Source organism: Enterobacter sp. 296B2, from assembly GCF_034106185.1.
Lineage (GTDB): Bacteria > Pseudomonadota > Gammaproteobacteria > Enterobacterales > Enterobacteriaceae > Enterobacter > Enterobacter cloacae_N.
In genome coordinates, this window is sequence record NZ_JAWNCA010000026.1 from 1 (window position 1) to 57,671 (window position 57,671).

A 57,671-nucleotide genomic window follows, 5' to 3' on the forward strand; every position below is an offset into this window, starting at 1 on the left:
GTGTAAATAAAGTCTATCTGCATTATGTTTCTGGGTCTAAATATATTCCTATAGTGGTTGTATGGGGCTATAAAAACGTGATGTGCATTCCTATAATGCGCTGCGTTCTCAGGAACGGTCTTGGGAATTAAAATAATTTAAAGGGAAAGAGAATGAACACCATGGTTTGGAATCTGAAAGGAAAATTGAATCGCAAGGCTGCGAAATTACAGGAGATGCGTAAACAGCGCGGTGTAACCCTGCTGGAAATCATCATTGTACTGGGTATTATCGGTGTTATTGCGGCAGGCGTTGTTATTCTGGCGCAGCGTGCATTCACCGCGCAGGACCTGTCTGATATTCAGAACAACGCGAACAGCATTCGTACCTCTATGGCTGAAGCGTTTAAGGATGAAGGCAGCTATCCTGAAGATAAAGGCGGTATTGTTGGTCTGACCAAATCTAATATCTCTAAGTCTACACTGGATACGCCAATTGTTACCCTGGTTAAACTGGGTAAGATTTCTCCTGACGAATCTTTCAACGGCGTTTCCAACGACGCATTCCAGATTACCAATGCACAACTGGATGGTACCAGTTCTCAGAACAAAGCATTCGTTCTGGTTGTAAACGGTCTGGAGACTGAAGAGTGTCGTAACCTGATTTCTCAGATGGGTAACCAGTGGGATTACGTTGAAGCGCTGAACTCCGGTGCTAATGCGGGTACTACTATTGCGAGTGTTTCAGGTCGTAACCTGAGCAACACTAAGTCTGGCGCAATTCTGAAGACACTGACCTCTGGCGAAATTGCCGCTACAGACATCACCGCTGCTGGCGTTTGTGATGGCGATGGTGCAATTAACGGTGTGATCTTCGGTAGCAAATAATTAAGTACTTAATACTTGTTATTTAGTGAGCCCCCCTGTTGATGGGGGGCTTTGTTAATTACCTAAACAGGACTTGAACGATGCGCATCAGAAAGGATTCAGGCTTCAGTTTGCTGGAAATCATTATTGTGCTGGCTATTGCTGGCGGCGTTATGGTGATGTACACGCATTATGCGCGGAAAAAAGCCGAGAATATCGCTCAGCAGAACGTCGCCGACGCCCTTGCTGAGGAAATGAAGGGGGTACTGGAATTTATTGATGATGACACCATTGCGCTGGTTGGCAAGAAAAACGAAACTGACAGTCCACTCTATAGCGATGAAAATAGTGAGTATGAGGTTTATCATACGCGCATTACGAATGAAATTGATGCCACCGACACGGGCAGCAAGGATAATTATTATCTGTGGGGTGATGACAATAATAAAACCAAACAGCAGCGCTATCTGTTCTTAAGCAGCAACTGTAAATCATCGCTGAAATCAACTTTTGCGTTTGAAAAAGAGTATCTGCCCTGTTTTATGCGCAATGTGGCAACCAACTCTACTGCGGTCATTGATCGCGTGGGTTTTGCGGGGGGGGATAAAGACTCTGATCGTCAATTCGATATCAATCGCATTGATACGATCGTTCGGTTCAAAAAAGAAGAAGTAAACACCGATTATCATTTTGCCGATTTCGCGCCCCATTTTACCGAGGCGTTCTCAAAAGCCGGTTTTACAGTATCGCATGCGATGGTTGTGCACCGCACAAATAGTTTATCGAACTGGCAGCTGGTTCTGAATAAAAAAGATAATAAAACACCGATTGAGCTGAGCAGCATGGCCAGCAACCTTGATGCACTGGACCAGTACAAGAAAGACGAGTTTGGCGTGCGTTTTACTATTGATACTAACGATAATTCGGGCAATAGCAGCAATGCCGGCGGCAAGGTCTGTTGGGCCCGTGGCGATAGCGGCGTGAAGCTGTGCTACGACGATAATGCGGGAACCGGCGCTCATGGCGAGGATACCGTTTTGGATCTGACCATGACAGACCCTGACAATACCAGGAATAACGATATGACAGGCACCCTGAAAGCAAATCTTGTCATGGAAAATACAGCAACAAAAGTTGCGATATTCAAAAGAGCTGGCAATGGTTGGTTAGTCTTTGATGAAAATAATAATCCGGTCCCTTTAACAATCAACGAAATGTATGGTGGAAACCACGTAGCAGAATATGCTCTGGACGATCAAAGAGTTGATACATATAACCCTTACGTAGACAGCCAAGTACCTCTTCGTAGTGGCACTTACTTTTCTGAGCATTATGATGCCTATGAATTAGTTACGCCACCTTCTGTCGGCTACGGTGGCCCTGTTGGTCATGGCACGAACTTAGACCACACGTTTGGTGGCGAAGAATTACCTGATAGCGAAAAGCAACCATCATATGTGGAATACAATGATTTTGCTTATGAAGGTCGGGTCGCAACCAATGAAGGGGGGTTCCGCTACGCTGTCCAAACGTGTCCAAAAGTGGAGCAGGAACTTACCCTTATCGACGGTGATGGGCAACCGGTTCTGGATGATGAAGGTAACATCAGGAAATTTAAATATACGCGACAACTTTATCCTCGGTTAGCGGCATCTATTTCTTCCATTGCTGCTCAACCCCAGCCTGATGACGGCCATCCTACAGGACCTTGGGGCTTTTCCATACAAGACCAAAACCGAGCAATGTTGAAAGATGAATACCCTGTGGGGATGTTTGGAGGAATTGCTGTCCAGGTTGAATTTGCAGAGCAAGATACTACACCTAACGGGCCCCACCAAATGCCGGAAAGAACTGCTGGTGCGCACTACATCTATCAAAATACAAAATATGTCTGGATAGTGAGTGCAACAATGGGCATGTATAGCGCCACTACGGGGGAAGGTATGAATATTCTCAATCCAAATACTGTTTCTTATACCATTACACAATGGTGTAGCACGATTCCACAAAGTGGTACACCAGAAGATTTAATCGACACACAGCATTATGAATAACTTTTGATATAATGGAATATAAATAATATGAATATTATTAACAGCAATAAATGGATTGTAGCAGGCATATTACTGTGCTGCGTGAGTAATACCTCTGCATCAATGAACACCTCTTCAGAGGTGTCACTGGCTGCGAATACTACGACGTCTGCGGGCGCTGCGACACCACGCAACCCTTTTGCTGAAGAAAATGGTGTATCGCCAGCTTATGTCCCGATGGCGCCCGTAGCGACAGCGGTACCCGCAACGTCTGGGGCACGTTCTTTGGTGCTGCCGGAAAACATATTGTTAAGCCAGGCATTAAAACAGTGGTCTGAAGGCAACCATTACAAACTGTTCTGGAACAGTAAAAAAGATTATCTGATTTACAATACTATTACCTTGAGTGGGAAAAGTGATGACGACATTTTACAGTCGTTAGGTGAACTCTTTTTCTCTGAAAATTACGGTTTAGTCGTTAAGAAATACGAAAAAAACCACGTTATCGTTATTGATGAAATGTAAGTGGATGGAACCCATGAAACTGAAAACAGGTATCTTATTGCTGGCTTTCCTTGCGCAAGGATGCGTAAGCGATTTTGAAAAAAAATACGACATCCCAAAAAAAATTACAGAAAATACTTCCGATTCAACCACCATTGATGACGCGAAAACCAAGCCCTATATTAAGTATGACTCTGCCTATTTAGGCAAGAAAGTACAGTACAGCGTTGAACAGCAGAAGGTAATGGGCAAACATGTGAAAATTACCTCCTATGAACCTACCACGCTGTCGGCTCTGATGGAGGTGGTTTCCGCACAAACCGGGATTAGCTTCCGTATTAACGCCTCTGCGATGGGGGGGAAAAAAGCAAGCACCGATGACTCGTGGGACACGCCGCGCTCCGTGCAGTTTGACGGCAACTTCGAAGACTTCATGAAGTATATCGGTTCGCTTTATGACGTCAGCACTGCGCTGGACGCCAGCAACATTCTTAAAATTAACGTCTTCGATACCTATGTTATGCGTCTTGACTTCTATGGCGAAAATAACAAAACGGAAACGAACCTGGATCTGTCAGGTAACGAAGCGACGTCTGGTGGCGGCCTGACCGGAAAATCCGAGACGAAGTTTGAGTCCTCTTTCTGGGATGATGTGGAAGATATGGCGAAAAACTACGTCACGTCCGGTAACTACACTCTGTTTAAGGATTCTTCGATTCTGATGGTGAATTCACGTCCATCTGAACATGAGGCATTGAGCAAAGCGCTGGATAAATATAAAGCGGATAACAGCCGTCAGTTTATTGTCACGTATCGCATTTATTTACTTGATAAAACAAAAGAGAAGAATCTGGGCGGCGGTTTAAATCTTAATTTTGCAGATGCACATAACACCATCAATATCAGCAGCAGTATCCTGAATAACCTCGGCGGCGGTATCACCGCGGGCTGGAAGAACAGCCATGTTGATATCAGTACGGGTCTGGATGCGTTATATAAATTAACGGGTAGTGAATCGCTGCAAAGTGGTTCATTCATCACGCGCAACAATATGGCGATTCCGGTCAACATGACGCAGTCTCAATACTATGTATCCGGAAGAACGCGTACAACAGATGATACCGGTGAAGTTAACGTTGAAATTAATACTGATGAAATTGTCACCGGTACCAGCTTTATCATCACCCCGCGCGTGTTGTCTGATGGCCGTATCGAAGTGGTCAGCGGTTTCACCAAGCGTTTCCTCAACTCTATTGACGAGTATGAAGACGTACAGCTGCCAAACGTCAGCACTACCGAGTCGTTTAACTCTTCCATTATCAAGCCGGGAGATTTGCTGGTTGTAGGTAAATTTGAAGCGAAGGCATCGAAAGATGGACTCCAGTATGAAGTGTTGGGGGCCAATGACACTCACTCAGACGGCGTCGCAACGGTCCTGATGGTAATCGGGGTTGACTATTATCGTCAGCCAATTACTTCACGTGGTGAATAAGTGGCTTCGCGATGAATGATATTTTATTCAAGAATAACATATTAACCGGACTCTACTGGGAGCCTCAAAGCCTGGAGCACTTGCAACCGGCGGAGCAGGCCTCATTCCGCGGGATGATGAAAGCCTATCGCCGTCTGGTTTATAAAGATTCTGTTGGAGAGTTGGCTATTGGTTACAGCACAAAGATCTCCACGCTCTACGAGCCGTTTGCACTTTATGTAAAAGAGCTCTATGGAGATGGGATTTATTTCTCTCATGAATCTAATCAGGCGACATATTTTCTGATTATTAATGACGGTCGGATCGTCAGCGGAACGGACTGCTTTATCAACAAAGCGCTTTTTGATGAGTTAATGAAGCACACCGATGAGTACAGTCATCTGGAAGTCACGCCTCTGGAAGAGACTCAGATTACTGCCGTTGTCGAGCGCTGCTGTGCTCGACAGGCGCGTCTGAAGCGACGCCGTCGTATCATCATCGGTTCTATTTTTTCGGGCGGTGTTGCGTTTTTGGCTGTTTTGGCATTGTTGCTTCATTTTTTTGTGACGGGATAACGTATGCTGGAAGGAATGTATTTCTGGAAAGATAAAAACGGCACGGTTTCAAAGCTAAAGCTGATTATAGGGATTTTGATTATTCTTATTCTTATCATCGGCGGTAGCGCGGGAGCCTGGTATTACTTCGTCATGCTTCCAGAAGCGAAGGCGAAAGAAGAGGCGATTGCACGCCAACAGCAGGCTGCCCAAAAACTGCGGGATGATATCGCAAAGGTTAAGAGTTTCTACACAAGTTCTCTGGCCGGCGGTGGTATTGATGAGACTGTATTATTGCTTGATGAAATTAAAAGAAGTGATAAGACACTTGAGATCATCCCGAAGGATAAATATGCGTTTAACTGTGATAACAAATCCTGCAAGTTCAGTTATGCTTTTAGTAAAGGGGCTTTATGGGCGTTGCCGGAAAAACCTTTCTGGGGTAAATGGTATAAACCTACCGTTATTGCAAAAGGGAAAGGGAACTCATCCGCAAAAAATAAGATGGATTTCCAGTACGATAAGATAGAGTCACATCTGAATAAAAATAAGCACCAGGAAGCTTATGACAATAAAAAACCACTTGAATTACACGCATGTAGTGATGTGGTTTCCTATATTATGACATTCAATTCGATGGTTAAAGGTCAGGGCAAAAATGGTAAAAACCTTGGCCAGATTGTGATTAAAAAAATGCCCGGCTCCAGCCTTGGTGACCTTGAATCCACGCTTTCTGGAAAAGTAAAAAGTTATGGGTTGCAGGTAGGTAAATGGGAGTTGGAAATAAAATCAGGTGAGAGTGCATTATCATCAGACGATATGACGAACATGCAGTTGTTACTTTATAAGCAAGCGTATCGCGATGCTTTTATTGTTAATAAATTAGAGACGAAAGACAAAGGAATGAAAGTTTCAGGAGGACTGGTATGCAAAAAGTAAAATCGATGGTAATGGCCAGTGCGTTAACGTTTTTGGTTGGGAGCGCAGAAGCCGCTCCGACAACTGACTTACCGCAGGTTCCGGCAAATAAAACGCAGCCCGTTCTCGTGAAAACTGGCGCAGAGGCAATGAAAAAAGAGCTACACGATGCTAAGGCAAAACTCGTGTCAGCTCCGGCTGAGGCTGCTCAGCAAAAGGCGGCTGAAAAGCCTGCGATGACTGCTTCAAACCTGGTATCAGCCCAGTCGGCTGGTGAGAAAAAGAACAAGATTAAGCCTCAAACAACAGAAAAGCAGTCAGAAGAAGCTAAGCAGGAAGACGCGGCCAATACAGCGTCAGTCCAGGATCAGCTGGCGTCAATTGTTGAAGATGATTACGCCTTTGAACAGCAGCGCAGAAAACTGGCTAACGAGGTGGAGCTTGAAAAACTTCGCAGCCAGATTCGTAAACTCCGTGGCGAAGACAAGATGAAGGCTGCACCGCGGGTTGAAGCCCCGGCAGCGGTATCCAAGCCGCAGGCGCCAGTCGCTGCAGCGATTGTCATGCCGCGTGTGGTGCTGGAAGCCGATATCGGTGGCACAAATCGCGTTGCGGTGCAGAGCGGAGATACGCTTCGTTATGTTCGCCCGGGCGAAACGTTCGATGTGGGGGGCAGAAAGTTTAAGCTCGCTAAAGACAGGAAGTCAGTTGTAATGGCAGAGGAAGCAGTGCAGTGACATTGGATTTTACGCGTATATCAGCCGACGAATTGCTCGCTGGAAAATGGACTTACCAGGAATTCGAAGGGATCGGTTTCACGGCTACGGTCGAGGAGAACGATTACCTCGTGGTGAGTACGCTCAGCATCGGCAGCTTATTTGAATATCAGATACAGGTGTCGAGACTGATTTCTCAGCACAAACGTCAGGTCGTGGGCCTGGCGCTTGTCGCTGAAGAAGACTATTACCGTATCGTTGAGCACGTCTCATTGAAGCTGCTCAGCGATGCGAATAAAAACATCGATATTACCGATACACAGAAGCGGCTGGCAGCGATTCTTCAGCGCGTGGTTAGCATGGGCGCAAGTGATTTACACATTACGCGTAACGATGTGCTGGCACTCTTTGAGGCTCGCGTAAACGGCGTTTTAATGCCGTTCATGCAGCTTAAGTCCCAACTCTGCGATGAGCTGGTGTTCGTGCTTTACAACGTAGAAGCGACGACACGTGATACCACGTGGAACCGTGCTATCCCGCAAAACGCCAACATTCTTTACAACTTGTCCGGTAAGCCATATCGCTTCCGCTATGCTCACTTCCCGATATTTGGTGAAACGGCGGATTGTTACCATGCGGTTCTGCGTATTATTCCCTCAGGTTTGCAGAAGGGGAATATCGGCTCGCTGGACAAAATCGGCATTTCTGAAGAGGAAGTGGCGGATCTAAAAAAAATCCTCAGCAACCCATACGGTGCTTACGTTATTGCGGGTACGACGGGTTCAGGTAAATCTACCACTCTGAAAAACCTGATGGAGTGGCTGCAAATCAACCGCTATGAAGATCGCGGTTGTTTTCTGACGGTGGAGGACCCGGTTGAGTATCAGATTTACGGTGCGAAGCAGAGCTCCGTGGTGGATGTTTCTGGCGGTGGTTTCCATGCCGCTATTAAGTCGGCCCTGCGCCGCGATCCCGATGTCCTCATGGTAGGGGAAATTCGAGACAACATTTCCGCTAACGCGCTGGCAGGGGCAGTAGAGAGTGGTCACTACTGCTTCACCACCGTGCACGCCGGTAATATTGTTTCGCTGCTGCAGCGTATGTCGGCCCTGGGGATCGGCAGTGACAAACTCTCAACTCCGGGGTTCGTCGCGGGGCTGCAGTGTCAGAAGCTGGTGCCGGTGCTGTGTGAAAACTGTAAGACCGTTATGGGTACAAAAACCATTTCCGGTCGTGAGTTTACTCTTTACACCGCTGGTGAAGGCGGCTGTGAGCAATGTCGTCAGAGCGGTATCAAAGGACGACAGCTGGCAATGGAATACTTCCTGCCAACCTATGACGAGCTGGCTGCTATCTCCAGGCAAGAATGGCTCAACGTTTATACGCTGTGGCGTAAAAAACGTGCTACAGCGCCTGGTTTGACAGAAGGTTTCGAAATCCGTGAAAAAGTGATGTCACATGTGCTGAAAGGGCGCATTGATGCCGCATGGTTTGCCATGGAGTTTGGCGAAATGACTGAAGAAGATCTGGAGATGATCGTTGAAAAAATTCGGTAAAAAGCAGCGTTTATACCTTTACCAGTTTTGCGCCGATATGATTAGCGCAGGGTTGCCGCTATTCGATTCATTGCAAAAGCTGCAAACAGAAGGGCGTACGCTTCTGGGGAAAGGATTCAGTGATAAACTGGGCGAGGTTATCCTGCAAATGAAGCAGGAGGTTTCAGTGTCTGCTGTGTTCTCTGATGTCGTACCTAACTCAGAGCTCAGCGTGATTACGGCGGCAGAAAAAAGCGGAAGCCTCGCCGATGGTTTTTTGACGCTGGTAGCGGTCATTAAATATAATGACGAACTGCGAAAAAAAATTGTTGGTGCGCTGATTTTCCCGCTCATAATGATAAGCCTGTCACTGATCGTTATTGCAGGTTATTCGCAAAAGGTCTTCCCGGCTTTCGCCTCGGTAGTCCCTGTGGAAAAATGGCCTGGCGTAACCCAGAATTTATATAATTTTGGTACTGCCCTCTATCAAGGGTTATGGCTGAAGATTCTGTTGGGTTTTGTCATTTTTGTCTTCGTTGCAAAATTTGCCATGGCAAACTTGAGCGGTAACGTGCGCAATAAAATATTTGACAAAATTTTGCCATTTTCCACTTATAGACAACTTGCGTCATCCGTGTTTCTGAATAACCTTGCGTTGATGCTTAGTAACAACATTCCTCTTACTGACTCTTTACATATTGTACGGCTGAACGCCAACCGTTGGTTACGTTGGCATATTGATGTGATGAATGACAAAATGGCGCAAGGGATCCACTACAGTAAGGCGCTATCGACAGGTCTACTCGGTAAAGAGGAATTGCTGAACATCAGTCTGTATGCTGAACTGCCCTCGTTTAATGAGGTATTACGCTCGGTGTCCGATCGTTCCCGCGACCATATACAGGAGTACATCAAAAAACTGGCCGGTTTATTAAAAAACCTGGCAACGGTAATACTGGGTGGATGCGTAGTATGGGTATTTGTATCATTGTTCGCATTGATGGATACGCTCTCTCAAACTGCTGGCGGTTAATCAAAACGCGATGTCAAATGGTATTACAGTGAAAAATATCCATTTAGCATCGTTGATCTCATTGGAGTACATCGTGGAAAATACATCTCTACGATGTATGCCCGGTTCTCGTCGTAAAAGATGCATTGGTTGCTATTAATAAGGATGTTTAAATGCGCCTGGAAGCGTTTTTTGCCCCTTACTACCCATGGCTGGCGTTAGTATTAGGGTTGTTGATTGGTAGTTTTCTTAACGTGGTGATTTACCGTCTGCCAATCATGCTTTTCCGGGAGACGGCTGACGACGAGACGTTGAAAACATTGCCCAATGTCAATCTTTGGTGGCCGCCATCGCACTGCCCTCTTTGTCAGACACCCATTAAGCCGTGGGATAATATTCCGGTTTTAAGCTGGGTGTTTTTGCGTGGTAAATGCCGCTGCTGTAAAAGCACAATTCCGTTTCAATATCCCTTAAGTGAAGCGTTGATAGGGTTCGGGTATTTCTTACTAGTTTTCTGCTATTACCCTCAGCATAGCCTGATCCAAATTGTGTTTGTGGCATTATTTTTAAGCCTGCTTTACACCCTGGCGATGATCGATCTGAAGACCTTTCTCCTGCCAGATAGCCTCGTATATTTTTTGCTCTGGGCTGGGTTGATCGCATCTGTCAGAAACATTATTCCTGTCTCCCCTCGTGATAGCGTTATTGGCGCTGCGTTTATTTGGGCGTTTAGCTGGGTAATGGCAAAAGGATTTACGTGGGTAACCGGCCGGGAAGGATTTGGAAATGGTGACGTTAAACTCTTTGCGGCCTGCGCCGCGTGGATTGGCAGCGATAATGTTGGTCAATTAATGCTGGGGTCGGCGTCACTGGGTGCCGTGTTCTTTTTAGTGCGCTGGATTTCAAACACACGCTCACAAAATAAAAAGAACACGGGGGGATATATTCCCTTCGGCCCTGCAATTGCTATTACCGCTGTCATCATTATGCACATGGAGGTGCTAACATAATGTCTTATTTGCTGTTATCCGGTGTGCTGTTAACCCTGCATCCCGCTTCGACGATTGGACCGGAGTGCTATTACTCGACGTATCAAGGCTTGTCGCAGTTACTTAACGCAAAAACGCATTCGCCCGATTTTCGGATGAATGAATCGTCCGTGCGAACAACGTGTGATGACGATCCTGAGCGTATTCATTATCTCACCGTATCAGATACCGTCGCCTGGCTGGCACCGTATCTGCCGCCAGCACAACATATATTTCATCGTCATCCGAAAGCCGATGGCCCTGAATACTGTTTTTCACAGCGCTATATTCGCTCTTTGCTGGGACGGTGGAATCACGCAACCGAACTAAATTATTTTGGGGAAATCAATTGTAAAAAAAGTATTGCTCCCCCACCCGAGGAGCCAGAAGACGAGCCTATCGTTGTACCATTTGATCCTGCTTCACTGATCGTGAAAACGGATGAACCTGGCTCGCTTGAGGTCGCGCCAGATGATTCCTCTGACGAGGATATTCTTCCTGTGGATGGGGGAGCGGCAGTAAGTAGCGTGTTTTCGGTAATGAATTCCACGATCCCAACCAGTAGCGCACCTGCGCCGGTCTGGAAGCCGTTATTAAGTCAAAAGGCAAGAGGGCAACAGTTCGTCTTCCCCTTACGCTCTGAGCCAGTGGTAACCTCGCCTTTTGGTATGCGTTATCACCCAATCGTGCATACGTTTATGCGTCATGAGGGTGTCGATCTTCGTGCAGCTTTGAATAGTGAAGTCATGTCTATTGCAGACGGCATGATTGTGGAAACAGGATATGGGCCTGTCACCGGTCTGTATATGACGATCCGTCATCCCGACGGCTGGAGCAGCCGATATTTGCACCTTAATAAGCTGCTGATGATAAAAAATCAGTATGTTCAGAAAGGGGATGTGATTGCGTTGTCGGGTAACACGGGGCGCACCGATGGGCCCCACCTGCATCTTGAGATCATTCATGATGATAAATTGCTTGACCCGATGACGCTGCTTTTTGAACCGGCTGGTGAAAGACGTGAACGGACCATCGAGCAGACAAGTGCTGTGCCGGAGCCAGTACCGGCACCCGAACCTGTCGATATGACCCCGAAAATTGCGGTGATCGCGGGGGAAGGGGATTCTGTGCAAATTGGGGTACGAACCGGGCGAAAAATGACCATGTATTCGCCCCAGGAGATCATTGAAACAGATGACGGTGACTGGCGAATCGTGAAAAAATTTGGAAAGTACAAGCTGAAAAAGATAGATCAAGCCAATTCCAAAGCAAAATAATAAGGTTTCCCGGTTTAGAGCGTTGTTTTATGGTCGTTTAAAAATCACTTTGATGGTTTTTTCCTCACTTGATAAAATGGAACGAAAATGCCCTTGCGAAGGCCATTCGCTTTGGTTAGTATTCACACCCGCTTCAGTGGGAAACAAAAATCCTGCTAATTGGTCGAAGCATTGGTATGCGGCAAATCCGCAAGGAACAGGTTGATTATGTACGAAGCTCTTTTAGTTGTTTTCCTTATTGTAGCCATCGCTCTCGTAGCGCTGATTATGCTGCAGCAAGGTAAAGGCGCTGATATGGGAGCCTCCTTCGGAGCAGGCGCTTCCGGTACGCTGTTTGGTTCAAGTGGTTCTGCGAACTTCATGACCCGCACAACGGCGATTCTGGCTACGCTGTTCTTCATCATCAGTCTGGTGCTGGGCAATATCAACAGCAACAAGACCAGTAAAGGAAGTGAGTGGGAAAATCTGAGCGCGCCAGCGAAAACTGAGCAGACTCAGCCAGCTGCACCGGCTAAGCCAACCAGCGATATCCCGCAGTAAGTATTCCGTACCGAGGTGGTGGAATTGGTAGACACGCTACCTTGAGGTGGTAGTGCCCTAACGGGCTTGTGGGTTCGAGTCCCATCCTCGGTACCAATATTCCAGAAAAAAGACGTCGAAAGACGTCTTTTTTTCGTTTGTAGCTTTTGCCGTTCGTAGGCCCCGGGGTCGGCCCCCCCCCCCGGGGAAAATTGGGGGGGGGGGGGGGCGCTACCCCGCCCTACAAAAGCCAAACAAAAAGGCGCCGTGTGGGCGCCTTTTGCATGTTACATCAGCGATTACTTCTTATCGCTGTGTTCCAGGTTCTCAACCTGCGGCAGGCCGTTACCGGAATTCGCGGAGAGCAGACCATTCTCAACGTAGTTGAACAGCTTCTCCCGGGTATCGGTGATGTCCAGGTTACGCATGGTTAACTGACCAATACGGTCGTCCGGAGAAAACACAGACTCACCTTTCTCCATGGTCAGACGCTCTGCTTTATAGGTCAGGTTGTCCGACACGGTGTTCAGGATGGAGTAGTCGTTACCGCGACGCAGTTCCAGCGTCACTTCACCGGTGATCGCGCTTGCCACCCAACGCTGCAGCGCATCACGCAGCATCAGCGCCTGTGGATCGAACCAGCGACCCTGATACAGCAGTTTGCCCAACTGACGACCATGAGAGTGATACTGCTCAATGGTGTCTTCGTTGTGAATGCCGGTCAGCAGACGCTCGTACGCGATGTGCAGCAGCGCCATCCCCGGAGCCTCATAGATGCCGCGGCTTTTCGCTTCGATGATACGGTTTTCTATCTGATCGCTCATGCCCAGACCGTGACGACCGCCGATGCGGTTTGCTTCCAGCATCAGTTCAACGTCGTCAGAGAAGGTCTTGCCGTTCAGCGCAACCGGATGGCCGCGTTCGAAACGTACGGTCACTTCTTCTGCCGGGATCTTCACGTTCTCGTCCCAGAACTTCACGCCCATGATCGGGTTAACGATCTTCACACTGGAATTCAGGAACTCCAGGTCTTTCGCTTCGTGCGTCGCACCCAGCATGTTGGAGTCGGTGGAGTAGGCTTTCTCGACGGACATCTTATAGTCAAAACCGCAGGCAATCATAAACTCGGACATCTCATGACGGCCGCCCAGCTCGTCGATGAAGTCGGTGTCCAGCCACGGCTTGTAGATCTGCAGCTCTGCGTTGGTCAGCAGGCCATAACGATAGAAACGTTCGATATCGTTACCTTTATAGGTGCTGCCGTCACCCCAGATGTTCACGCCATCTTCTTTCATGGCGGCAACCAGCATGGTGCCAGTGACGGCACGGCCCAGCGGGGTGGTGTTAAAATAGGTCAGGCCGCCGGTAGTGTTATGGAACGCACCGCACTGAATAGCCGCGATACCTTCTGCAACCAGTTGCTTACGGCAGTCAATCAGTCGTGCGTTTTCTGCACCATACTCTTTAGCGCGACGAGGAATAGCATCATAGTCGTCCTCATCCGGCTGACCCAGGTTCGCAGTATATGCATACGGAACCGCTCCCTTCTGGCGCATCCACAGCAGTGCAGCGCTGGTATCCAGGCCGCCTGAGAAAGCGATGCCAATACGTTGTCCTACCGGAAGATGCTTGAGAATCGTCGTCATAGAATAAAACCCTGCTTGATTGACTGATTAGAGACCGCTTTCGCTCTCTTGTGCATTTTTATGCAAAATAAGTGAGTATTCATTTAATCATCTTTTATCGAATACCGGAAGAGACTCGTGCGTTTTTTGTAAAAATTTTGGTCTGTTCTGTCTGGCGGAAGTCGCCTTGACAGGTGGGGTCAACTATCAATATACTAAACGCCGATTTTACGTCCCGTCTTCGGTACCAAATCCCAGCATTATTTGCAAATTCTGTCCAAAACGCGTAGAATTTGCCACGTTTCAGGCGCGGGGTGGAGCAGCCTGGTAGCTCGTCGGGCTCATAACCCGAAGGTCGTCGGTTCAAATCCGGCCCCCGCAACCACTTTCCCATAAAGTTCTTTTTCAAATATACTGTGAAGACTTAGAGCCTTCGTAGCTGGATTTGAAAAAATTCTTTCGGAGAGTGCTCCAGGCCACAGTTGTGGCTATAGGGTTCAGTTATCTAAAGCCCCGATTTATCGGGGTTTTTTGTTATCTGACTACAGAATAACTGGGCTTTACGCCCTTTTTTTATGTCTTGGGGGTGGGCTTGTCCACATTAGAGCAAAAATTAACAGAGATGATTACTGCACCGGTCGAAGCACTGGGCTACGAACTGGTCGGCATCGAATTCGTTCGCGGCCGTACATCGACGCTGCGCATCTATATTGATAGTGAAGATGGCATCAATGTTGATGATTGTGCTGATGTCAGCCACCAGGTGAGTGCGGTTCTTGATGTTGAAGACCCAATTACCGTTGCGTACAACCTGGAAGTTTCCTCACCTGGCCTGGATCGCCCGATGTTCACGGCCGAGCACTATGTGCGCTTTACCGGTGAAGAAGTGGCTCTCGTTCTGCGTATGGCCGTACAGAACCGCCGTAAATGGCAGGGAATTATCAAAGCCGTTGATGGTGAAATGATCACGGTGACAGTCGAAGGCAAAGATGAAGTGTTCGCGCTGAGTAATATCCAGAAGGCGAACCTGGTTCCCCACTTTTAACAGTCTGGATTGAGGTGAAAAGCCCGCGATGAACAAAGAAATTTTGGCTGTTGTTGAAGCCGTCTCCAACGAGAAATCACTGCCGCGCGAGAAAATTTTCGAAGCGCTGGAAAGTGCACTGGCTACAGCAACCAAGAAAAAATACGAACAAGAGATCGATGTTCGCGTAGAAATCGATCGTAAAAGCGGTGACTTCGATACATTCCGTCGTTGGGTAATCGTAGAAGAAGTTACCCAGCCGACCAAAGAGATCACCCTGGAAGCCGCACGTTTTGAAGACGAAAGTCTGAACGTGGGTGACTACGTTGAAGATCAGATTGAATCTGTCACCTTCGACCGTATCACCACCCAGACCGCTAAGCAGGTTATCGTGCAGAAAGTGCGCGAAGCCGAGCGCGCGCTGGTTGTCGATCAGTTCCGCGATCAGGAAGGCGAAATCATCACCGGCGTGGTGAAGAAAGTGAACCGCGACAACATCTCTCTGGAAATTAAATCCGAAGGGATGCCAGGTAACGCTGAAGCCGTGATCCTGCGTGAAGATATGCTGCCGCGTGAAAACTTCCGCCCGGGCGACCGTATTCGTGGTGTTCTGTACGCCGTGCGCCCTGAAGCGCGTGGTGCGCAGCTGTTCGTGACCCGTTCTAAACCAGAAATGCTGGTTGAACTGTTCCGCATCGAAGTGCCGGAAATCGGCGAAGAAGTCATTGAGATCAAAGCAGCAGCTCGCGATCCGGGCTCCCGTGCGAAAATTGCGGTGAAAACCAACGACAAGCGTATCGATCCGGTCGGGGCTTGCGTCGGCATGCGCGGTGCGCGCGTTCAGGCGGTTTCTACTGAACTGGGCGGCGAGCGTATTGATATCGTTCTGTGGGACGACAACCCGGCGCAGTTTGTGATCAACGCAATGGCTCCGGCCGATGTGGCGTCTATCGTTGTTGACGAAGACAAACACACCATGGATATCGCTGTTGAAGCGGGCAACCTGGCGCAGGCGATTGGCCGTAACGGTCAGAACGTACGTCTGGCGTCACAGCTGAGCGGCTGGGAACTCAACGTCATGACCGTTGATGACCTGCAGGCTAAGCATCAGGCTGAAGCCCATGCAGCGATCGATACCTTCACCAAATACCTCGACATTGACGAAGACTTCGCCACTGTTCTGGTAGAAGAAGGTTTCTCTACGCTGGAAGAACTGGCCTATGTGCCAATGAAAGAGCTGCTGGAAATTGACGGTCTGGATGAACCAACCGTTGAAGCCCTGCGTGAACGCGCTAAAAACGCACTGACCACCCTGGCACTGGCTCAGGAAGAAAGCCTTGGCGATAAGAAGCCGGCTGATGACCTGCTGAATCTGGAAGGTCTTGATCGTGCGATTGCGTTCAAGCTGGCTGCCCGTGGTGTTTGTACGCTGGAAGATCTCGCTGAGCAAGGCGTTGATGACCTGGCCGATATCGAAGGTTTAACCGACGAGAAAGCCGGCGAACTCATCATGGCCGCACGTAATATTTGCTGGTTCGGCGACGAAGCGTAATAAACTGTAGCAGGAAGGAACAGCATGACTGATGTAACTGTAAAATCGCTGGCTGCTGAGATTCAGACCTCCGTGGACCGCCTGGTACAGCAATTTGCTGATGCAGGGATCCCGAAGTCCGCTGATGACTCGGTGACCGCGCAAGAAAAACAAACCTTGTTAACGCATCTGAACCGTGAACACGGTTCTACGCCTGACAAGTTAACGCTGCAGCGCAAAACGCGCAGCACGTTAAACATCCCTGGTACCGGTGGCAAAAGTAAATCGGTACAAATTGAAGTCCGCAAGACGCGCACCTTTGTAAAACGTGATCCGCAAGAGGCAGAGCGCCTTGCCGCGGAAGAGCAGGCACAGCGTGAAGCGGAAGAACAAGCTCAGCGTGAGGCGGAAGCAGCCGCTAAACGTGAAGCAGAATTAAAAGCTGAACGTGAGGCCGCAGAAAAAGCGAAACGCGACGCCAGTGATAAAGTGAAGCGTGACGCTGCGGAAAAAGACAAAGTGAGCAATCAACAGACAGACGAAATGACCAAAACCGCCCAGGCTGAAAAAGCCCGCCGTGAAAATGAAGCTGCCGAGCTGAAGCGTAAAGCGGAAGAAGAAGCCCGCCGTAAGCTGGAAGAAGAAGCTCGCCGCGTCGCTGAAGAAGCGCGCCGTATGGCAGAAGAAAACGAGAAGAATGGCGTGAATACCGCTGAACTGACTGAAGATACCAGCGACTATCACGTGACCACTTCTCAGCATGCGCGTCAGGCTGAAGATGATAACGACCGTGAAGTAGAAGGCGGTCGTGGCCGTGGTCGTAATGCAAAAGCCGCGCGTCCGGCGAAGAAAGGCAACAAACACGCTGAATCTAAAGCTGATCGCGAAGAAGCACGTGCAGCGGTTCGTGGTGGTAAAGGCGGTAAGCGTAAAGGTTCTTCTCTGCAGCAGGGCTTCCAGAAGCCAGCTCAGGCGGTTAACCGTGACGTTGTGATTGGTGAAACCATCACCGTTGGCGATCTGGCGAACAAGATGGCGGTTAAAGGCTCTCAGGTCATCAAAGCGATGATGAAGCTGGGCGCAATGGCGACCATCAACCAGGTTATCGACCAGGAAACCGCACAGCTGGTTGCCGAAGAGATGGGCCACAAAGTTATCCTGCGTCGTGAAAACGAGCTGGAAGAAGCAGTAATGAGCGACCGTGACACTGGCGCTGCGGCTGAACCGCGTGCACCGGTTGTGACCATCATGGGTCACGTTGACCACGGTAAAACCTCTCTGCTCGACTACATTCGTTCTACGAAGGTTGCCTCCGGCGAAGCGGGTGGTATTACCCAGCACATCGGTGCTTACCACGTAGAAACTGAAAACGGCATGATCACCTTCCTGGATACCCCTGGCCACGCAGCGTTCACCTCAATGCGTGCTCGTGGTGCTCAGGCAACGGATATCGTTGTACTGGTTGTTGCAGCAGACGATGGCGTCATGCCACAGACCATTGAAGCTATCCAGCACGCAAAAGCGGCGCAGGTGCCTTTGGTTGTTGCAGTCAACAAAATCGATAAGCCAGAAGCCGATCTGGACCGCGTGAAGAACGAACTGTCTCAGTACGGTGTTATGCCGGAAGAGTGGGGCGGCGAAGCGCAGTTCATCCCAGTTTCTGCTAAAGCGGGTACCGGTATTGACGACCTGCTGAACGCTATCCTGCTGCAGGCTGAAGTTCTGGAGCTGAAAGCGATTCGCAATGGTATGGCGAGCGGCGCGGTAATCGAATCCTTCCTTGATAAAGGTCGTGGTCCGGTTGCTACCGTTCTGGTTCGTGAAGGTACCCTGAACAAGGGCGACATCGTTCTGTGTGGCTTCGAATACGGCCGCGTTCGTGCGATGCGTAACGAACTGGGCCAGGAAGTGCTGGAAGCGGGTCCGTCCATTCCAGTGGAAATCCTGGGTCTGTCCGGTGTTCCGGCTGCGGGTGACGAAGTGACCGTAGTGCGTGACGAGAAGAAAGCGCGTGAAGTTGCTCTGTATCGTCAGGGTAAATTCCGTGAAGTTAAGCTGGCTCGTCAGCAGAAATCTAAACTCGAGAACATGTTCGCGAACATGACCGAAGGCGAAGTGCACGAAGTGAACGTTGTACTGAAAGCCGACGTTCAGGGCTCTGTGGAAGCGATTTCCGACTCCTTGCTGAAACTGTCTACTGACGAAGTGAAAGTGAAGATCATCGGTTCTGGCGTAGGTGGTATCACCGAAACCGACGCGACCCTGGCTGCAGCTTCTAACGCCATCCTGGTTGGCTTCAACGTGCGTGCTGATGCATCTGCTCGCCGCGTGATCGAAGCGGAAAGCCTGGATCTGCGCTACTACTCCGTCATCTATAACCTGATTGACGAAGTGAAAGCGGCGATGAGCGGTATGCTGTCTCCTGAGCTGAAACAGCAGATCATCGGTCTGGCTGAAGTGCGTGACGTATTCAAATCACCGAAATTCGGCGCGATCGCGGGCTGTATGGTTACCGAAGGTACCATCAAACGTCACAACCCAATCCGCGTGCTGCGTGACAACGTGGTTATCTACGAAGGCGAGCTGGAATCCCTGCGCCGCTTCAAAGATGACGTTAACGAAGTCCGTAACGGCATGGAATGTGGTATCGGCGTGAAGAACTACAACGACGTTCGCGTTGGCGATATGATCGAAGTGTTCGAAATCATCGAGATCCAACGCAGCATCGACTAATCCCGTCGGGATCAGTCCATATGTAGGCCGGGATCGCCTCGTGCCACCCGGCAATAATTTTAAAAGGGGCTTTTAGCCCCTTTTTTGTCTGGAGAATTTATTATGGCGAAAGAATTTGGTCGCCCACAGCGCGTGGCGCAGGAAATGCAAAAAGAGATCGCACTCATCCTGCAACGCGAAATTAAAGACCCGCGTATCGGTATGATGACGACCGTCTCTGGCGTGGAAATGTCTCGTGACCTGGCCTATGCCAAAGTGTTCGTGACCTTCCTGAACGATCAGGACGAAGCGGCGGTGAAAAACGGCATTAAAGCACTGCAGGAAGCCTCCGGGTTTATCCGCTCTCTGCTCGGCAAAGCGATGCGCCTGCGTATCGTGCCAGAGCTGACCTTCTTCTACGACAACTCGCTGGTTGAAGGTATGCGCATGTCCAACCTGGTGACCAGCGTGGTGAAACATGACGACGAACGTCGTGTTAACCCGACGGACGACAGCAAGGAGGACTGATGAGTCGTCCTCGTCGTCGCGGTCGTGACGTGCATGGCGTGCTGCTGCTGGATAAACCGCAGGGTGCATCCAGCAACGACGTGCTGCAAAAAGTGAAGCGTATTTTTAATGCCAACCGTGCGGGCCACACCGGCGCGCTCGATCCGCTGGCGACCGGTATGCTGCCGGTCTGCCTGGGGGAGGCGACAAAGTTTTCCCAGTACCTGCTCGACTCGGATAAGCGTTATCGCGTTATCGCGAAGCTAGGCCAGCGTACGGATACCTCCGACGCGGATGGTCAGGTGGTGGAAGAGCGCCCGGTGACCTTCAGCGCTGAACAGCTTGATGCGGCGCTGGAGAGCTTCCGCGGGGACACGATGCAGGTGCCGTCGATGTATTCGGCGCTGAAATACCAGGGTAAGAAACTCTACGAATATGCACGCCAGGGCATCGAGGTTCCGCGTGAAGCCCGTCCGATTACCGTGTATGAGCTGCTGTTCATTCGCCACGAAGGCGATGAGCTTGAGCTGGAAGTGCACTGTTCGAAAGGGACCTATATTCGCACCATCATCGACGACCTGGGTGAAAAGCTGGGCTGCGGCGCGCATGTGATCTACCTGCGTCGTCTGGCGGTCAGCAAGTATCCGGTGGAGCGCATGGTGACGCTTGAGCAGCTACGCGCGCTGGTTGAACAGGCGGAAGCGCAGGGGATCGCGCCGGCAGATTTGTTAGATCCTTTGCTGATGCCAATGGACAGTCCGGCTGCGGACTTCCCGGTAGTTAATCTTCCTTTAACATCGTCCGTTTACTTTAAGAACGGCAATCCGGTTCGCACGGCGGATGCACCGCTGGAAGGGCTTGTGCGCGTGACGGAAGGTGAGGAAGGGAAATTCATCGGTATGGGCGAAATGGACGGTGAAGGGCGCGTTGCGCCGCGTCGTCTGGTCGTCGAATATCCGGTCGACGCGTGACGGCGATAACGGCTCACCTTGCGATAAGCAGGGGAGACGAGTAGAATATCGCCGCTTAACGTCCGGTGAATTGTTTAACAATCTGCTGGGCGTACATGGGGTCGCTGAATTAGAGATCGGCACCCTTACATTCTTTATACTTTGGAGTTTGAAAATGTCTCTAAGCGTTGAAGCTAAAGCTAAAATCGTTTCTGAGTTTGGTCGTGGTACTAACGACAGCGGTTCTACCGAAGTTCAGGTTGCACTGCTGACTGCACAGATTAACCACCTGCAGGGTCACTTTGCAGAGCACAAAAAAGATCACCACAGCCGTCGTGGTCTGCTGCGCATGGTTTCTCAGCGTCGTAAACTGCTCGACTACCTGAAGCGTAAAGATGTTGCACGCTACACCGCTCTGATCGAGCGTCTGGGTCTGCGTCGCTAAGTCTTGCGAGTTTCAGAAAAGGGGGCCTGATGGCCCCTTTTTTCAACCAGACGGCAGCAATTCAATGGAAACTATTGTATTGTTGCTATAAATGATCTTCATTGCAGAGGTTCGCGCGGCTAATGAGAGGCTTCACCCATGGGGGTGTCGGTTGTCATTAGTCGCGAGGATGCGAAGAAGGTCGGGTTAAATCGACAGCACGCCGGTGGTGTGCTGTCATACATTTAAGAAAGGACAGAATTTTGCTGAATCCGATCGTTCGTAAATTCCAGTATGGCCAACATACCGTCACGCTGGAAACCGGCATGATGGCACGTCAGGCGACTGCTGCCGTTATGGTAAGCATGGATGACACCGCGGTATTCGTTACCGTTGTTGGCCAGAAAAAAGCTAAACCAGGTCAGGACTTTTTCCCCCTGACCGTTAACTACCAGGAGCGTACCTACGCTGCCGGTAAAATCCCGGGTGGCTTCTTCCGTCGTGAAGGCCGTCCAAGCGAAGGCGAAACCCTGATCGCGCGTCTGATTGACCGCCCGGTTCGTCCGCTGTTCCCGGAAGGCTTCGTTAACGAAGTGCAGGTTATCGCAACCGTTGTTTCCGTTAACCCACAGGTTAACCCGGACATCGTTGCCATGATCGGTGCCTCCGCTGCCCTGTCACTGTCTGGTATTCCATTCAATGGTCCAATCGGTGCCGCGCGCGTCGGTTACATCAACGACCAGTACGTGCTGAACCCAACTCAGGAAGAGCTGAAAGAAAGTAAGCTGGACCTGGTGGTTGCCGGTACCGAAGCGGCTGTGCTGATGGTGGAATCCGAAGCTGAACTGCTGAGCGAAGACCAGATGCTGGGCGCTGTGGTGTTCGGTCACGAGCAGCAGCAGATTGTTATCCAGAACATCAACGACCTGGTGAAAGAAGCCGGTAAACCACGTTGGGACTGGCAGCCAGAAGCGGCAAACGACGCGCTGAACGCACGCGTTGCGGCACTGGCAGAATCTCGTCTGAGTGATGCTTACCGCATCACCGACAAACAGGAGCGTTATGCTCAGGTTGACGCGATCAAAGACGAAACCATCGCCACCCTGATCGCTGAAGACGAAACGCTGGACGCTAACGAGCTGAGCGAAATTCTGCACGCTATCGAGAAAAACGTTGTTCGTAGCCGCGTACTGGCAGGCGAGCCGCGCATCGATGGCCGTGAAAAAGATATGATCCGTGGTCTGGACGTGCGTACTGGCGTACTGCCACGTACTCACGGTTCCGCGCTGTTCACCCGTGGTGAAACGCAGGCGCTGGTAACCGCGACCCTGGGTACCGCACGTGACGCGCAGATCATCGACGAACTGATGGGCGAGCGCACTGACAGCTTCCTGTTCCACTACAACTTCCCTCCGTACTCCGTAGGCGAAACCGGTATGGTTGGCTCGCCGAAGCGTCGTGAAATTGGTCACGGTCGTCTGGCGAAGCGCGGCGTACTGGCAGTAATGCCAGAAGCAGACAAATTCCCGTACACCGTTCGTGTGGTTTCTGAAATCACCGAATCCAACGGTTCTTCTTCCATGGCTTCCGTGTGTGGTGCCTCTCTGGCGCTGATGGATGCAGGCGTGCCAATCAAAGCCGCCGTTGCGGGTATCGCAATGGGCCTGGTGAAAGAAGGCGACAACTTCGTTGTTCTGTCTGACATTCTGGGTGACGAAGACCACCTGGGCGATATGGACTTCAAAGTGGCGGGTTCCCGCGACGGTATCTCTGCGCTGCAGATGGATATCAAAATTGAAGGTATCACCAAAGAGATCATGCAGGTTGCTCTGAACCAGGCTAAAGGTGCGCGTCTGCACATCCTGGGCGTGATGGAACAGGCTATCAACGCGCCACGCGGTGATATCTCTGAATTCGCTCCGCGTATTCACACCATCAAGATCAATCCAGACAAGATCAAAGACGTTATCGGTAAGGGCGGTTCCGTAATCCGTGCGCTGACCGAAGAGACGGGCACCACCATCGAAATCGAAGACGACGGTACTGTGAAGATCGCAGCAACCGACGGCGAGAAAGCGAAATTCGCGATCCGTCGCATCGAAGAAATCACTGCAGAAATCGAAGTGGGCCGCGTCTACGCAGGTAAAGTGACCCGTATCGTTGACTTTGGCGCGTTCGTTGCCATCGGTGGCGGTAAAGAAGGTCTGGTTCACATCTCTCAGATCGCTGACAAGCGCGTTGAGAAAGTGACCGATTACCTGCAGATGGGCCAGGAAGTACCGGTTAAAGTTCTGGAAGTTGACCGCCAGGGCCGTATCCGTCTGAGCATTAAAGAAGCAACCGAGCAGTCTCAGCCTGCTGCGGCGCCGGAAGCTCCGGCTGCTGAACAGCAAGGCGAGTAAGTTGCCATTTGCCCTCCGCTTCGCGGAGGGCCTGTTATCAGGCAGGACGCCTTGTTAAGCCGCCGGGGGACAGGACGTTCATCCAATAGTTGTCTTCGGGAGTGGGAAATGAAGCCTTTTTTGCGCTGGTGTTTCGTTGCGACAGCTTTAACGCTGGCAGGATGCAGCAACTCTGCCTGGCGTAAGAGCGAAGTCCTCGCAGTGCCATTGCAACCGACTTTGCAACAGGAAGTGATTCTGGCACGCATGGAACAAATACTTGCCAGTCGGGCTTTAACCGATGACGAACGCGCACAGCTTTTATATGAGCGCGGAGTGTTGTATGATAGTCTTGGTCTGAGGGCATTAGCGCGAAATGATTTTTCACAAGCGCTGGCTATCCGACCTGATATGCCTGAAGTATTCAATTACTTAGGCATTTATTTAACGCAGGCAGGCAATTTTGATGCTGCCTATGAAGCGTTTGATTCTGTACTTGAGCTTGATCCAACTTACAACTACGCGCACTTGAATCGCGGTATCGCATTATATTACGGCGGTCGTGATAAGTTAGCGCAAGATGATCTGCTGGCGTTTTATCAAGACGATCCTAATGATCCTTTCCGAAGCCTGTGGCTTTACATCGTTGAGCGGAAGCTCGATGAGAAGCAGGCAAAAGAAGCCCTGAAACAGCGCTTCGATAAATCGGATAAGGAACAGTGGGGATGGAACATTGTCGAGTTCTACCTGGGCAACATTAGCGAAGCAACGCTGATGGAACGCCTCAAGGCGGACGCAACGGATAACACCTCGCTCGCTGAGCATCTCAGTGAAACCAACTTCTATTTAGGTAAGTACTACCTAAGTCTGGGGGATATGGACAGCGCTACGGCACTGTTCAAATTAGCGGTTGCTAACAACGTACATAACTTCGTTGAGCACCGTTATGCATTGTTGGAATTATCGCTCTTGGGCCAGGAGCAAGACGACCTGGCAGAATCGGACCAGCAATAGCTGACGACATAAACATCAGCCCGTAATCTTTTGATTGCCATCACCTTCACTGGTGAGGGCGTTGTTGTTCGTCAATACATCTACTTTGAGCCGGTTCACACTTTTCAATGAAAATTGCTAATCATTTTCACGATGAGCTAAGTAGACTGGCCGCCATTGACATTGAGGCACTCGTACTACATGGCTGAATTCGAAACCACTTTTGCAGATCTGGGCCTGAAGGCTCCTATCCTTGAAGCCCTTAACGATCTGGGTTACGAAAAACCATCTCCGATCCAGGCAGAATGTATCCCGCATCTGCTCTCTGGTCGTGACGTGCTGGGCATGGCCCAGACTGGTAGCGGTAAAACCGCAGCGTTCTCGCTGCCGCTGCTGAACAACATCGATCCGGACCTGCGTGCACCGCAGATCCTCGTCCTGGCTCCAACCCGTGAACTGGCTGTTCAGGTTGCTGAAGCAATGACGGAATTCTCTAAACATATGCGCGGCGTAAACGTGGTAGCCCTGTACGGCGGCCAGCGTTATGACGTGCAGTTACGCGCCCTGCGCCAGGGCCCGCAGATTGTCGTCGGTACGCCGGGCCGTCTGCTGGATCACCTGAAGCGCGGTACTCTGGACCTCTCTAAACTGAGCGGCCTGGTACTGGATGAAGCAGATGAAATGCTGCGTATGGGCTTCATCGAAGACGTAGAAACCATCATGGCGCAGATCCCGGAAGGTCACCAGACCGCTCTGTTCTCTGCAACCATGCCAGAAGCGATCCGTCGCATTACCCGCCGCTTCATGAAAGAGCCGCAGGAAGTGCGTATTCAGTCCAGCGTGACCACTCGCCCGGACATCAGCCAGAGCTACTGGTCTGTCTACGGCATGCGTAAAAACGAAGCGCTGGTGCGTTTCCTGGAAGCGGAAGATTTTGATGCGGCGATTATCTTCGTGCGTACCAAAAACGCGACCCTGGAAGTGGCTGAAGCCCTGGAGCGTAGCGGCTATAACAGCGCAGCGCTGAATGGCGACATGAACCAGGCCCTGCGTGAGCAGACGCTGGAGCGTCTGAAAGACGGTCGTCTGGATATCCTGATTGCAACCGACGTGGCAGCACGTGGTCTGGACGTTGAGCGTATCAGCCTGGTTGTAAACTACGACATTCCGATGGATTCCGAGTCTTACGTTCACCGTATCGGTCGTACCGGTCGTGCGGGTCGTGCTGGCCGTGCGCTGCTGTTCGTTGAGAACCGCGAGCGTCGTCTGCTGCGCAACATTGAACGCACCATGAAGCTGACCATTCCAGAAGCAGACCTGCCAAACGCAGACCTGCTGGGCAAACGCCGTCTGGAAAAATTCGCCGCAAAAGTCCAGCAGCAGCTGGAAAGCAGCGATCTGGATCAGTACCGTGCGCTGCTGTCGCAGATTCAGCCTACCGCTGAAGGCGAAGAGCTGGACATGGAAACCCTGGCAGCAGCACTGCTGAAAATGGCTCAGGGCGAACGTAGCCTGATCGTGCCACCAGATGCACCGATGCGTCCTAAGCGCGAGTTCCGTGACCGTGACGATCGTTTCGAACGTCGTGGCGACCGCAACGATCGCGGTCCACGCGGCGATCGTCCAGAGCGTGGCGGTGAAGACCGTCCACGTCGTGAACGTCGTGACGCGGGTGATATGGAACTGTACCGCATTGAAGTGGGCCGTGATGATGGCGTTGAAGTTCGTCACATCGTTGGCGCGATTGCTAACGAAGGCGACATCAGCAGCCGTTACATTGGTAACATCAAGCTGTTCGCATCCCACTCTACCATCGAGCTGCCAAAAGGCATGCCGGGCGAAGTACTGCAGCACTTTACTCGCACCCGCATCCTGAACAAGCCGATGAACATGCAGCTGTTGGGCGATGCACAGCCACGTCCTGACCGCGGCGGTGAACGTCGTGGCGGTGGTCGCGGTTTCGGCGGCGAGCGTCGTGAAGGCGGCCGCAGCGAAGGTCGCGGTGGCGAAGGTCGTCGTTTCTCCGGCGAACGCCGCGAAAACCGTGGCCCGCGCCGTGAAGAAGGCACCAGCCGTCGTCGTTTCGGTGACGCGTAAGTCTTACGCACCTACGTAAAGTAAAATATACAGCCCCGATACACGCTATCGGGGCTTTTTTTATTCCCTTTGTACTCTTGTACTGGTACAGTGCGTCACACTAAAATGCAGAACCGCATGATTAACTGGAGACAAGGCTGTATGGCGACACTAACCACCACCCAAACGTCACCTTCGCTGCTTGGCGGCGTGGTGATCATCGGCGGAACCATTATCGGTGCCGGGATGTTCTCCCTGCCCGTGGTCATGTCCGGTGCGTGGTTCTTCTGGTCGCTGGCGGCGCTGGTCTTTACCTGGTTCTGCATGCTTCATTCCGGGCTGATGATCCTTGAAGCAAACCTGAATTACCGCATTGGCTCCAGCTTCGACACCATCACCAAAGATCTGCTGGGCAAAGGCTGGAACCTGGTGAACGGCCTTTCCATCGCGTTTGTGCTCTACATTCTGACCTACGCGTATATTTCGGCGAGCGGCTCGATTCTGCATCATACCTTTGCTGAAATGTCGCTGAACGTTCCGGCGCGTCTGGCCGGGCTGTGCTTTGCCCTGGGCGTGGCGTTTATCGTCTGGATGAGTACCAAAGCGGTGAGCCGCATGACGGCCATCGTGCTGGGCGCTAAGGTCATCACCTTCTTCCTGACCTTCGGCAGCCTGCTGGGGCACGTCACGCCCGCCACGCTGTTTAACGTCGCGGAAGTGAACACCTCCTACACGCCGTACCTGCTGATGACGCTGCCGTTCTGTCTGGCATCGTTTGGCTACCACGGTAACGTGCCGAGCCTGATGAAGTACTACGGCAAGGATCCGCGCATCATCGTGAAATGCCTCGTCTACGGCACGCTGCTGGCGCTGGGGCTGTATGTGATTTGGCTGCTGGGGACGATGGGTAACATCCCGCGTCCGGAATTTATCGGCATTGCGCAGAAGGGCGGTAACATCGACGTGCTGGTGCAGGCCCTGAGCGGCGTGCTGAACAGCCGCAGCCTGGATCTGTTGCTGGTGGTCTTCTCCAACTTTGCGGTGGCGAGTTCTTTCCTGGGCGTTACGCTGGGCCTGTTTGACTACCTGGCGGATCTGTTCAGCTTTGATGATTCCGCGCTTGGGCGCTTCAAGACCGCGCTGCTGACCTTCCTGCCGCCGATTGTGGGCGGTTTGCTGTGGCCGAACGGCTTCCTGTACGCCATCGGCTATGCAGGACTGGCGGCAACCATCTGGGCTGCGATTGTGCCGGCGCTGCTGGCGCGTAAATCACGTCAACGCTTCGGCAGTCCAAAATTCCGCGTCTGGGGTGGAAAGCCGATGATTGCCCTGATCCTGGTGTTTGGGGTAGGTAACGCGGTGGTCCACGTGCTGTCGAGCTTTAATCTGTTGCCGGTGTATCAGTAAATCGTGCGGCCTGATCCCCTCACCCCGACCCTCTCCCGGTGGGAGAGGGAGAAAACCGTAGGCCGGATAAGGCGAAGCCGCCATCCGGCAAAAAACTACCCTACCAACTCCTCTTTCACCTGCATCGCCAAATCAAACGAGTGCAAGCGCGCCTGGTGATCGAAAATCTGGCCGTTAACCATAATTTCATCCGCCTGCGTTTCACGCAGCACCGCTTCCAGCCCGTGACGCACTTTTGCCTTATCGCCCACCAGCGACATGCTCAGCGCCTGCTGCACGCCGTACTGCTCGGAGGCGGACCACAGCTGATGCATATTCTCCACCGGCGGCGGAAGCTGGCCCGTCTCACCGCGACGCAGCTTCACAAACGCCTGTTGCATTGAGGTAAACAGGAATTCCGCGTCGCGGTTGCTGTCGGCGGCAATGATGTTGATGCACACCATCGCGTACGGTTTCTCAAGACGCTCGGACGGTTTGAAGTTCGTGCGGTAGAGATGCAGCGCCTGATGCAGCATATCCGGCGCGAAGTGGGAGGCGAACGCAAACGGCAGCCCCAGCTGTGCGGCGAGCTGTGCACTGTAGAGGCTTGAGCCTAACAGCCACACCGGGATCTTCTCGCCGTAGCCCGGTACCGGGCGCACGTGTGGGTTCGGGTCGCGTGCGTCGAACCAGTCCACCAGCTCGGCCACGTCGCGCGGGAAGTTGTCGATATCGCCGCTCATATGGCGGCGCAGGGCGCGCATGGTCGGCTGGTCGCTGCCCGGCGCACGACCAAGACCCAAATCAATACGCCCCGGATAGAGGGTATTCAGGGTGCCAAACTGCTCGGCAATCACCAGCGGGGCGTGGTTCGGCAGCATTACGCCACCGGAGCCCAGGTGCAGGGTGGTGGTATTTGCTGCCAGATAGCCAATCAGTACAGAGGTAGCGGCGCTGGCGATGCCCACCATATTGTGGTGCTCGGCCAGCCAGTAGCGGTGATAGCCACGCTTTTCGGCGAGCTGAGCCAGATCGAGAGAGTGCGAAAAGGCTTCTCGCGCGGAGGAGCCCTGAGGGATCGGCGCCAGATCCAGCACCGAAAACGGAATGGTTTTGTCAGTCATAACAGCTCACTTTGTCGACGGTCAATCTTTAATACTGCATTAAAAAATGATAACCGTTGTTAACAAAGTGAGCCTTTTTTAGGCCTGAAGTTCCAGCCCGGCCAGACGTTTCCAGTAACCGTTGCAGTCGCTGTTTGCCGTCAGCGGCAGCGGCGACGCGCCGTTTTCGTTGGCGCGGAAGGCGTCCAGCATCGCGAACACGCTGGTATCCAGCGGCGACAGGCGCACCATGTCCACCAGCCCGTCCATCGACGCCAGTTCGTTGCCGAGGTTATAGACATAGCCGCTCATGGTCTGAATGCCGTTCAGAACAAATACCTGCTGATTTTCCTGCGACAGCATGCTGCGCCCGTTCGGATATTTAATACAGCAGGTTTCACATTCGTCTTTCGGGCGGTCTTCCGAGCGCGCGGTAAAGCAGCGAGCGGAGTAGGCCAGCGGCAGATGGCCGTAGCTCAGCACTTCCACTTCAAACTGATGGCGAATGCCCAGCTCGTCGCACTGGTTCAGCAGGTTTGCCAGCCAGTCGCGGGAGAGCTCCACCGGCATACACCAGCGTATCATTCCTTGTTTGAGCAGCAGGCGCAGGGTGACGGCGTTATAGCAGTTCAGCGCATGGCCCGCGACAAAGGGCAGCCTGCGTTCGGCGCACATGTTCACCACGCCCAGATCGCTCGCTTCCAGCAGAAACTCGCCGTTTTCGACGTAGCGCTTCAGCTCTCCCAGTTCGGACGAGGCCTGCACCAGCGCGAGCGTTGAAAGCACCACCTGTTTGCCGCTCCCGGCCAGGCTTTTCGCCATATCCAGCCAGTCGCCCACTTTGGTGGCGCGGCGTTTGCTGCACACCGCCTCACCGAGGTAAATCACATCGGCGCTGCTGGTGGCAGCCTGTTGGTAAAAATCTTCCAGCGTCTCTTTTGGCCAGTAGTAGAGCACCGGCCCTAATGAATATTTCATGGTTATCTCACTGCCATTTACGGTGATACGCGCCAAGCGTGGTTTGCGTGCCTTCGGACATCGATCCGAGCGTCTCCATCCACGCCGCTTGCGGGGCATAGTTCTGCGGGTCCGCCATGCAGCGGTCAATGGCCTGACGCCACACTTTCGCCACCTGGCTCACGTAGGCCGGGCTGCGCTGGCGACCTTCAATTTTCACCGAGGCAATATTGGCGGCCAGCAGCTCCGGCAGCAGCTCCAGCGTGTTAAGGCTGGTGGGCTCTTCCAGCGCGTGGTAGCGCTCGCCGTCGACCAGGTAGCGGCCTTTGCAAAGCGTCGGGTAGCCCGCGTTTTCACCGTCCTGATAGCGGTCGATCAGCACTTCATTCAGACGAGACTCCAGTCCCTGAGGGGTCTGCTGCCAGCGAACGAAGCGGGCAGGGGAGCAGGCCCCGACGGTATTCGGCGATTCACCGGTTAAGTAAGAAGAAAGATAGCAACGGCCTTCTGCCATGATGCACAGGCTACCAAAGGCAAATACTTCCAGCGGCACTGGCGTGACGCGAGCGAGTTGCTTAACCTGATGAATAGAGAGCACGCGCGGCAGCACCACGCGGGCTACGTCAAAGTTTTGATGGTAAAAACGCACCGCCTCTTCGTTTGTGGCAGATGCCTGAACAGAGACGTGGCGCTCAATATGCGGATAGCGTTCTGCCGCATACTCAAGCATGGCGAGGTCGGCCAGGATTAACGCATCGGCACCCAGCTGTGCTGCCATATCCACCGCGCGTTGCCAGCGGGCGTAACCGTCAGGATGGGCAAACGTATTGATAGCAATATGCAGCTTTCGGCGGTGCTGATGAACGAAGTTAACGGCTTCCTGAAGCTTTTTCTCCGTAAAGTTGAGGCCAGCAAAATGGCGGGCGTTGGTGTCATCTTTCAGCCCGATATAGACCGCATCGGCCCCATTTTCGATGGCCGCCTTAAGCGCCGGAAGGTTTCCGGCAGGGCAGAGCAGCTCCATAAATTATCCTGATGTAGTCGATAGCAAAATTGTTAACGAGCTGGGATTTTAATTAACCCATACGCGACAATTTTTGATTTAAGGCAGCTAATGGCGTATTGATGGCACCAATAATGAGGTACGTCGGACGACAGTTTGTTGATTTACGCCGCTATGTTGCGCTTCGGATATGGCAAAATAGCGGGACTATAGCTATCAGGGAGTAAAGCTCGTGCTGGATAAACTGCGTTCACGTCTCGTACAATTCGGTCCATCAATGCTGAGCGTGCCGGTCAGGCTGGCGCCGTTCGCGCTTAAACGCCAGGTGCTGGAGCAGGTCCTGAGCTGGCAGTTCCGTCAGGCGCTGCAGGACGGTGAACTGGAGTTTCTGGAAGGCCGCTGGTTAAGCATTGAGGTTCGTGACATCGGGCTGCGCTGGTTTACTTCGGTTGAGAACGACCAGCTGATCGTTCGTGAGTCCGCCGAGGCGGATGTGAGCTTTAGCGCCAACGCCAGCGACCTGCTGATGATTGCCGCGCGCAAGCAGGATCCGGATACGCTCTTCTTCCAGCGCCGTCTGGTGATTGAGGGCGACACGGAGCTTGGCCTGTACGTTAAGAATTTAATGGATGCCATTGAGCTGGAGCAGATGCCGAAAGCGCTGCGCGTGATGTTGATGCAAATGGCAGATTTCGTTGAGGCGGGGCTGAAATCCCCGCCGGACAGTAAACACACTTCAGTAGGTGAGCCATGCTGATTCGAGTCGAAATTGGGATTGATGCACCGGGTATCGATGCGTTATTACGCCGCGCTTTTGAGAGCGATGCGGAAGCCCAACTGGTCCACGATCTCCGTGAAGACGGCCTGATCACGCTGGGGCTGGTTGCCACCGATGACGAAGGTCAGGTTGTCGGCTATGTGGCCTTCAGCCCGGTGATCGTTCAGGGTGAAGATCTTCAGTGGGTGGGCATGGCACCGCTGGCGGTAGATGAAAACTACCGCGGGCAGGGCCTGGCGCGCCAGCTGGTCTATGAAGGGCTGGACTCGCTTAATGAGTTTGGCTATGCCGCCGTGGTCACGCTGGGCGATCCGGCATTCTATGGCCGTTTAGGCTTCGAGCAGGCCGCGCATTACGATCTGCGCTGCCGCTGGCCGGGTACCGAATCCGCCTTCCAGGTGCATCGCCTGGCGGATGATGCCCTGAACGGCGTAAATGGTCTGGTGGACTACCACGACCATTTCAATCGCTTTTAATCAGGCTCTCGCGTAGCGCCTCAAAGGAGCCGTCTCCGGTTACGAGGCGCTCTTTCTGGCGCTTCGTCAGCTGCTTAATGCGGTACTCCAGCCTGAGCGCCAGCGATCTGTCCCCCACGGCGGCGGAAAAAGCCAGCTGCAGTTCGCCTTTCCCCCGCAGCGCTTTTGCCCCTTTTCCCGTTTGATGTTGTAAAAAACGCCGCGCCACATCGGTGGTGATCCCGGTGTAGAGTGCGTTATCAGCGGTTCGGACAAGATAGAGAAACCAGCACACGGTAAACAGATTCAGTATGTTAAGGTGAACGCACCATAGCATGAGAGAGAACGAAAATGGAAACACTGGCCGCCATTAACCGCTGGCTGGCGAAGCAGCATGTTGTCACCTGGTGCGTCTACAACGAGGGTGAGATGTGGTGCGCCAACGCGTTTTACTACTACGATCCGGAGCGCGTCGCTTTTTACGTCATGAGCGAAGACAAAACGCGTCATGCGCAGATGACCGGTCAGCAGGCAAAAGTCGCGGGCACGGTAAATGGCCAGCCGAAAACGGTCGCGCTGATCCGTGGGGTACAGTTTAAAGGGGAAATCCGTCGCCTGGACGGAGAAGAGAGCGACGCGCGCCGTAAGCACTACACGCGCCGCTTCCCGGTTGCCGCTGCGCTAAAAGCCCCGGTGTGGGAAATCCGCCTCGATGAGCTGAAATTTACCGACAACACCCTGGGCTTTGGCAAGAAGCTGCACTGGTTACGCGCCGAGCAGGCGTAGCGCTTCGCGGTTAAACGCCGGAAGATCGTCCGGGGTCCGGCTGGTGATCAGCTGGTCGTTGTCATTGACCACCTCCTGATCGTAAAACTCGGCCCCTGCATTTTTCAGATCGATAACGATCGGTTTCACGGCGGTAAGCTTACGCCCGCGAACAACCTCCGCGCTGATGAGCAGCTGCGGGCCGTGACAGATGGCAAAGACCGGTTTGCCGGTAGAGACAAAGTCCCGGGTAAAAGTCACGAAGCGCTCGTCCCCGCGCAGGGAATCCGGTGAATGGCCGCCTGGCAGCAGCAGGGCGTCGAAATCTGACGGGCTAACGTTATCGATGGATTCATTGATGGTCACGGTCGCTTCGCCCTTATGGCCTTTCACCGTTTTGCCTGCCTCTTTCTCAATGGTGATAACCTCGTGTCCCGCCTTGCGGAACGCCTCTGCAGGAGAGGTGAATTCTGAATCTTCAAACTCGTCGGTAATCAAGACTGCGATTTTCTTGCCCATGCTTCCTCCGTTGTTTTGGCTTCAGACTGATTTTTCTCCGCTTGTGGTAAATACTTACCTGTAACAGACTTCTAAGTGTGGTCGACCACGCTGAGTTCGCAAACGGACAATTCTGTAAAGGGGATAAGATGAGTCAGGTACTGATTACAGGCGCAACCGGGCTGGTGGGCGGGCATCTGCTGCGGCTGCTGATCCAGGACCGCCATATTAACTACATCGCCGCACCGACGCGTCGCCCGCTGTTGGACATCTCCGGCGTCTTTAACCCGCATGACCCCCAGCTCACCGACGCGCTGGCGCAGGTGCAGGACCCGATAGATATCGCCTTTTGCTGCCTGGGCACGACGCGGCGTGAGGCGGGCAGTAAAGAAGCCTTTGTTCATGCGGACTACACGCTGGTGGTGGACACAGCCATGACGGCGAAAAAGCTGGGGGCAAAACATTTCCTGGTGGTCAGCTCGCACGGCGCCAGCACCGGCTCGCCGTTTTTTTACAATCAGGTGAAGGGCAAAATGGAAGAGGCGCTGATTGCCCAGAAGTGGGAGCGTCTGACAATCGTGCGGCCTTCGATGCTGATGGGGCACCGCGACGAACGGCGTTTTAACGAATCCTTTTTCGCCCCGCTGTTTCGCATCCTGCCGGGTAACTGGAAGTCCATTGAGGCGCGGGACGTCGCGCAGGCGATGCTGAAAGAGGCGCTGGCACCGTCGCAGGAGGGCGTCAATATCATCCCTTCGGCAAAACTGCGTGAAATCGCGCAGGGCGAGGCGTAAACTTCTCCGGCTTATTAAATAACACTCTCCGGGGAATGGTATGACTGGTCAGTCTTCATCTCAGGCGGCAACACCTGTCCAATGGTGGAAGCCCGCACTCTTCTTTCTCGTGGTCATCATTGGCCTCTGGTATGTGAAATGGCAGCCGTACTACGGCAAAGCCTTCACCGCTGCCGAAACGCACAGCATCGGTAAATCTATTCTCGTTCAGGCTGATGCCAGCCCGCTGAAGGCGGCGTGGGATTACGCCATGGTCTACTTCCTCGCGGTGTGGAAAGCTGCCGTCTTAGGGGTGATCCTGGGATCGCTGATTCAGGTGCTTATCCCGCGTAACTGGCTGGTGAAAACTCTCGGTCAACCGCGCTTTCAGGGCACGCTGCTGGGCACGATTTTCTCCCTGCCGGGCATGATGTGCTCCTGCTGTGCCGCACCAGTTGCGGCGGGTATGCGCCGCCAGCGCGTATCCATGGGCGGTGCGCTGGCGTTCTGGATGGGGAACCCGCTTCTCAATCCGGCGACGCTGGTGTTTATGGGCTTTGTGCTCGGCTGGCATTTTGCCGCTATCCGTCTGGTTGCCGGGCTGCTGACGGTGCTGGTGGTGGCGACGCTGGTGCAAAAGCTGGTGAAGGATACTGCCGTCGAACCCGCAGCCGTTGGGCTGGACGTCAGCGAACCGCAGGGCGGTTTCTTTACTCGCTGGGGTAAGGCGCTGTGGCAGCTTTTCTGGAGCACCATTCCGGTCTATATCCTGGCGGTCCTGGTTCTGGGCGCCGCGCGCGTCTGGCTCTTCCCGCATGCGGATGGCGTGATCGACAACACGCTGATGTGGGTGATTGCAATGGCCGTTGCAGGCTGCCTGTTTGTGATCCCCACGGCGGCGGAGATCCCGATTGTCCAGACCATGATGCTGGCCGGTATGGGTACCGCACCGGCGCTGGCGCTGCTTATCACCTTGCCGGCAATCAGCCTGCCGTCGCTCATCATGCTGCGTAAGTCTTTCCCGGCGAAAGCGCTGTGGCTGACGGCGGGGCTGGTGGCGCTGAGCGGGGTGATTGTCGGGGGTATTGCGTTGATGTAAAAAAAAGCCCGGTGGCGCTCGCGCTCACCGGGCCTTCAGTCAGGTGTGGATTACTTAATGTAGGTAAACGCGGTGGTGACGTGCTTCACGCCGCTCACCCGGCTGGCGATATCCGCCGCCGCTTTCCCTTCACGGTCGGTCACCAGACCCAGCAGGAACACTTCACCATTTTCGGTCGTTACCTTCACATTTGAGGATTTCACCTGGTCTGAGCCCAGCAGCTGGGAGCGGACTTTGGTGGTGATCCATGTGTCAGACGACGCGGTCCCAAGGCTGATTGGCTGACCCTGGCGGATTTCGTTGAAGACTTCCGTGGTGCCCTCAACGCCCATTGCGATCTGCTTCGCGCGGCTGGAGAGCTCGGTATTCGGTGCCTGGCCCGTCAGCAGGACTTTGCCCTGATAAGCCGTCACGTTGATACGCGCTTCTTTCTTGATTTGTTCGTCTTTCGACAGCGCGCTGTTGACCCGCAGCTCCAGCGTACCGTCATCCACCTGTGTGCCCACAGAGCGCGGATCGGTCGCCGCTTTGGTGCCCACTGCAGCGGTACCCACAACGGCCGCAGCAATACATCCCTGAAGCAGTAATGCAGACATAAGGACTGCGAGGGTCGATAAAGCCTTCATAAAAACTCCTTAATCATCCTGGTGAGGGAAAAGCGTGTTATCGATCAAATCGCATAAGCAGTTCACCGTGAGCATATGCATCTCCTGAATACGTGCGCTACGGTGAGACGGAATGCGGATTTCCACATCCTGCGGCCCGAGCAGACCCGCCAGCTCACCGCCGTCGTAGCCGGTTAAGGCGACGATGGTCATGTCGCGGGTAACGGCGGCTTCAACGGCTTTGACGATGTCCCGGCTGTTGCCGCGCGTGGAGATGGCCAGCAACACATCGCCGGCGTGCCCCAGGGCGCGCACCTGCTTCGCGTAAATTTCGTCATGCAGACGATCGTTAGCAATCGCTGTTAAGACCACATTATCGGTATTAAGTGCAATGGCAGGTAAACTGGGGCGTTCTGTTTCAAAGCGATTGATCATGCTGGCAGCAAAATGCTGTGCGTTGGCGGCTGAGGTTCCGTTGCCACAACAGAGGATTTTGTTGCCGTTAAGCAGGGATTGCACCAGCGTCATTGCAGCGCGAGAGATCGCGTCCGGAAGGGCTTCCGCCGCGGCAATCTGAGTCTGGATGCTTTCTGTGAAGCACACTTTAATTCTTTCGAGCACGTTATCCCTTTTAAATCTTAATTATGCGTCTTCGCCAAAAGCGTTTTTAAGCCATTCGATCTCATTTCCGGTGAAGGCTATCACATCGAAACGGCAATCCACAGTATCAAAGCTCCCATTATGGCGGGCAAGCCACAAGTGGGCAGTCTGTAATAATTTATGTTGTTTGGCGAGCGTCACGCTGGCGGCAGCACCGCCAAAACGGGAAGACTGTCGAAAGCGGACTTCTACAAACACAATCACCTGACCGTCTTTCATGATCAGATCAATTTCGCCGCCGCGCCCGCGGACGTTAGCGGCGATAAAGCGCAGTCCTTTGCCTTCAAGCCAGCGACGCGCTTTTAACTCCCACGCATCGCCAGTCTCTTTACGGCTTAACTGGCCGGGACGATTTGCCCCTGCTGGTATTTGAGCCATGATAACTTCCTGTTAATCACGCAGTCCTGCGTCGCGGTCAGATCGCCGGTGTTGCCGTTAAGCTCAAAGCCCGGCACCTGACGCATCTGGGTGAAGTGGTTCGCCAGCGCCCATGCATCGACGCCCATCGCATACAGACGCGCCAGAGAGTAGTCGTTACGTACGGAGCTTAGCGCCTGCTGCATCAGCGCCGGGTTGCTGCCCGCCAGCATTGGAATTTCACTGTACTGCAGGCCGTCCATTTCCAGACGAAAATCCGGGCCCGCAGTACCTTGCGCGCTGCGGGAGCTGGCGTAGAGCGTTGCACCGCTCTGGCTGCCGTTACGCATCGCAATCATCGGTTTGATAAAGGCGATCTCCTGCGGCGTGGCAACGATATAGGCTGCATCCACTTTACCGCCACCGCTAATCTGCGCGTCGGTAGGTGGGGCAGGGATGGTCAGCCCGCCAATGGTCACGCTCTGCTGCTGAGGCAGGCTGGCGGAAACCGGGCTGCCGTTAAGCGCAATACCCGCCCCGCCGTTGACGCCCGCACGCAGTTCAGAAACGGAACCGAATTTCTGCTGCAGCACGATGCCGCCGCCCAGCTTCTGCCACTCGTCGGCAAAGGCATTAGCCACGCGATCGCCCAGCGTACTACGGGGGATCAGCAGCAGCGGAGCCTGTTTACCCTGCTCGTGGATATGACGCGCCGCATCGCGGGCTTCATCTTCCGGAGAAAGCGCGAAGTAGCAAATATTGGCCCGGTTCTGAACCTGTTCCGGCTGGTTGAGCGCCAGCACGTTCAGCGTGGTGTTGCTCTTCATCAGCTCTTCCACGTTATTTTTCAGCAGCGGGCCGACAACGATGCTCGCCCCGTCCTGCTGAACCTGCGCCAGCACCTGATCGAGCGGTTTCGAACTGGTGTCGTAGATTTTCAGCTCAGCGCCAGGGTTCGCGCTGGTGGTCGCCACGGCCTGCGGCTGAGCGGCAGGTTGGGATGCTGGTTGTACAGGCTGCTGTTGAGGCTGTTCTGCTGTTGCCTCAGGTGCAGGCGTCGCTTGTGTCTCAGCCGGAGGCTGTGCCGCAGGTGCTGCTGTAGCTGGTGGGGTAGTCGGTGCGGTAACCGGGTTTTGCATTGTGCCCTGCGCCGGCGTTTGCGCCGTGGTCAGGTCACTGGTCTCTGCGGCGGAGGGGCTGACAACGTCGTTTACGTTGGCCGCCTGGGCCGCCTGTACCGGTACCGCACTGCCCGTCACCGGCGAGGTGCCGTTTTTCGCCGCTTCAAAGCCCTGTTGAATCGTACGGCCAAACACGGCCGCCTGGCCATTTAGCGGCAGAAGCAGCGCGATTTTGCTGGTCGATGCTGGCTTAAAGTTCTGCACGTTTACCAGCTGGGTTGGCAGCATTTTCGCCCCCGGGTTCTGCGGATAACGGGTCTGCCAGTCGGTAATACCGGCTTTCAGCATTTTTGGATCGCTGCGGTTGTTAAACCACATCTGCTGCAGATCCAGCCAGCCCTGCAGCACGTTTTCGTCCGCGTTGATGACCAGCGCCTTTGCCTGATCCTGGGTCATCGAGGCAAGTGCCTGCCAGGTGGCATCAATGTTTTTCTGCTTGTCGGCCCCGGCGAGCAGCGGCTCCTGGGCAATCAAGGCGCGCAGCAGGGTCAGGGAAGGACGCCCCTGTTCTGCGGTGATGCCCGCCTGCCAGAAGCGCGCCTGCTGGTTTTTATCCAGCGCGCTCAGGTCGATGCTCCCCAGGATCTTTTTCGCGCTCTCATAGTCTTTCTGCGCGACCTTCAGCTCGGCAGAGAGCAGGCTCTGCTCAAGACGCTGGGTATCGTTAAGCTCTTTCGGCAGTTGGCCGAACAGCTCGGCAGCCTGCTGGGTTTTGCCCTCTTTCAGCAGTGCACGAATGGCGAGTAATTGCCAGTTGATCCTGGTATCATTTGTACTCTGCGACATTTGTTGCAGATAAAAGCCAGAATCAGCCTGAGCGGAGCCCTGAAGATGGGCGGTGCTCTGGTCAGGTGCCTGGGTGCCACAGCCTGCAAATATCAGTGCTGCGAGCAGAAGCGGCACGCTGCGCGTGGCTTTTTTTCGAAGAAACGTTAACGGTACCATACTGTATCCAGTGATTTTTTTTACGCAATGCTCAATATTAAATCGGCAATACGGACGAAACAATGAAACAACACGAAACGGCAGATAATTCTCAAGGCCAGCTTTATATTGTACCTACTCCTATCGGGAATTTGTCTGATATTACCCAACGTGCCCTCACTGTATTGCAAACTGTTGATTTAATTGCGGCTGAAGACACCCGACACACCGGCCTGCTGCTGCAACATTTCGCGATTAACGCCCGATTGTTTGCTCTGCACGATCACAATGAGCAACAAAAAGCCGAAACGCTGGTGGCGAAGCTGAAAGAGGGGCAGAACATTGCGCTGGTCTCCGATGCCGGTACGCCGCTGATTAACGATCCTGGCTATCATCTGGTGCGTACCTGCCGTGAAGCCGGTATTCGCGTTGTGCCACTGCCGGGGCCGTGCGCCGCCATTGCTGCTTTGAGCGCGGCGGGTCTGCCGTCCGATCGCTTCTGCTATGAAGGTTTCCTGCCCGCCAAATCCAAAGGCCGCCGCGATGTGTTAAAGGAACTGGAGGCCGAGCCGCGTACCCTGATTTTCTACGAATCCACTCACCGTCTGCTGGAAAGCCTGGAAGATATGGTCACCGTCTGGGGCGAGAGTCGCTACGTGGTGCTAGCGCGCGAGCTGACCAAAACCTGGGAAACCATTCACGGTGCGCCGGTGGGTGAACTGCTGGCGTGGGTGAAGGAAGACGATAACCGCCGCAAGGGCGAAATGGTGCTGATTGTCGAAGGGCATAAGGCGGAAGAGGATGCCTTGCCAGCCGACGCGCTGCGCACGCTGGCGCTGCTGCAGGCGGAACTGCCGCTGAAGAAAGCGGCGGCATTAGCGGCGGAGATCCACGGCGTGAAGAAAAATGCGCTGTATAAGCATGCGCTGGAGCAGCAGGGGGAGTGATCCATACTCCGCCTTTTTTGCCGGGCGGCGCTGCGCTTGCCCGGCCTACAAAATTTAGAGTGTCGGAATAAATGTCGTAATAAATGTCGGAAAAGAAAATTGCGCAGGTCATCCGCCGATCTGCGTCTTTCGCTAAACCGTAATGATCTCGGTGCCCGTTTTACCCAACAGTTCTTTTTCGTGCTTTCCGATCCCATCATCCGTTATCACACAGTCGATTTTTTCCATCGGCAACACCTGGTTGAACCCGCGGCGGTTGAACTTGCTGGCGTCCAGCACGGCAATCACCTTATGCGCTGCGGCAGCCATCACGCTGCTAATCGAATAGCCTTCATTGAACGTTGTAATGCCGTTGGTGGCATCAATACCGTCCGCGCCGACAAACATCAGATCCGCGCTTATCCCGGTCAGAGAGCGCTCGGCGATGGTGCCATGCATAGAGTGGGTTTTATGGCGCACGGTACCGCCACAGACCACGAGCGTAATATCTTTATTTTCCGAGAGGGCAAACGCGGCAGGCAGGCTGTTGGTGATGACGGTGATGTTGGCTTTTTTGGTGAGTGCTTCGGCGATGAGCATGGTGGTGCTACCGCTATCGAGAATGATCGTCATCCCTTCTTCAATCATGGATGCTGCAGCCTGTGCGATCCGCTTTTTCGGGTCGCTCGCCAGCTGATAACGATCCTCCAGTACCACTTCCTGATTTTCGCTTTCCGCCAGGCTGCTGCCGGGTCTTGCTGCGCCACCGTGAAAACGCGTGACCAATCCTTTTTCTTCCAGCAGGCGGAGATCTGTTCGAATCGTTACTTCTGAAATGCCAAACATATTTGACAGATCCAGCACCATGACACTGCCCTGAGCGTTGACGAGGTCAACGATTTTATTGCGTCGCTCAAATGAGTTCATATTGAATTGCCTGATAATTAACTGCCTCTATTCTAATCGAAGGGATGCGAAAGGTGTATGACAATATTCGAAAGCAAATGTGAGCCAGCTCAGGTTGCTGGCTCGAAGCACTACGCGAAGCGCAGCATGATTTTGCCCTGCATAGGCGCACCGTTTAGTCCTTGCACGGCCTGAGCAAAGCTGTCGCTATCGCCGGTATGAGCAATAAGGGGCTTTAGCTGCAGTTTTTTCTCTGTGAGCAGGCGGGCTGCGGTTTCCCATTCTTCACCCGGCCACGGGGCCGAATAATTCATCCAACTTCCCAGAAGCGTCAACTCCTTACGCAGTATCTTCCCAAATGTCGCCGCAGGTAAGTTCAGGTCGTGATGCAGCGTACCCACCAGAGCGACCTGGGCGCGCGGCCCGGCGATATCAATGGCGAGCGTGACGGTTTGCGGTGTGCCAGCAGTCTCCAGAACCAACTGATCAAACGGGTTGTCGCTCAAGGCGTTGAGGATGTCGTCTGCGCCCAGAGCTCGGCTATTAAACACCTGAGTTGCCCCCAGCGCTGTTGCCTGCGCGAGCTTATCGTCGTTGATATCGATCGCGCTTACGCTGTTGGCGCCCAATGCCAGCGCACACTGCATCGCCAGCAGGCCAATCGTCCCTGCGCCGACAATTATGACGTTCTTACCCTCGCAGCCGGAAGCGAGATGAAACGCGTGTAGCCCTACGGTTATGGGTTCAATAAAAGCGCCATCCTCAATTGCCATCTCTGCTGGTAGGCGGAACAGGTTTGCGCGCTTCACCACGATATATTCCGCGTTGCCGCCTTCGCTACGAGATCCGACAAACTGATACTGCTTGCAGAGCGAGTAATAGCCTTTTTCACATGCCGGACAGGAAAAGCAGGGCAGTAATGGCACGCAGGCAACCGGATCGCCTGCTTTGAGATCGTGCACTTCGGTACCACAGGCTTCGACATAACCGCTAAATTCATGTCCCAGGGTGATGGGATAATAATGCGCCCCTCCGGCAAAAATTCGCGGGATATCGGAGCCACATAATCCTGAGCAGGCAATGCGCACCTGCACATCATCCGCAGCCTGAATCTGAGGGATTGGACGTTCTTCAACACGCACGTTGCCCTCAGCGTGAATTACCACTGATTTCATATTCACTCCAGAAAAAGAGGGGGAGCTTGGCTCCCCGGATATCAAGACATCGTCTGGCTTTGCGGGCTAGCGACGTTCTTTTCTGCCGCGTTAAATACGCGGGCGCGTCGCCAGGTGAGCAGGACGCCGGTGAAGTAAATCGCGCCAATCACGATGAACCCCACCACGTTTTGCCAGGTGAACAATTGGATGAGCAGCCAGGTGACGGGTGAACCGCCTTGGTCCATGGAGGCCACCAGTCCGCCTGCTTTCAACGCGCCAGCATTTTGCGCAAGCTGGGTATGCAGGCCGATGGTCTGGGTCGCAATCCACAGCGTAATGCCCATGATGATGACGCCAGAGATAAGCGTGCGGAACAAGTTGCCCTGATGCACCGCGACCGCCATCGCCACAAAGAAGCCGATGGTGGCAAGGTCACCGAACGGCAGCACCTGGTTGCCCGGCACCAGAACCGCAATCAAAATGGTTAGTGGGATGAAAATCAGGCTGGCGGAGACGACGGACGTATGGCCCAGCAGCAGCGCCGGATCGAGACCGATCAAGAACTCCTGCCCACCAAACTTCGCCTGCAGACGTTTACGGGCATGTTTAGCAATCGGCGTCAGGCCATCCATGATGGGTTTGATGACGCGCGGCATCAGCAGCATCACGGCGGCGGTTTTAACGGCCAGCTGGAGAACCGATTTAGCGTCGTAGCCAGCCAGCAGGCCAATAGCCAGTCCCATCACAAACCCAACCGTGACCGGTTCGCCAAACGGGCCAAAACGTTTTTGCACGTCGTCTGCGCTAAAATGAATACGCTTCACGCCTGGGATTTTGTCGATAATCGTATCGACCAGAACGGCGATCGGGCCAAGGTAAGCTGACGAGCCGTGAGGGATGGCGATCCCTTCCAGACCGAAAAAGTCCCGGGTGTCCTTAGCAAACCAGTCTCCAAGCTTGTAAACAAAGGCTGCGTGCACCACAACGCCCAGGATCCCCAGCCAGTAAGAGCCGGTTGCCAGGTGCAGCATCGCACCGGTGAAGGTCATGTGCCAGATGTTCCAGATATCGACGTTTACTACCCGGGTCATCCGCGTCACCAGCATGACAACGTTAACGCCAATGGCAACAGGGATAGCAATAAGTGCAATCTGTGATGCCCAGGTCATTGGGGATGAACCCGGCCAGCCGACGTCCACCACGTGCAGGTTAATCTGGAACTGCTCAGCCATCGCTTTGGCCGCCGGGCCGATGGAGTCAAGCATCAGGCCGATAACCAGCCCGATCCCGACGAAGCCGATGCCAATATGCAGGCCGGATTTAAAGCAATCGCCCAGCTTCATCCCCAGAAGCTTCGAGAAGATAATGATGACTATGGGCAGCATGACGGTGGGACCGAGGTCGAGAATATACCGCATGATTTCGGTAAACATGATCTTACCCCTCGAGGATGGTCAGAATTTTTTGCTGCAGGGCTTCGATGCCGACGCCGGATACAAACGGCATGCCGTGCACCACCGGGATGTCGCCAAAGGCTCTGTCAACTTTCGCCGTGGTACAAATTAGATCTGCGCCGTCCATATAGGTTTCGATTTCAGTCACCCGGCACTGGACCAGATCCAGTTCAATGTGGTGGGCTTCACACAGCTCTTTGATCTCTTCTGCTGCCATGGTTGAGGTGGCGACAGCACCGCCGCAAGCAACAATAACTTTGCGTTTCATAGGGTACTCCTTTTTATTATCAGTATGTTATGAAGCCTGGGCACAGGCGACAGGCTCAAGGATCGTCTCCCGGAAACGATCGGCCAGGCGCTCTGCGGGCACCGCCAGCAGCATGTCCAGCGTGTCCGGGTTTTGTAGCTCACTGAAAAGGCGGCGCAGCAATTTCATTTGCGCCGCAGGGTTTTCAACGATTAACGCGATGATGAGTGAGACGGCGACCTCGCCATCATCGTCAGCCTGCTGAAAATGCACCGGTTTGTCCGGGCGAATCAGGTAAATCGCGGGGCGTTTCGCATGTATGGCTTCGCAGTGCGGAATAGCGACCGCATGGCGTTCAAGAGCAATGCCGGTGGGGTAGTTCATCTCCCTTTCCATAAGGGCGGCAGGGTAGGTGGCGTGTACAACACCGTTAGCCAGCATCTCCTCGCCAATATGCGCCAGCGCCTGCTGGCAGGTTTCAAACTCAATTCCGGTACGGACAAAAACGTGACTCATACATTCTCCGGCATCAGACGGGTTCAGGGGTGCAGCCAAATCGATAGGCGCGTAATACATCCTGTATTTTGTCGATGATGAGATTTTGCGGTGTTGCGGCGATCTCATTCATCGACAATCGTTCGAACTGGACGGGCATAAACTGGCTGATCAGCCCCAGAGGCAAGGAGGTTGCGTTCAGATTAGCAATTAACTTCTCAACGCTCTGGCGAATGCGCGGGTGCGGCCAGTAGTAGCGAATGCGATCGGACAGGCTAAAGTGAATATCCACCATTGCCTGGCTCCAGGTGGGGCGGTAATACTTCTTCCAGTAATCCGGCTCGTTCAGCATGACTTCGTCGATCACGTCAAGCACATGGCTGCGTTGCTCAGGGGCGATGAGGGCCTTCTCCATTTGCGCGAGGGCAAAAATGGCTTCTCGCAGGGCAAAGGTAAGCGCCGGACCGACTTTCAGGATCGCGAAGTGATCGCGAACCAAAGCGCGATAGGCCTGACGAGTCTGGTAGTCGGTGGAGTGCGCCTCATAGACCATGGGGGTCTGGCGGATCCAGCCGGAAAGCGCCTCTGCCGCGTGCGGCTGGTAGTGAATAATTTGCGTATGGTCGAACTCCACGCCGGGTTGCACGACTATCGCAATCACGCGCGTCATCGCCTCGTCCAGACCGAGCGCGGCAAAGGCCTCACGATGCGTTTCCAGCGTCTGCGCGGCATCTTCCACACGGGTAACATGCACGCTGCTAATACTGCTGGCCTCACCGCCTGGAACGGGAACCTCAGTACCAATCACGTAGGTCAGCGCCGCTTTTTGTTCTTCAGTGGCCGTCTCTTCTGCCGCTTTACACAGTCGGGCAGCACGCTGTGCCACCACCCCTGGCGGGAGTGGAACAGGATCGTCGGCGCAGGACATGGAGGCGTCCAGGTGGATCTTGCTAAACCCTGCCGCGACATAGGCTTTGATCAATGCGATGGATTTCTCCATCGCCGCGTCTGCCGGTTCGTTTTGCCAACAGTTTGGCCCCAGATGATCGCCACCCAGGATCAAACGTTCATGCGGAAAGCCCACCTCTTTAGCAATCTTCAGAACGAAATTACGGAAATCAGCGGGTTTCATACCGGTGTACCCGCCGAACTGGTTCACCTGATTTGAGGTGGCCTCAATCAGTACCTTGTTGTCGGTATGCAGATCGAACCGCAGTGCGGCTTCGATAACCAGCGGGTGCGCTGAACAGACAGAACAAATACCGAGATGCTCTCCCGCCTTATGGCGGGCAATAATATCTTTCACATTTCCTCCGGGTCAGGACTTTAGAGTTTTCCTTCACAACCACAATCGTTAATGACTTTGCGCACCACCTCTTTCATGGCACGTTTGGCGGGCACCATGTAATGTCGCGGGTCACTGGTTTCGGGATGTGAAGCGAGATAGGTTTTCAGCGCATTCGAGAAGGCGATTTTGAGTTCTGTGGCAACGTTGACCTTGCAGATACCGAGGCGAATGGCCTGACGGATATCGGCCGTAGATAAACCTGAAGCGCCGTGCAGCACCAGCGGGATATCGACCTGATTGCGGATCTCTGCCAGACGTTCAAAATCAAGTTTCGGCGTGGCAGTGTAGAGGCCGTGCGCGGTACCGATGGCGACGGCCAATGAGTCGATACCCGTTAATTCAACAAATTCGCGTGCCTGTTGCGGGTTGGTGTAAAGCGCGTCTTTGCTGTCGACGACCAGGTCATCCTCCTGACCGCCAAGACGGCCAAGTTCAGCCTCCACGCTAACGTCGTAGCGGTGGCAGTAGTCTGTCACTCTCTTCACCAGCGCCACGTTTTCAGTGAACGGATGATGAGAGCCGTCGATCATTGCAGAGCGGACCCCTCTCTGTACTTTCTGCGCGATATCGTCGAAATCTTCGTGATGATCGAGGTGGATCGCCAGTGGCTGGTTATACGTTTTGGCCAGATCGCTGGCGATGGCGACCACGTTCCCGGTTCCGGCATAGCTAAACGTACCTGGCGTACCCGCGACGATCAGAGGGGAGCGCATCTCAGAGGCCGTTTCAACGACCACCTGCAGCGTTTCGAGATTATGAATATTGAATGCCGGTACGGCGTACCCTTCGCGCTGTGCTTTTAACAGCATCGCTTTCGACGAGATGATGAACATCTTTCCTCCGAAACCTTTCGTTTTGTTTATGCGAAAGAGAGTATAGGGTTTCGGAATGTTATTTTGTGATTGGTATCTTAAAAATGAAAGAATCGAAACGAAAGATAAGAATGCGAAAGAAATGAAAGAAAAAAAAAGCATGGCCGAAGCCATGCTAAGCGAGGTTTACAGCAAACTCACGTCACTGGCGCCGGGTTAAACACCGCCAGCTGATTATGCAGCCCCCACTGGTCCGAGAACGTTTTCTTCCGCCCGCTTGCCACGTCCAGAATAAAGTGGAACAGTTTCCAGCCCACGTCTTCAATACTCTCTTCCCCGGTGGCAATGGTGCCCGCATTGATGTCCATTAAGTCATACCAGCGGTTTGCCAGCTCGGTGCGGGTCGCCATCTTGATCACCGGGACCGCCATCAGGCCGTACGGCGTACCGCGCCCGGTGGTAAAGACCTGTACCGTAATGCCGGACGCCACCTGCTGGGTGCCGCAAACAAAATCGCTGGCAGGCGTAGCCGCATAGATCAGACCGCGCCTGGTTGGCCGCTGGCCCGGAGAGAGCACTTCCACAATCGCGCTCTGGCCGGATTTAGCTATCGAACCGAGGGCTTTTTCCACCACGTTTGCCAGACCGCCTTTCTTGTTGCCCGGAGAGGGGTTGGCGCTGCGGTCCGTTTTGCCCATATCGAGATAGCTATCGTACCAGGCCATCTCCTCGAGCAGGCGTTTCCCCACCTCTTCATTAACGGCGCGCGGCGTAAGGAGATGAATGGCGTCACGCACTTCGGTGACTTCGGAGAACATCACCGTGGCGCCGCAGCGCACCAGCAGATCGGACGCATAGCCCACCGCCGGGTTAGCCGTCACGCCAGAGAAGGCATCGCTGCCGCCGCACTGAGTGCCCACCACCAGTTCCGATGCCGGGCACGTTTCGCGCTGGCGGCGGTTGAGTTTGTCCAGATGACGCTCCGCCACCTGAAGAATATCGTCGACCATCGAACGGAAGCCAACGTGGCGTTCGTCCTGCAGGCGCACGATGCTGGCCTCGTCAGCCGGGATGGCTTTGACATCTTCGGTGCCCTGCAGCAGGCGCTCTGGCTGCAATTTTTCACACCCGAGACCAATCACCATCACCTCGCCGCCAAAGTTCGGGTTAAGGGCGATATTGTGAATGGTACGGATCGGCACGACCGCCGCTGGCGCGTTGATCGCCACACCGCAGCCGTACAGGTGGTTAAGACCCACCACGCCGTCGACGTTCGGGTACTTCGGCAGCAGATCGCGCTCAATGATTTTCACTACGTAATCCACCACGCCCGCCACGCAGTGCACGCTGGTGGTAATGCCGAGCAGGTTTTTGGTTCCCACGCTGCCGTCCGCGTTGCGGTATCCTTCGAAGGTATAGCCCTCCAGCGGAGGAAGCGGTTCAGGAACGCGGGTAGACAGCGGCAAGGTATTCAGAGGCGGTGCTTTGGGCAGTTCAACCAGCGACTCCTCAATCCAGCTACCCTGCGGGATAGCGCGTACCGCATAGCCTATGACTTCACCGTAACGGACGATTGCACCGTGGGCAGGAATATCGACCAGCGCGACCTTGTGTCCCTGCGGAATGTGCTCAATCAGCTCAAGCCCGTCCGGGAAGCGGGTGCCTGCTTTTAAGCCATTGTCGTTGACAATAATCGCCACGTTATCCGTATCGTGAACCTTAATATAAAACGCCGTCGGCGATGCCTCTCTAATTGCAATATCGGCCATTATTCACTTTTCTCCGGTAAAGTTTCAGCTATGAAATATAGCTCCTGGATAATCGTTTTCTTATCGAAGAAATAAAGCATGTCAGGACGGGAAAAGTGAAAATGTGATCGCGATCGTTTCAGGCGGACTAATCCTTGATTCTGTGCATTAGCGCCCACTGCTTTGTGCGTATGCTCAAAATAGCGTTGAGATGCGGCGTGATACTTGAGCATTAAGACAATGTGATGTCACACAGAGCCGATTATACTGAATGACGATTTTATTGCGCCAACATTCAGTCAGAGAAATAAATATAAAAAGAATCTGTTTCGAAATGAATAATACGGGCTAAAACTGCGGAATTAAAAAGGTATATGAGATGAATAACGATATCTTCCCGAATACGTTTAAAGCGGCTCTTGCGGCGCACCAGATTCAGATTGGCTGCTGGTCCGCGCTGGCAAACCCCATCAGCACCGAAGTGCTGGGCCTGGCCGGGTTCGACTGGCTGGTGCTGGACGGCGAACATGCGCCGAACGATATCAGCACCTTTATTCCGCAGCTGATGGCGCTGAAAGGCAGCCCCAGCGCCCCGGTAGTGCGTGTGCCAACTAACGATCCGGTGATTATCAAGCGCCTGCTGGATATCGGTTTCTACAATTTCCTGATCCCGTTTGTGGAAACGGAAGAACAGGCGGCGCTGGCCGTGGCCTCAACGCGCTATCCGCCGGAAGGGATCCGCGGCGTTTCCGTTTCGCACCGCGCCAACATGTTTGGCACCGTTAAGGACTACTTCGCTCAGTCCAATAACAACATCACCATTCTGGTTCAGATCGAGAGCCAGCAGGGCGTTGATAACCTCGACGCGATTGCAGCCACAAACGGCGTGGACGGTATCTTTGTCGGCCCAAGCGATCTGGCTGCCGCCTTTGGTCATCTGGGTAACGCCAGCCATCCTGACGTGCAGCGCGCAATCCAGCACATCTTTGCCCGCGCCAAAGCGCACGGTAAACCGTGCGGCATTCTGGCGCCGGTTGAGGCAGATGCCCGTCGCTACCTGGAGTGGGGGGCCACCTTTGTTGCCGTCGGCAGCGACCTCGGCGTGTTCCGCTCAGCGACGCAGAAATTAGCGGACGCTTTTAAAAAATAACCATCATTGAGGAAACAGATTATGACGCTGAAAGTGGGTTTTATTGGTCTTGGGATCATGGGTAAACCAATGAGTAAGAACCTCATCAAAGCGGGTTACTCACTGGTGGTATCCGATCATAATTCGCAGTCTGTGGCGGAGGTGATGGCGGCGGGTGCGGAAACGGCCACCACCGCTAAAGCCATTGCCGAGCAGTGCGATGTCATCATCACCATGCTGCCAAACTCCCCGCACGTCAAAGAGGTTGCGCTGGGGGAGAACGGCATCATCGAGGGGGCGAAGCCCGGCCTGGTGCTGATTGATATGAGCTCTATCGCCCCGCTTGCCAGCCGTGAAATCAGCGAGGCGTTAAAAGCGAAGGGCGTCGACATGCTGGATGCGCCCGTCAGCGGCGGCGAGCCGAAAGCCATCGACGGCACCCTTTCGGTGATGGTGGGCGGCGATAAAGCCGTGTTCGACAAATACTATGACCTGATGAAAGCGATGGCGGGATCCGTGGTGCATACCGGAGATATTGGTGCGGGCAACGTCACCAAGCTGGCGAATCAGGTGATTGTGGCGCTGAACATTGCCGCCATGTCTGAAGCGCTGACGCTGGCAACCAAAGCGGGCGTCAATCCGGATCTGGTCTATCAGGCTATTCGCGGCGGCCTGGCGGGCAGTACCGTGCTGGATGCCAAAGCGCCGATGGTGATGGACCGTAACTTCAAGCCGGGATTCCGCATCGACCTGCACATTAAAGATCTGGCGAACGCCCTGGACACCTCTCACGGCGTGGGTGCGCAGCTGCCGCTGACCGCTGCGGTCATGGAGATGATGCAGGCGCTGCGTGCCGATGGCCTGGGCACGGCCGATCACAGCGCGATTGCGTGCTACTACGAAAAACTGGCGAAGGTGGAAGTGGCGCGTTAATAGCATCTTACCCGCACCTGAGGGTGACAGCGGCGCGCAAACCCACTATACTGCGCGCCGAAGCTGACCAGACAGTCGCCGCTTCGTCGTCGTCCCTTTCGGGGGAGACGGGCGGAGGGGAGGAAAGTCCGGGCTCCACAGGGCAGGGTGCCAGGTAACGCCTGGGGGGGAAACCCACGACCAGTGCAACAGAGAGCAAACCGCCGATGGCCCGCGCAAGCGGGATCAGGTAAGGGTGAAAGGGTGCGGTAAGAGCGCACCGCGCGGCTGGTAACAGTCCGTGGCACGGTAAACTCCACCCGGAGCAAGGCCAAATAGGGGTTCACATGGTACGGCCCGTACTGAACCCGGGTAGGCTGCTTGAGCCAGTGAGCGATTGCTGGCCTAGATGAATGACTGTCCACGACAGAACCCGGCTTATCGGTCAGCTTCAACTTCTCAGGAAACCCCGCTTCGGCGGGGTTTTTGCTTTCTGTGGTTGTAGGTCAGGGTAAGCGAAGCGGCAACCGGCACCGGGCAAACGACATCAATTCTCATATTTGCGACATTAAGCACATTTCACTGTTTTTATCCCTTCAATGTTTATCCTGAATCTGCAGGCGATCGCCATCACAAAATTTCACGCTGAAAAACAGTGAATTTACAGTATTGTCAATTTGTTATGATTGTTATCTGTATGATCCTGAATGTTTTCCTGGTTGATATGGATATATTGAAATCAAAAACATTCAGGCTGTGAATGTGTGACCTGTTCCACTCTTTATCAAAAGCTGGCCAAAAAGCCTCTGCAGAATTTGATAATTTGAAAGAATGTTTCAACTGAATAACGGTTATTTATTGGCCTTTAATTGCCTGAAAGATCGTCTTTATTGATTTTTTTAATGCAGGAAAATTTATCAAGGTTATTGCCATAAAATAAATTTATTACTCCTGTTTTTGTTGATCAATATCAGCGTAATGGTCTGCCTTAATGCGTTCATCTCATTGTTAGTAAAGTCTTTTTAGGGTTTTGATTATTCATGTGAATAGTGTGGAAAAGCAAATTGTGAGTAACAGCACATACCCCTTGAAACATTATTGAGTAGAATCCACCCCGTCATAGGGAAATAAGCGCAGAATATTATGAACACTATTATTCTACCGAAAACACAGCACCTCGTGGTATTTCAGGAAGTCATTAAAAGTGGCTCCATAGGTTCTGCAGCAAGACAGCTGGGCCTGACGCAGCCCGCCGTCAGCAAAATCATCAGCGATATTGAGTCCTACTTCGGCGTGGAAGTGATGGTACGTAAAAACACCGGCGTAAAACTCACTGCCGCGGGCCAGGTTCTGCTCTCGTACTCTGAGTCGATCACCCGCGAGATGAAAAACATGGTGAGCGAGATTAACAGCCTCAGTTTTAGCACCGTCATGGACGTCTCCTTTGGCTATCCGTCGCTGATTGGTTTCACCTTCCTGTCCGGGATGATCAAAAAATTCAGGGAAGTGTTCCCGAAAGCACGCGTATCCATGTATGAAGCCCAGCTCTCCTCTTTTCTTCCGGCCATTCGCGACGGTCGGCTGGATTTTGCCATCGGCACGCTGAGTGATGAAATGCTGCTGCAGGATCTGCACGTCGAGCCGCTGTTCGAGTCCGAGTTTGTGCTGGTCGCCAGTAAATCACGAACGTGCACCGGCCCGACGACATTGGCATCGCTCACGCACGAGCAGTGGGTGATGCCGCAAACCGATATGGGCTACTACAAAGAACTCCTGACCACCCTGCAAGACAACCACATCAGCATTGAAAACATCGTCCAGACCGATTCCGTCGTCACCATTTATAACCTTGTCCTGAATGCCGATTATCTCACGGTGATTCCGCGCGATATGATTGCGCCTTTCGGCTCGGACCAGTTTATTGTGCTGCCAGTGGAAGATGAATTACCCGTGGCGCGTTATGCCGCCGTATGGTCAAAAAATTACAGGATTAAAAAATCGGCGTCAGTATTAGTTGAGCTGGCAAAACAATATTCGTCGATGAATATCGAAAGACGACGATAAAAATAATTACGCTTTAAAATACCCGGGGCGCCGCTTTTTAACGCTCTGATACCCTGACTTTGCCTGAAAACAATGAATTATTATAACGAGGACATTATGCACATTACTTACGATCTCCCGGTAACCATTGAAGATATACAGGATGCCAGAAAGCGACTGGCAGGAAAAATCTATAAAACCGGCATGCCGCGCTCAAATTATCTCAGCGAACGGTGTAAAGGTGAGATATTCCTCAAGTTTGAAAACATGCAGCGTACCGGCTCGTTTAAAATTCGCGGCGCGTTTAACAAGTTAAGCTCGCTGACCGACGCTGAAAAACGCAAAGGCGTTGTCGCCTGCTCGGCGGGAAACCACGCGCAGGGGGTGTCGCTCTCCTGTGCGATGCTCGGTATCGACGGCAAAGTGGTGATGCCAATGGGCGCACCGAAATCCAAAGTCGCTGCGACGCGCGACTACTCGGCAGAGGTGGTGCTGCACGGCGAAAACTTCAACGACACCATCGCCAAAGTGAGCGAAATCGTCGAGATGGAAGGGCGCATTTTTATCCCGCCTTATGACGATCCGAAAGTGATCGCCGGCCAGGGCACCATCGGCCTGGAAATCCTCGAAGATTTGTACGACGTGGATAACGTGATTGTCCCTATCGGCGGCGGCGGATTAATTGCCGGGATTGCCACGGCGATTAAATCCATCAACCCGACCATTAATATTATCGGCGTACAGTCTGAAAACGTTCACGGAATGGCCGCATCGTATCAGGCCGGAGAAATAACCAACCATCGCGTTACCGGCACGTTAGCTGACGGCTGCGATGTGTCTCGTCCGGGTAAATTAACCTTCGAAATTGTTCGTGAACTGGTCGACGACATTGTACTGGTGAGCGAAGACGATATTCGCAACAGCATGATTGCTCTTATTCAGCGAAATAAAGTGGTGACGGAAGGCGCCGGTGCGCTGGCCTGCGCGGCATTATTAAGCGGTAAGCTTGACCACTATATTCAGGGCCGTAAAACCGTCTGCATTATTTCCGGCGGCAATATCGATCTCTCCCGCGTTTCCCAAATTACCGGCTTCGTTGACGCATAAAGGTGACCTATGAGCAACACAGAAAGCATTATCGTTGGCCAGTCCAAAACGTCCTCCTGGCGTAAGTCTGATACTACCTGGACGCTTGGCCTGTTTGGTACCGCCATTGGCGCGGGCGTGCTGTTCTTCCCCATTCGCGCAGGCTTTGGTGGATTGATCCCCATTTTGCTGATGCTGGTTCTCGCGTTCCCGATTGCGTTTTACTGCCACCGCGCGCTGGCGCGTTTGTGTCTGTCCGGCAGCAACGTTTCCGGCAACATCACCGAAACGGTGGAAGAGCACTTTGGGAAGACCGGCGGGGTGGTGATCACTTTCCTCTACTTCTTCGCCATTTGCCCGCTGCTGTGGATTTACGGCGTCACCATTACCAACACCTTTATGACCTTCTGGGAAAACCAGCTCCAGCTGCCCGCGCTGAACCGTGGCTTTGTCGCGCTGTTCCTGCTGCTGCTGATGGCCTTTGTTATCTGGTTTGGTAAAGACCTGATGGTGAAGGTCATGAGCTTCCTGGTGTTCCCGTTTATCGCCAGCCTGGTGCTGATTTCCCTGTCGCTGATCCCGTACTGGAACTCGGCGGTAATCGACCAGGTCAACCTGAGCGATATCGCCTTCACCGGTCATGACGGCATTCTGGTCACGGTGTGGCTGGGTATCTCCATCATGGTCTTCTCCTTTAACTTCTCGCCTATCGTCTCCTCGTTCGTGGTCTCAAAGCGCGAAGAGTACGAACCGGAGTTCGGCAAAGAGTTCACAGAGCAGAAATGTTCCAGAATCATCGGTCGCGCCAGCCTGCTGATGGTGGCCGTGGTGATGTTCTTCGCCTTTAGCTGCCTGTTTACGCTCTCTCCGCAGAATATGGCGGACGCCAAGGCGCAGAACATTCCGGTGCTCTCCTACCTGGCGAACCATTTTGCCTCGATGTCCGGAACCAAATCGACGTTCGCGACGGTACTGGAATACGGTGCCTCCATCATCGCGCTGGTCGCGATCTTCAAATCTTTCTTCGGCCACTACCTGGGCACCCTGGAAGGGCTGAACGGCCTGATCCTCAAGTTTGGCTACAAGGGCGATAAGAAGAAAGTCTCTGTTGGCAAGCTGAACACCATCAGCATGGTGTTCATCATGGGCTCCACCTGGGTTGTGGCGTACGCCAACCCGAACATTCTCGACCTTATCGAAGCCATGGGGGCGCCGATTATCGCCTCTCTGCTGTGCCTGCTGCCGATGTACGCCATCCGCAAAGCGCCAGCCATGGCGAAATATAAGGGCAAACCCGAGAACATCTTCGTCACGGTTGTGGGCCTGCTGACCATTTTGAATATCGTTTACAAACTGTTCTAACCCAAAGCTCAGGAAGAGCGGAGTCATATGATGATTGAGTTTCCGGTAGTACTGGTTATTAACTGCGGATCGTCCTCTGTTAAGTTTTCGGTGCTGGATGCAGCAAGCTGCGATGCCCTGATGACGGGCATTGCAGATGGGATCAACACCGGGAAGGCCTTTATTTCCGTGAACGGGGGGGAGCCGGCCAGACTGGCTCACCAGGACTACGAAGGGGCGCTGGCTGCCATCGCCCTGGAGCTGGAGAAACGCGACCTGATGAGCAGCGTGGCCTTGATTGGCCACCGCATTGCGCACGGCGGCGACCTCTTCAGCGAGTCGACCTTGATCACGGAAGAGGTGATCGCGCAGATCCGCCAGGTCTCCCCGCTGGCGCCACTGCATAACTACGCCAACCTGAGCGGCGTGGAAGCCGCAGAGCGCCTGTTCCCGGGTGTGCAGCAGGTGGCAGTGTTTGACACCAGCTTCCACCAGACGCTGCCGCCGCAGGCGTATCTGTACGGATTGCCGTACCGCTATTTTGAAGAGCTGGGCGTGCGCCGTTACGGCTTCCACGGCACCTCTCACCGCTACGTGGCCGGGCAGGCGCATACGCTTCTCGGGCTGTCCCCCGATGACAGCGGCCTGGTGATCGCCCATCTTGGCAACGGGGCGTCCATCTGTGCGGTGCGCAACGGCGAAAGCGTCGACACTTCTATGGGGATGACGCCGCTGGAAGGGCTGGTGATGGGTACGCGCTGCGGCGACGTGGACTTCGGCGCGATGGCGTGGATTGCCCAGCAGACCGGCCAGTCCTTAGAGGACCTGGAGCGCGTGGTCAACAAAGAGTCCGGATTGCTGGGGATATCCGGCATCTCCTCTGATCTACGCGCGCTAGAGAAAGCCTGGCACGAAGGCAATGAGCGGGCGCAACTGGCAATACACACCTTTGTTCACCGCATTGCGCGGCATATTGCCGGTCACGCCGCGTCGCTGCACCGTCTGGATGGGGTGATCTTTACCGGCGGCATTGGCGAAAACTCGACGCTCGTCCGTGAGCTGGTGGCGGAACATTTGAAAGTGTTCGGCATCCACCTCGACGACGCCAAAAACGCCCTGCCGGGCAGCGCGGGTGAGCGCATCATCAGCACCGATACCTCCCGCGTAGTCTGCGCGGTTGTCCCTACCAACGAAGAAAAAATGATCGCGCTGGACGCTCTCCGTCTTGGGAAGGTTACTCCGGCCGCGGCTTACGCCTGATAAAGCGAGAATCACATGAAAGTAACTATCGATACGGGCGTCGCGCCCTACAGCGACGCATGGGCCGGGTTTCGCGGTGAAGAATGGAAAAACGCCGTTAACGTCCGCGATTTTATTCAGCATAACTACACCCCTTATGAAGGCGATGAAGCTTTCCTCGCGCAGGCGACGCCAGCAACGACGGCGTTGTGGCAGAAGGTAATGGTCGGCATTCGCCAGGAGAATGCCACCCATGCCCCGGTGGATTTTGACACCAACATTGCCACCACCATTACGGCCCACGGGCCTGGCTATATCGACCAGGATCTGGAGACGATCGTCGGTCTGCAAACCGATAAGCCGCTTAAGCGTGCGCTGCACCCTTACGGTGGGATCAATATGATCCGCAGCTCGTTCGAAGCCTACGGTCGGGAGATGGATCCACAGTTCGAATACCTGTTTACCGACCTGCGCAAAACCCATAACCAGGGCGTGTTTGACGTCTATTCGCCGGAGATGATGCGCTGCCGTAAATCCGGCGTGCTGACCGGTCTGCCGGACGGCTACGGGCGCGGACGCATCATCGGCGACTATCGTCGCGTGGCGCTGTACGGGATCGCTTATCTGGTGCGCGAGCGTGAGCTGCAGTTTGCCGATCTGCAGGGCAGGCTGGAGCGCGGTGAAGATCTGGAGGCGACGATCCGCCTGCGCGAGGAGCTGGCGGAGCACAAGCGCGCGCTGCTGCAGATCCAGCAGATGGCGGCGAACTACGGCTTTGATATCTCACGTCCGGCGATGAACGCCCAGGAAGCGGTGCAGTGGGTCTATTTTGCCTACCTTGCCGCGGTAAAATCCCAGAACGGTGGGGCGATGTCGCTGGGGCGCACGGCCTCGTTCCTCGATATCTACATCGAACGCGATATGCAGGCAGGGCGGCTGAATGAAGTCCAGGCCCAGGAGCTTATCGACCACTTCATCATGAAGATCCGCATGGTGCGCTTCCTGCGCACGCCGGAGTTCGACACCCTCTTCTCCGGCGATCCGATCTGGGCGACGGAAGTGATCGGCGGCATGGGGTTGGACGGCCGCACGCTGGTGACCAAAAACAGCTTCCGCTATCTGCACACGCTACACACCATGGGGCCTGCGCCGGAGCCGAACCTGACGATCCTCTGGTCTGAACAACTGCCGATCGCGTTCAAGAAATATGCCGCGCAGGTGTCGATCGTCACCTCTTCGCTGCAGTACGAGAACGACGATCTGATGCGTGCAGACTTCAACAGCGACGACTACGCCATTGCCTGTTGCGTCAGCCCGATGGTGATCGGCAAGCAGATGCAGTTCTTTGGCGCGCGCGCCAACCTCGCCAAAACGCTGCTTTACGCGATCAACGGCGGAGTGGACGAAAAACTGAAGATTCAGGTCGGCCCGAAAACCGAGCCGCTGCTGGGCGACGTGCTGGATTACGACACCGTGATGGCGAGCCTCGATCACTTTATGGACTGGCTGGCGGTGCAGTACATCAGCGCCCTGAATCTCATTCACTACATGCACGACAAGTATAGCTACGAAGCCTCGCTGATGGCGCTGCACGACCGGGACGTCTATCGCACCATGGCCTGCGGCATTGCCGGGCTGTCGGTGGCGGC

Annotated in this window: 54 protein-coding genes, 2 tRNA genes and 1 other RNA gene (1 of these 57 running past the window's edge); 39 read left to right on the forward strand and 18 right to left on the reverse strand. The window is 53.7% G+C overall.

Annotated elements, in window-relative coordinates; translation table 11 throughout:
- Nucleotides 1-152: 152 nt before the first annotated feature.
- From URZ40_RS17495 to URZ40_RS17555, 13 genes are all read left to right on the forward strand, one after another.
- Complete coding sequence (locus URZ40_RS17495; RefSeq protein WP_320720937.1) at nt 153-866, forward strand: type IV pilus major pilin; 714 nt, start codon at nt 153-155, stop codon at nt 864-866.
- A gap of 80 nt (nt 867-946) precedes the next feature.
- A complete protein-coding gene (locus URZ40_RS17500) occupies nt 947-2,899 on the forward strand; it encodes a type II secretion system protein (protein ID WP_320720938.1) in 1,953 nt (650 codons plus the stop codon).
- A 27-nt stretch (nt 2,900-2,926) separates the two neighbouring features.
- The gene (locus URZ40_RS17505) at nt 2,927-3,403 is read left to right on the forward strand and encodes a TcpQ domain-containing protein (protein WP_320720939.1); all 477 of its coding nucleotides are present in this window, start codon (nt 2,927-2,929) and stop codon (nt 3,401-3,403) included.
- A 13-nt stretch (nt 3,404-3,416) separates the two neighbouring features.
- Nucleotides 3,417-4,874 carry a type II and III secretion system protein gene (locus URZ40_RS17510; RefSeq protein WP_320720940.1) on the forward strand — a complete coding sequence of 486 codons (1,458 nt, stop codon included), beginning with the start codon at nt 3,417-3,419 and terminating at the stop codon, nt 4,872-4,874.
- 11 nt (nt 4,875-4,885) lie between these two features.
- The gene (locus URZ40_RS17515) at nt 4,886-5,428 is read left to right on the forward strand and encodes a pilus assembly protein (RefSeq protein ID WP_316379856.1); all 543 of its coding nucleotides are present in this window, start codon (nt 4,886-4,888) and stop codon (nt 5,426-5,428) included.
- Between the two features lie 3 nt (nt 5,429-5,431).
- Complete coding sequence (locus tag URZ40_RS17520) at nt 5,432-6,346, forward strand: hypothetical protein (protein WP_316379857.1); 915 nt, start codon at nt 5,432-5,434, stop codon at nt 6,344-6,346.
- A complete protein-coding gene (locus tag URZ40_RS17525) occupies nt 6,334-7,062 on the forward strand; it encodes a hypothetical protein (RefSeq protein WP_316379858.1) in 729 nt (242 codons plus the stop codon). Before URZ40_RS17520 ends, URZ40_RS17525 begins: the two co-directional genes overlap by 13 nt.
- Nucleotides 7,059-8,597, forward strand: a complete 1,539-nt coding sequence (locus URZ40_RS17530; RefSeq protein WP_316379859.1) for an ATPase, T2SS/T4P/T4SS family — start codon at nt 7,059-7,061, stop codon at nt 8,595-8,597. Before URZ40_RS17525 ends, URZ40_RS17530 begins: the two co-directional genes overlap by 4 nt.
- Nucleotides 8,581-9,609 (forward strand): type II secretion system F family protein, encoded by a 1,029-nt coding sequence (locus URZ40_RS17535; protein ID WP_316379860.1) that lies wholly within the window; start codon nt 8,581-8,583, stop codon nt 9,607-9,609. The genes URZ40_RS17530 and URZ40_RS17535 overlap by 17 nt, the downstream gene beginning before the upstream one ends.
- A 152-nt stretch (nt 9,610-9,761) precedes the next feature.
- The gene (locus URZ40_RS17540; RefSeq protein ID WP_320720941.1) at nt 9,762-10,598 is read left to right on the forward strand and encodes a prepilin peptidase; all 837 of its coding nucleotides are present in this window, start codon (nt 9,762-9,764) and stop codon (nt 10,596-10,598) included.
- On the forward strand, nt 10,598-11,893 hold the full coding sequence (locus tag URZ40_RS17545) for a M23 family metallopeptidase (RefSeq protein ID WP_320720942.1): 1,296 nt from the start codon (nt 10,598-10,600) through the stop codon (nt 11,891-11,893). Before URZ40_RS17540 ends, URZ40_RS17545 begins: the two co-directional genes overlap by 1 nt.
- Nucleotides 11,894-12,100: 207 nt before the next feature.
- On the forward strand, nt 12,101-12,433 hold the full coding sequence (gene secG, locus URZ40_RS17550; RefSeq protein ID WP_021242256.1) for a preprotein translocase subunit SecG: 333 nt from the start codon (nt 12,101-12,103) through the stop codon (nt 12,431-12,433).
- A 9-nt stretch (nt 12,434-12,442) separates the two neighbouring features.
- Nucleotides 12,443-12,529 (forward strand) — tRNA-Leu (locus URZ40_RS17555).
- A gap of 182 nt (nt 12,530-12,711) precedes the next feature.
- Here URZ40_RS17555 and argG read toward each other — a convergent pair.
- Nucleotides 12,712-14,058, reverse strand: a complete 1,347-nt coding sequence (argG, locus tag URZ40_RS17560) for an argininosuccinate synthase (protein ID WP_023294661.1) — start codon at nt 14,056-14,058, stop codon at nt 12,712-12,714.
- Between the two features lie 287 nt (nt 14,059-14,345).
- On the opposite strand from argG, the gene URZ40_RS17565 reads away from it, so the two are divergent.
- The 12 genes from URZ40_RS17565 to mtr all read left to right on the forward strand — a co-directional run bounded on the left by URZ40_RS17565 (nt 14,346) and on the right by mtr (nt 28,042).
- Nucleotides 14,346-14,422, forward strand: a tRNA-Met gene (locus URZ40_RS17565).
- A 207-nt stretch (nt 14,423-14,629) separates the two neighbouring features.
- Entirely contained in the window at nt 14,630-15,082 is a 453-nt protein-coding gene (rimP, locus tag URZ40_RS17570) for a ribosome maturation factor RimP (protein ID WP_014833432.1), read from the forward strand.
- Nucleotides 15,083-15,110: 28 nt separating this feature from the next.
- The gene (gene nusA, locus URZ40_RS17575; RefSeq protein ID WP_014885374.1) at nt 15,111-16,613 is read left to right on the forward strand and encodes a transcription termination factor NusA; all 1,503 of its coding nucleotides are present in this window, start codon (nt 15,111-15,113) and stop codon (nt 16,611-16,613) included.
- Nucleotides 16,614-16,637: 24 nt separating this feature from the next.
- Complete coding sequence (gene infB, locus URZ40_RS17580) at nt 16,638-19,325, forward strand: translation initiation factor IF-2 (RefSeq protein WP_116342265.1); 2,688 nt, start codon at nt 16,638-16,640, stop codon at nt 19,323-19,325.
- A gap of 102 nt (nt 19,326-19,427) precedes the next feature.
- Nucleotides 19,428-19,832, forward strand: a complete 405-nt coding sequence (gene rbfA / locus URZ40_RS17585; RefSeq protein ID WP_041907887.1) for a 30S ribosome-binding factor RbfA — start codon at nt 19,428-19,430, stop codon at nt 19,830-19,832.
- Complete coding sequence (truB, locus tag URZ40_RS17590; protein WP_116342263.1) at nt 19,832-20,782, forward strand: tRNA pseudouridine(55) synthase TruB; 951 nt, start codon at nt 19,832-19,834, stop codon at nt 20,780-20,782. The genes rbfA and truB overlap by 1 nt, the downstream gene beginning before the upstream one ends.
- A 154-nt stretch (nt 20,783-20,936) precedes the next feature.
- Nucleotides 20,937-21,206 (forward strand): 30S ribosomal protein S15, encoded by a 270-nt coding sequence (rpsO, locus tag URZ40_RS17595; protein ID WP_003861789.1) that lies wholly within the window; start codon nt 20,937-20,939, stop codon nt 21,204-21,206.
- A gap of 242 nt (nt 21,207-21,448) precedes the next feature.
- Nucleotides 21,449-23,587, forward strand: a complete 2,139-nt coding sequence (pnp, locus tag URZ40_RS17600) for a polyribonucleotide nucleotidyltransferase (RefSeq protein ID WP_116342261.1) — start codon at nt 21,449-21,451, stop codon at nt 23,585-23,587.
- Nucleotides 23,588-23,695: 108 nt separating this feature from the next.
- Nucleotides 23,696-24,580, forward strand: a complete 885-nt coding sequence (gene nlpI / locus URZ40_RS17605) for a lipoprotein NlpI (RefSeq protein WP_061096959.1) — start codon at nt 23,696-23,698, stop codon at nt 24,578-24,580.
- A 107-nt stretch (nt 24,581-24,687) separates the two neighbouring features.
- Nucleotides 24,688-24,768, forward strand: a complete 81-nt coding sequence (yrbN, locus tag URZ40_RS23200; RefSeq protein ID WP_100122156.1) for a protein YrbN — start codon at nt 24,688-24,690, stop codon at nt 24,766-24,768.
- Nucleotides 24,761-26,656 carry a DEAD/DEAH family ATP-dependent RNA helicase gene (locus URZ40_RS17610; protein WP_116342259.1) on the forward strand — a complete coding sequence of 632 codons (1,896 nt, stop codon included), beginning with the start codon at nt 24,761-24,763 and terminating at the stop codon, nt 26,654-26,656. Before yrbN ends, URZ40_RS17610 begins: the two co-directional genes overlap by 8 nt.
- 141 nt (nt 26,657-26,797) lie before the next feature.
- Nucleotides 26,798-28,042, forward strand: coding sequence for a tryptophan permease (mtr, locus tag URZ40_RS17615; protein WP_320720943.1), 1,245 nt, complete (start codon nt 26,798-26,800; stop codon nt 28,040-28,042).
- A gap of 95 nt (nt 28,043-28,137) precedes the next feature.
- Here mtr and URZ40_RS17620 read toward each other — a convergent pair whose 3' ends face one another.
- The 3 genes from URZ40_RS17620 to URZ40_RS17630 form a co-directional block, all read right to left on the reverse strand.
- Nucleotides 28,138-29,145 carry an LLM class flavin-dependent oxidoreductase gene (locus URZ40_RS17620; RefSeq protein WP_023307059.1) on the reverse strand — a complete coding sequence of 336 codons (1,008 nt, stop codon included), beginning with the start codon at nt 29,143-29,145 and terminating at the stop codon, nt 28,138-28,140.
- Between the two features lie 78 nt (nt 29,146-29,223).
- Complete coding sequence (locus tag URZ40_RS17625; RefSeq protein ID WP_316379864.1) at nt 29,224-30,102, reverse strand: U32 family peptidase; 879 nt, start codon at nt 30,100-30,102, stop codon at nt 29,224-29,226.
- Between the two features lie 7 nt (nt 30,103-30,109).
- Nucleotides 30,110-31,105 carry a peptidase U32 family protein gene (locus URZ40_RS17630; RefSeq protein ID WP_042715087.1) on the reverse strand — a complete coding sequence of 332 codons (996 nt, stop codon included), beginning with the start codon at nt 31,103-31,105 and terminating at the stop codon, nt 30,110-30,112.
- A gap of 211 nt (nt 31,106-31,316) precedes the next feature.
- Between URZ40_RS17630 and URZ40_RS17635 the strand changes: the two genes are divergently transcribed.
- Both URZ40_RS17635 and URZ40_RS17640 read left to right on the forward strand, forming a co-directional pair.
- Nucleotides 31,317-31,841, forward strand: a complete 525-nt coding sequence (locus URZ40_RS17635) for an SCP2 domain-containing protein (RefSeq protein ID WP_028014541.1) — start codon at nt 31,317-31,319, stop codon at nt 31,839-31,841.
- Nucleotides 31,835-32,338: a GNAT family N-acetyltransferase gene (locus tag URZ40_RS17640; RefSeq protein WP_028014540.1), complete on the forward strand. Its 504-nt coding sequence runs from the start codon at nt 31,835-31,837 to the stop codon at nt 32,336-32,338. The genes URZ40_RS17635 and URZ40_RS17640 overlap by 7 nt, the downstream gene beginning before the upstream one ends.
- Here the strand turns inward: URZ40_RS17640 and URZ40_RS17645 are convergent.
- On the reverse strand, nt 32,325-32,654 hold the full coding sequence (locus tag URZ40_RS17645; protein ID WP_045260079.1) for a GIY-YIG nuclease family protein: 330 nt from the start codon (nt 32,652-32,654) through the stop codon (nt 32,325-32,327). The two genes, URZ40_RS17640 and URZ40_RS17645, sit on opposite strands and share 14 nt — an antisense overlap.
- 14 nt (nt 32,655-32,668) lie before the next feature.
- Between URZ40_RS17645 and URZ40_RS17650 the strand changes: the two genes are divergently transcribed.
- Entirely contained in the window at nt 32,669-33,103 is a 435-nt protein-coding gene (locus tag URZ40_RS17650; protein WP_116342251.1) for a YhbP family protein, read from the forward strand.
- Here the strand turns inward: URZ40_RS17650 and URZ40_RS17655 are convergent.
- Nucleotides 33,083-33,601 (reverse strand): type 1 glutamine amidotransferase domain-containing protein, encoded by a 519-nt coding sequence (locus URZ40_RS17655; protein WP_316379867.1) that lies wholly within the window; start codon nt 33,599-33,601, stop codon nt 33,083-33,085. The genes URZ40_RS17650 and URZ40_RS17655 overlap by 21 nt on opposite strands.
- A gap of 128 nt (nt 33,602-33,729) precedes the next feature.
- Between URZ40_RS17655 and URZ40_RS17660 the strand changes: the two genes are divergently transcribed.
- Nucleotides 33,730-34,374 (forward strand): NAD(P)H-binding protein, encoded by a 645-nt coding sequence (locus URZ40_RS17660; protein WP_320720944.1) that lies wholly within the window; start codon nt 33,730-33,732, stop codon nt 34,372-34,374.
- Nucleotides 34,375-34,414: 40 nt separating this feature from the next.
- On the forward strand, nt 34,415-35,452 hold the full coding sequence (locus tag URZ40_RS17665) for a permease (protein WP_316379869.1): 1,038 nt from the start codon (nt 34,415-34,417) through the stop codon (nt 35,450-35,452).
- Nucleotides 35,453-35,502: 50 nt separating this feature from the next.
- Here URZ40_RS17665 and dolP read toward each other — a convergent pair whose 3' ends face one another.
- From dolP to URZ40_RS17685, 4 genes are read right to left on the reverse strand one after another with little or no spacing between them, the layout of a single operon-like run.
- A complete protein-coding gene (gene dolP / locus URZ40_RS17670) occupies nt 35,503-36,078 on the reverse strand; it encodes a division/outer membrane stress-associated lipid-binding lipoprotein (protein ID WP_028014534.1) in 576 nt (191 codons plus the stop codon).
- Between the two features lie 9 nt (nt 36,079-36,087).
- Entirely contained in the window at nt 36,088-36,678 is a 591-nt protein-coding gene (diaA, locus tag URZ40_RS17675; RefSeq protein ID WP_003861754.1) for a DnaA initiator-associating protein DiaA, read from the reverse strand.
- A 21-nt stretch (nt 36,679-36,699) separates the two neighbouring features.
- Entirely contained in the window at nt 36,700-37,095 is a 396-nt protein-coding gene (locus URZ40_RS17680; protein WP_028014533.1) for a YraN family protein, read from the reverse strand.
- Complete coding sequence (locus URZ40_RS17685) at nt 37,053-39,200, reverse strand: penicillin-binding protein activator (RefSeq protein ID WP_163329741.1); 2,148 nt, start codon at nt 39,198-39,200, stop codon at nt 37,053-37,055. The genes URZ40_RS17680 and URZ40_RS17685 overlap by 43 nt, the downstream gene beginning before the upstream one ends.
- Nucleotides 39,201-39,262: 62 nt before the next feature.
- Between URZ40_RS17685 and rsmI the strand changes: the two genes are divergently transcribed.
- Complete coding sequence (gene rsmI, locus URZ40_RS17690; RefSeq protein WP_316379871.1) at nt 39,263-40,126, forward strand: 16S rRNA (cytidine(1402)-2'-O)-methyltransferase; 864 nt, start codon at nt 39,263-39,265, stop codon at nt 40,124-40,126.
- Nucleotides 40,127-40,258: 132 nt separating this feature from the next.
- Here the strand turns inward: rsmI and URZ40_RS17695 are convergent, their stop codons facing one another.
- The 8 genes from URZ40_RS17695 to garD form a co-directional block, all read right to left on the reverse strand.
- A complete protein-coding gene (locus tag URZ40_RS17695) occupies nt 40,259-41,032 on the reverse strand; it encodes a DeoR/GlpR family DNA-binding transcription regulator (protein ID WP_163329740.1) in 774 nt (257 codons plus the stop codon).
- A gap of 110 nt (nt 41,033-41,142) precedes the next feature.
- Nucleotides 41,143-42,186, reverse strand: a complete 1,044-nt coding sequence (gene gatD / locus URZ40_RS17700) for a galactitol-1-phosphate 5-dehydrogenase (protein ID WP_163329739.1) — start codon at nt 42,184-42,186, stop codon at nt 41,143-41,145.
- A 41-nt stretch (nt 42,187-42,227) separates the two neighbouring features.
- Nucleotides 42,228-43,601 carry a PTS galactitol transporter subunit IIC gene (locus URZ40_RS17705; protein WP_316379872.1) on the reverse strand — a complete coding sequence of 458 codons (1,374 nt, stop codon included), beginning with the start codon at nt 43,599-43,601 and terminating at the stop codon, nt 42,228-42,230.
- A 4-nt stretch (nt 43,602-43,605) separates the two neighbouring features.
- Nucleotides 43,606-43,890, reverse strand: coding sequence for a PTS galactitol transporter subunit IIB (gene gatB / locus URZ40_RS17710; RefSeq protein ID WP_021242240.1), 285 nt, complete (start codon nt 43,888-43,890; stop codon nt 43,606-43,608).
- 27 nt (nt 43,891-43,917) lie between these two features.
- Nucleotides 43,918-44,385 (reverse strand): PTS galactitol transporter subunit IIA, encoded by a 468-nt coding sequence (gene gatA, locus URZ40_RS17715; protein WP_116342229.1) that lies wholly within the window; start codon nt 44,383-44,385, stop codon nt 43,918-43,920.
- A gap of 13 nt (nt 44,386-44,398) precedes the next feature.
- Nucleotides 44,399-45,670, reverse strand: a complete 1,272-nt coding sequence (gene gatZ / locus URZ40_RS17720) for a tagatose-bisphosphate aldolase subunit GatZ (RefSeq protein ID WP_116342226.1) — start codon at nt 45,668-45,670, stop codon at nt 44,399-44,401.
- A 20-nt stretch (nt 45,671-45,690) separates the two neighbouring features.
- Complete coding sequence (locus URZ40_RS17725; protein ID WP_116342223.1) at nt 45,691-46,545, reverse strand: tagatose bisphosphate family class II aldolase; 855 nt, start codon at nt 46,543-46,545, stop codon at nt 45,691-45,693.
- A gap of 176 nt (nt 46,546-46,721) precedes the next feature.
- A complete protein-coding gene (garD, locus tag URZ40_RS17730; protein WP_316379873.1) occupies nt 46,722-48,293 on the reverse strand; it encodes a galactarate dehydratase in 1,572 nt (523 codons plus the stop codon).
- Nucleotides 48,294-48,651: 358 nt separating this feature from the next.
- Between garD and garL the strand changes: the two genes are divergently transcribed.
- From garL to pflB, 8 genes are all read left to right on the forward strand, one after another.
- On the forward strand, nt 48,652-49,422 hold the full coding sequence (gene garL / locus URZ40_RS17735; protein ID WP_116342217.1) for a 2-dehydro-3-deoxyglucarate aldolase: 771 nt from the start codon (nt 48,652-48,654) through the stop codon (nt 49,420-49,422).
- Nucleotides 49,423-49,443: 21 nt separating this feature from the next.
- Nucleotides 49,444-50,334, forward strand: coding sequence for a 2-hydroxy-3-oxopropionate reductase (gene garR, locus URZ40_RS17740; RefSeq protein WP_116342215.1), 891 nt, complete (start codon nt 49,444-49,446; stop codon nt 50,332-50,334).
- Between the two features lie 59 nt (nt 50,335-50,393).
- Nucleotides 50,394-50,770: RNase P RNA component class A (rnpB, locus tag URZ40_RS17745), an RNA gene on the forward strand.
- Between the two features lie 686 nt (nt 50,771-51,456).
- Entirely contained in the window at nt 51,457-52,377 is a 921-nt protein-coding gene (gene tdcA / locus URZ40_RS17750; protein WP_163329732.1) for a transcriptional regulator TdcA, read from the forward strand.
- A gap of 96 nt (nt 52,378-52,473) precedes the next feature.
- Nucleotides 52,474-53,463 carry a bifunctional threonine ammonia-lyase/L-serine ammonia-lyase TdcB gene (tdcB, locus tag URZ40_RS17755; RefSeq protein WP_096217841.1) on the forward strand — a complete coding sequence of 330 codons (990 nt, stop codon included), beginning with the start codon at nt 52,474-52,476 and terminating at the stop codon, nt 53,461-53,463.
- Nucleotides 53,464-53,472: 9 nt separating this feature from the next.
- Nucleotides 53,473-54,804 carry a threonine/serine transporter TdcC gene (gene tdcC / locus URZ40_RS17760; RefSeq protein ID WP_116342210.1) on the forward strand — a complete coding sequence of 444 codons (1,332 nt, stop codon included), beginning with the start codon at nt 53,473-53,475 and terminating at the stop codon, nt 54,802-54,804.
- A 30-nt stretch (nt 54,805-54,834) separates the two neighbouring features.
- Nucleotides 54,835-56,043 (forward strand): propionate kinase, encoded by a 1,209-nt coding sequence (gene tdcD / locus URZ40_RS17765; protein ID WP_302220252.1) that lies wholly within the window; start codon nt 54,835-54,837, stop codon nt 56,041-56,043.
- A gap of 15 nt (nt 56,044-56,058) precedes the next feature.
- Nucleotides 56,059-57,671, forward strand: the 5' portion of a protein-coding gene (pflB, locus tag URZ40_RS17770; RefSeq protein WP_320720945.1) for a formate C-acetyltransferase. The gene runs 682 nt beyond the window's last position; the window shows 1,613 of its 2,295 coding nt (coding positions 1-1,613); its start codon is at nt 56,059-56,061; its stop codon lies beyond the right edge, outside the window.

Excerpts from the sequence above, each read along its gene's own strand:
- yrbN (WP_100122156.1), top strand. The coding sequence starts at position 24,688 with ATGAAAATTGCTAATCATTTTCACGATGAGCTAAGTAGACTGGCCGCC.
- secG (WP_021242256.1), top strand. The coding sequence starts at position 12,101 with ATGTACGAAGCTCTTTTAGTTGTTTTCCTTATTGTAGCCATCGCTCTC.
- URZ40_RS17705 (WP_316379872.1), bottom strand. The coding sequence starts at position 43,601 with ATGTTTACCGAAATCATGCGGTATATTCTCGACCTCGGTCCCACCGTC.
- URZ40_RS17660 (WP_320720944.1), top strand. The coding sequence starts at position 33,730 with ATGAGTCAGGTACTGATTACAGGCGCAACCGGGCTGGTGGGCGGGCAT.
- tdcC (WP_116342210.1), top strand. The coding sequence starts at position 53,473 with ATGAGCAACACAGAAAGCATTATCGTTGGCCAGTCCAAAACGTCCTCC.
- URZ40_RS17695 (WP_163329740.1), bottom strand. The coding sequence starts at position 41,032 with ATGAACTCATTTGAGCGACGCAATAAAATCGTTGACCTCGTCAACGCT.
- dolP (WP_028014534.1), bottom strand. The coding sequence starts at position 36,078 with ATGAAGGCTTTATCGACCCTCGCAGTCCTTATGTCTGCATTACTGCTT.
- infB (WP_116342265.1), top strand. The coding sequence starts at position 16,638 with ATGACTGATGTAACTGTAAAATCGCTGGCTGCTGAGATTCAGACCTCC.
- URZ40_RS17680 (WP_028014533.1), bottom strand. The coding sequence starts at position 37,095 with ATGGCTCAAATACCAGCAGGGGCAAATCGTCCCGGCCAGTTAAGCCGT.
- argG (WP_023294661.1), bottom strand. The coding sequence starts at position 14,058 with ATGACGACGATTCTCAAGCATCTTCCGGTAGGACAACGTATTGGCATC.
- URZ40_RS17610 (WP_116342259.1), top strand. The coding sequence starts at position 24,761 with ATGGCTGAATTCGAAACCACTTTTGCAGATCTGGGCCTGAAGGCTCCT.
- tdcD (WP_302220252.1), top strand. The coding sequence starts at position 54,835 with ATGATTGAGTTTCCGGTAGTACTGGTTATTAACTGCGGATCGTCCTCT.
- gatA (WP_116342229.1), bottom strand. The coding sequence starts at position 44,385 with ATGAGTCACGTTTTTGTCCGTACCGGAATTGAGTTTGAAACCTGCCAG.
- URZ40_RS17655 (WP_316379867.1), bottom strand. The coding sequence starts at position 33,601 with ATGGGCAAGAAAATCGCAGTCTTGATTACCGACGAGTTTGAAGATTCA.
- URZ40_RS17645 (WP_045260079.1), bottom strand. The coding sequence starts at position 32,654 with ATGCTATGGTGCGTTCACCTTAACATACTGAATCTGTTTACCGTGTGC.
- URZ40_RS17620 (WP_023307059.1), bottom strand. The coding sequence starts at position 29,145 with ATGACTGACAAAACCATTCCGTTTTCGGTGCTGGATCTGGCGCCGATC.
- mtr (WP_320720943.1), top strand. The coding sequence starts at position 26,798 with ATGGCGACACTAACCACCACCCAAACGTCACCTTCGCTGCTTGGCGGC.
- URZ40_RS17540 (WP_320720941.1), top strand. The coding sequence starts at position 9,762 with ATGCGCCTGGAAGCGTTTTTTGCCCCTTACTACCCATGGCTGGCGTTA.
- URZ40_RS17685 (WP_163329741.1), bottom strand. The coding sequence starts at position 39,200 with ATGGTACCGTTAACGTTTCTTCGAAAAAAAGCCACGCGCAGCGTGCCG.
- URZ40_RS17630 (WP_042715087.1), bottom strand. The coding sequence starts at position 31,105 with ATGGAGCTGCTCTGCCCTGCCGGAAACCTTCCGGCGCTTAAGGCGGCC.
- truB (WP_116342263.1), top strand. The coding sequence starts at position 19,832 with ATGAGTCGTCCTCGTCGTCGCGGTCGTGACGTGCATGGCGTGCTGCTG.
- garD (WP_316379873.1), bottom strand. The coding sequence starts at position 48,293 with ATGGCCGATATTGCAATTAGAGAGGCATCGCCGACGGCGTTTTATATT.
- URZ40_RS17640 (WP_028014540.1), top strand. The coding sequence starts at position 31,835 with ATGCTGATTCGAGTCGAAATTGGGATTGATGCACCGGGTATCGATGCG.
- URZ40_RS17665 (WP_316379869.1), top strand. The coding sequence starts at position 34,415 with ATGACTGGTCAGTCTTCATCTCAGGCGGCAACACCTGTCCAATGGTGG.
- nlpI (WP_061096959.1), top strand. The coding sequence starts at position 23,696 with ATGAAGCCTTTTTTGCGCTGGTGTTTCGTTGCGACAGCTTTAACGCTG.
- URZ40_RS17500 (WP_320720938.1), top strand. The coding sequence starts at position 947 with ATGCGCATCAGAAAGGATTCAGGCTTCAGTTTGCTGGAAATCATTATT.
- URZ40_RS17520 (WP_316379857.1), top strand. The coding sequence starts at position 5,432 with ATGCTGGAAGGAATGTATTTCTGGAAAGATAAAAACGGCACGGTTTCA.
- gatD (WP_163329739.1), bottom strand. The coding sequence starts at position 42,186 with ATGAAATCAGTGGTAATTCACGCTGAGGGCAACGTGCGTGTTGAAGAA.
- tdcA (WP_163329732.1), top strand. The coding sequence starts at position 51,457 with ATGAACACTATTATTCTACCGAAAACACAGCACCTCGTGGTATTTCAG.
- rbfA (WP_041907887.1), top strand. The coding sequence starts at position 19,428 with ATGGCGAAAGAATTTGGTCGCCCACAGCGCGTGGCGCAGGAAATGCAA.
- garL (WP_116342217.1), top strand. The coding sequence starts at position 48,652 with ATGAATAACGATATCTTCCCGAATACGTTTAAAGCGGCTCTTGCGGCG.
- gatB (WP_021242240.1), bottom strand. The coding sequence starts at position 43,890 with ATGAAACGCAAAGTTATTGTTGCTTGCGGCGGTGCTGTCGCCACCTCA.
- tdcB (WP_096217841.1), top strand. The coding sequence starts at position 52,474 with ATGCACATTACTTACGATCTCCCGGTAACCATTGAAGATATACAGGAT.
- URZ40_RS17495 (WP_320720937.1), top strand. The coding sequence starts at position 153 with ATGAACACCATGGTTTGGAATCTGAAAGGAAAATTGAATCGCAAGGCT.
- garR (WP_116342215.1), top strand. The coding sequence starts at position 49,444 with ATGACGCTGAAAGTGGGTTTTATTGGTCTTGGGATCATGGGTAAACCA.
- URZ40_RS17510 (WP_320720940.1), top strand. The coding sequence starts at position 3,417 with ATGAAACTGAAAACAGGTATCTTATTGCTGGCTTTCCTTGCGCAAGGA.
- URZ40_RS17725 (WP_116342223.1), bottom strand. The coding sequence starts at position 46,545 with ATGTTCATCATCTCGTCGAAAGCGATGCTGTTAAAAGCACAGCGCGAA.
- URZ40_RS17525 (WP_316379858.1), top strand. The coding sequence starts at position 6,334 with ATGCAAAAAGTAAAATCGATGGTAATGGCCAGTGCGTTAACGTTTTTG.
- URZ40_RS17515 (WP_316379856.1), top strand. The coding sequence starts at position 4,886 with ATGAATGATATTTTATTCAAGAATAACATATTAACCGGACTCTACTGG.
- URZ40_RS17625 (WP_316379864.1), bottom strand. The coding sequence starts at position 30,102 with ATGAAATATTCATTAGGGCCGGTGCTCTACTACTGGCCAAAAGAGACG.
- rpsO (WP_003861789.1), top strand. The coding sequence starts at position 20,937 with ATGTCTCTAAGCGTTGAAGCTAAAGCTAAAATCGTTTCTGAGTTTGGT.
- URZ40_RS17545 (WP_320720942.1), top strand. The coding sequence starts at position 10,598 with ATGTCTTATTTGCTGTTATCCGGTGTGCTGTTAACCCTGCATCCCGCT.
- rsmI (WP_316379871.1), top strand. The coding sequence starts at position 39,263 with ATGAAACAACACGAAACGGCAGATAATTCTCAAGGCCAGCTTTATATT.
- URZ40_RS17650 (WP_116342251.1), top strand. The coding sequence starts at position 32,669 with ATGGAAACACTGGCCGCCATTAACCGCTGGCTGGCGAAGCAGCATGTT.
- nusA (WP_014885374.1), top strand. The coding sequence starts at position 15,111 with ATGAACAAAGAAATTTTGGCTGTTGTTGAAGCCGTCTCCAACGAGAAA.
- URZ40_RS17505 (WP_320720939.1), top strand. The coding sequence starts at position 2,927 with ATGAATATTATTAACAGCAATAAATGGATTGTAGCAGGCATATTACTG.